Annotated in this window: 50 protein-coding genes, 1 tRNA gene and 1 other RNA gene (2 of these 52 cut by a window edge); 25 read left to right on the top strand and 27 right to left on the bottom strand. The window is 37.0% G+C overall.

The features are described from left to right. Both ACTJKN_RS00480 and ACTJKN_RS00475 read left to right on the top strand, forming a co-directional pair. Positions 1-366, top strand: the 3' portion of a protein-coding gene (locus ACTJKN_RS00480; protein WP_440821708.1) for a KpsF/GutQ family sugar-phosphate isomerase. It extends 603 nt beyond the left edge of the window; 366 of the gene's 969 nt are visible here — the last part of the coding sequence; its start codon lies beyond the left edge, outside the window; the stop codon is at positions 364-366. A gap of 15 nt (positions 367-381) precedes the next feature. Further along, positions 382-1,473: a mannose-1-phosphate guanylyltransferase gene (locus tag ACTJKN_RS00475; RefSeq protein ID WP_276900372.1), complete on the top strand. Its 1,092-nt coding sequence runs from the start codon at positions 382-384 to the stop codon at positions 1,471-1,473. A gap of 157 nt (positions 1,474-1,630) precedes the next feature. Here the strand turns inward: ACTJKN_RS00475 and rlmB are convergent, their stop codons facing one another. Next, on the bottom strand, positions 1,631-2,398 hold the full coding sequence (gene rlmB / locus ACTJKN_RS00470; RefSeq protein WP_440821706.1) for a 23S rRNA (guanosine(2251)-2'-O)-methyltransferase RlmB: 768 nt from the start codon (positions 2,396-2,398) through the stop codon (positions 1,631-1,633). Positions 2,399-2,598: 200 nt separating this feature from the next. Here rlmB and dnaB point away from each other — a divergent pair, with 200 nt between their 5' ends. Beyond that, positions 2,599-4,161 carry a replicative DNA helicase gene (gene dnaB, locus ACTJKN_RS00465; protein WP_108198750.1) on the top strand — a complete coding sequence of 521 codons (1,563 nt, stop codon included), beginning with the start codon at positions 2,599-2,601 and terminating at the stop codon, positions 4,159-4,161. Positions 4,162-4,633: 472 nt separating this feature from the next. Here the strand turns inward: dnaB and chrA are convergent, their stop codons facing one another. Then, positions 4,634-5,851 (bottom strand): chromate efflux transporter, encoded by a 1,218-nt coding sequence (chrA, locus tag ACTJKN_RS00460; RefSeq protein WP_230141342.1) that lies wholly within the window; start codon positions 5,849-5,851, stop codon positions 4,634-4,636. Positions 5,852-5,887: 36 nt separating this feature from the next. Next, positions 5,888-6,223: a tetratricopeptide repeat protein gene (locus tag ACTJKN_RS00455; RefSeq protein ID WP_057934368.1), complete on the bottom strand. Its 336-nt coding sequence runs from the start codon at positions 6,221-6,223 to the stop codon at positions 5,888-5,890. A gap of 128 nt (positions 6,224-6,351) precedes the next feature. Between ACTJKN_RS00455 and ACTJKN_RS00450 the strand changes: the two genes are divergently transcribed. The 5 genes from ACTJKN_RS00450 (at position 6,352) to ACTJKN_RS00430 (ending at position 11,552) form a co-directional block, all read left to right on the top strand. Further along, complete coding sequence (locus ACTJKN_RS00450) at positions 6,352-7,089, top strand: electron transfer flavoprotein subunit beta/FixA family protein (protein WP_230141344.1); 738 nt, start codon at positions 6,352-6,354, stop codon at positions 7,087-7,089. Positions 7,090-7,163: 74 nt separating this feature from the next. Next, positions 7,164-8,132, top strand: coding sequence for an electron transfer flavoprotein subunit alpha/FixB family protein (locus tag ACTJKN_RS00445; RefSeq protein WP_440821702.1), 969 nt, complete (start codon positions 7,164-7,166; stop codon positions 8,130-8,132). A 104-nt stretch (positions 8,133-8,236) separates the two neighbouring features. Next, positions 8,237-8,851 carry a bifunctional nuclease family protein gene (locus ACTJKN_RS00440; protein ID WP_029275168.1) on the top strand — a complete coding sequence of 205 codons (615 nt, stop codon included), beginning with the start codon at positions 8,237-8,239 and terminating at the stop codon, positions 8,849-8,851. A gap of 188 nt (positions 8,852-9,039) precedes the next feature. Continuing rightward, on the top strand, positions 9,040-10,419 hold the full coding sequence (locus ACTJKN_RS00435; RefSeq protein WP_440821700.1) for a nucleoside permease: 1,380 nt from the start codon (positions 9,040-9,042) through the stop codon (positions 10,417-10,419). A gap of 14 nt (positions 10,420-10,433) precedes the next feature. Next, positions 10,434-11,552: a DUF3667 domain-containing protein gene (locus tag ACTJKN_RS00430; protein WP_440821698.1), complete on the top strand. Its 1,119-nt coding sequence runs from the start codon at positions 10,434-10,436 to the stop codon at positions 11,550-11,552. Between the two features lie 197 nt (positions 11,553-11,749). Here ACTJKN_RS00430 and ACTJKN_RS00425 read toward each other — a convergent pair whose 3' ends face one another. The 8 genes from ACTJKN_RS00425 to ACTJKN_RS00390 form a co-directional block, all read right to left on the bottom strand. Continuing rightward, on the bottom strand, positions 11,750-13,039 hold the full coding sequence (locus tag ACTJKN_RS00425; protein WP_057934373.1) for a citrate synthase: 1,290 nt from the start codon (positions 13,037-13,039) through the stop codon (positions 11,750-11,752). Positions 13,040-13,172: 133 nt separating this feature from the next. After that, positions 13,173-13,703: a DUF3347 domain-containing protein gene (locus tag ACTJKN_RS00420; protein WP_440821696.1), complete on the bottom strand. Its 531-nt coding sequence runs from the start codon at positions 13,701-13,703 to the stop codon at positions 13,173-13,175. A gap of 95 nt (positions 13,704-13,798) precedes the next feature. Next, positions 13,799-14,350 (bottom strand): hypothetical protein, encoded by a 552-nt coding sequence (locus tag ACTJKN_RS00415; RefSeq protein WP_440821694.1) that lies wholly within the window; start codon positions 14,348-14,350, stop codon positions 13,799-13,801. A gap of 143 nt (positions 14,351-14,493) precedes the next feature. Further along, the gene (locus ACTJKN_RS00410) at positions 14,494-15,012 is read right to left on the bottom strand and encodes a hypothetical protein (protein ID WP_440821692.1); all 519 of its coding nucleotides are present in this window, start codon (positions 15,010-15,012) and stop codon (positions 14,494-14,496) included. Positions 15,013-15,129: 117 nt separating this feature from the next. After that, positions 15,130-16,059: a tRNA (adenosine(37)-N6)-dimethylallyltransferase MiaA gene (miaA, locus tag ACTJKN_RS00405; RefSeq protein ID WP_440821690.1), complete on the bottom strand. Its 930-nt coding sequence runs from the start codon at positions 16,057-16,059 to the stop codon at positions 15,130-15,132. After that, positions 16,059-16,841 carry a hypothetical protein gene (locus tag ACTJKN_RS00400; RefSeq protein ID WP_440821688.1) on the bottom strand — a complete coding sequence of 261 codons (783 nt, stop codon included), beginning with the start codon at positions 16,839-16,841 and terminating at the stop codon, positions 16,059-16,061. The genes miaA and ACTJKN_RS00400 overlap by 1 nt, the downstream gene beginning before the upstream one ends. Positions 16,842-16,894: 53 nt before the next feature. Then, positions 16,895-17,257: a hypothetical protein gene (locus tag ACTJKN_RS00395; RefSeq protein WP_440821686.1), complete on the bottom strand. Its 363-nt coding sequence runs from the start codon at positions 17,255-17,257 to the stop codon at positions 16,895-16,897. Between the two features lie 52 nt (positions 17,258-17,309). Continuing rightward, the gene (locus ACTJKN_RS00390) at positions 17,310-18,404 is read right to left on the bottom strand and encodes an MBL fold metallo-hydrolase (RefSeq protein ID WP_440821684.1); all 1,095 of its coding nucleotides are present in this window, start codon (positions 18,402-18,404) and stop codon (positions 17,310-17,312) included. Between the two features lie 560 nt (positions 18,405-18,964). On the opposite strand from ACTJKN_RS00390, the gene ACTJKN_RS00385 reads away from it, so the two are divergent. After that, on the top strand, positions 18,965-19,981 hold the full coding sequence (locus tag ACTJKN_RS00385; protein ID WP_440821682.1) for a LacI family DNA-binding transcriptional regulator: 1,017 nt from the start codon (positions 18,965-18,967) through the stop codon (positions 19,979-19,981). Between the two features lie 21 nt (positions 19,982-20,002). Here ACTJKN_RS00385 and ACTJKN_RS00380 read toward each other — a convergent pair whose 3' ends face one another. Next, the gene (locus ACTJKN_RS00380) at positions 20,003-20,938 is read right to left on the bottom strand and encodes a helix-turn-helix transcriptional regulator (protein ID WP_440821680.1); all 936 of its coding nucleotides are present in this window, start codon (positions 20,936-20,938) and stop codon (positions 20,003-20,005) included. Between the two features lie 292 nt (positions 20,939-21,230). On the opposite strand from ACTJKN_RS00380, the gene ACTJKN_RS00375 reads away from it, so the two are divergent. From ACTJKN_RS00375 to ACTJKN_RS00360, 4 genes are read left to right on the top strand one after another with little or no spacing between them, the layout of a single operon-like run. Continuing rightward, on the top strand, positions 21,231-23,294 hold the full coding sequence (locus tag ACTJKN_RS00375) for a TonB-dependent receptor plug domain-containing protein (protein WP_440821678.1): 2,064 nt from the start codon (positions 21,231-21,233) through the stop codon (positions 23,292-23,294). A gap of 25 nt (positions 23,295-23,319) precedes the next feature. Continuing rightward, positions 23,320-24,360 (top strand): HmuY family protein, encoded by a 1,041-nt coding sequence (locus ACTJKN_RS00370; protein ID WP_440821676.1) that lies wholly within the window; start codon positions 23,320-23,322, stop codon positions 24,358-24,360. Positions 24,361-24,399: 39 nt separating this feature from the next. Next, the gene (locus tag ACTJKN_RS00365) at positions 24,400-24,711 is read left to right on the top strand and encodes a hypothetical protein (RefSeq protein WP_440821674.1); all 312 of its coding nucleotides are present in this window, start codon (positions 24,400-24,402) and stop codon (positions 24,709-24,711) included. Position 24,712: 1 nt separating this feature from the next. Further along, complete coding sequence (locus ACTJKN_RS00360; protein WP_440821673.1) at positions 24,713-25,792, top strand: hypothetical protein; 1,080 nt, start codon at positions 24,713-24,715, stop codon at positions 25,790-25,792. Between the two features lie 328 nt (positions 25,793-26,120). Here ACTJKN_RS00360 and ACTJKN_RS00355 read toward each other — a convergent pair whose 3' ends face one another. The 4 genes from ACTJKN_RS00355 to ACTJKN_RS00340 form a co-directional block, all read right to left on the bottom strand. After that, positions 26,121-26,300: a hypothetical protein gene (locus tag ACTJKN_RS00355; RefSeq protein ID WP_010602585.1), complete on the bottom strand. Its 180-nt coding sequence runs from the start codon at positions 26,298-26,300 to the stop codon at positions 26,121-26,123. A 182-nt stretch (positions 26,301-26,482) separates the two neighbouring features. Further along, positions 26,483-27,067: a biliverdin-producing heme oxygenase gene (locus ACTJKN_RS00350; protein ID WP_440821670.1), complete on the bottom strand. Its 585-nt coding sequence runs from the start codon at positions 27,065-27,067 to the stop codon at positions 26,483-26,485. 73 nt (positions 27,068-27,140) lie between these two features. Further along, positions 27,141-27,560, bottom strand: a complete 420-nt coding sequence (locus ACTJKN_RS00345) for a response regulator (protein WP_440821668.1) — start codon at positions 27,558-27,560, stop codon at positions 27,141-27,143. A gap of 1 nt (position 27,561) precedes the next feature. Further along, positions 27,562-29,775, bottom strand: coding sequence for an ATP-binding protein (locus ACTJKN_RS00340; protein WP_440821666.1), 2,214 nt, complete (start codon positions 29,773-29,775; stop codon positions 27,562-27,564). Positions 29,776-29,923: 148 nt separating this feature from the next. On the opposite strand from ACTJKN_RS00340, the gene ACTJKN_RS00335 reads away from it, so the two are divergent. Continuing rightward, positions 29,924-30,292, top strand: coding sequence for a response regulator transcription factor (locus tag ACTJKN_RS00335; protein WP_440821664.1), 369 nt, complete (start codon positions 29,924-29,926; stop codon positions 30,290-30,292). Positions 30,293-30,296: 4 nt separating this feature from the next. On the opposite strand, the gene ACTJKN_RS00330 is transcribed toward ACTJKN_RS00335, so the two are convergent. From ACTJKN_RS00330 to ACTJKN_RS00320, 3 genes are read right to left on the bottom strand one after another with little or no spacing between them, the layout of a single operon-like run. Continuing rightward, positions 30,297-31,103, bottom strand: a complete 807-nt coding sequence (locus tag ACTJKN_RS00330) for a mechanosensitive ion channel family protein (RefSeq protein WP_440821663.1) — start codon at positions 31,101-31,103, stop codon at positions 30,297-30,299. 24 nt (positions 31,104-31,127) lie between these two features. After that, positions 31,128-31,280 carry a hypothetical protein gene (locus ACTJKN_RS00325; RefSeq protein ID WP_165456547.1) on the bottom strand — a complete coding sequence of 51 codons (153 nt, stop codon included), beginning with the start codon at positions 31,278-31,280 and terminating at the stop codon, positions 31,128-31,130. A 12-nt stretch (positions 31,281-31,292) separates the two neighbouring features. Next, the gene (locus ACTJKN_RS00320; RefSeq protein ID WP_057934396.1) at positions 31,293-31,661 is read right to left on the bottom strand and encodes an STAS/SEC14 domain-containing protein; all 369 of its coding nucleotides are present in this window, start codon (positions 31,659-31,661) and stop codon (positions 31,293-31,295) included. A gap of 140 nt (positions 31,662-31,801) precedes the next feature. Between ACTJKN_RS00320 and ACTJKN_RS00315 the strand changes: the two genes are divergently transcribed. Further along, the gene (locus ACTJKN_RS00315) at positions 31,802-32,920 is read left to right on the top strand and encodes an alpha/beta hydrolase (protein WP_440821660.1); all 1,119 of its coding nucleotides are present in this window, start codon (positions 31,802-31,804) and stop codon (positions 32,918-32,920) included. A 233-nt stretch (positions 32,921-33,153) separates the two neighbouring features. On the opposite strand, the gene ku is transcribed toward ACTJKN_RS00315, so the two are convergent. Next, on the bottom strand, positions 33,154-33,924 hold the full coding sequence (gene ku, locus ACTJKN_RS00310) for a non-homologous end joining protein Ku (RefSeq protein ID WP_440821658.1): 771 nt from the start codon (positions 33,922-33,924) through the stop codon (positions 33,154-33,156). Between the two features lie 129 nt (positions 33,925-34,053). On the opposite strand from ku, the gene ACTJKN_RS00305 reads away from it, so the two are divergent. Further along, positions 34,054-36,324, top strand: a complete 2,271-nt coding sequence (locus tag ACTJKN_RS00305) for a glycosyltransferase (protein ID WP_440821657.1) — start codon at positions 34,054-34,056, stop codon at positions 36,322-36,324. Positions 36,325-36,663: 339 nt separating this feature from the next. Here the strand turns inward: ACTJKN_RS00305 and ACTJKN_RS00300 are convergent, their stop codons facing one another. Then, positions 36,664-38,130, bottom strand: coding sequence for a glycoside hydrolase family 130 protein (locus ACTJKN_RS00300; RefSeq protein WP_440821655.1), 1,467 nt, complete (start codon positions 38,128-38,130; stop codon positions 36,664-36,666). A gap of 178 nt (positions 38,131-38,308) precedes the next feature. On the opposite strand from ACTJKN_RS00300, the gene ACTJKN_RS00295 reads away from it, so the two are divergent. After that, positions 38,309-39,376, top strand: coding sequence for a sensor histidine kinase (locus ACTJKN_RS00295; RefSeq protein ID WP_440821653.1), 1,068 nt, complete (start codon positions 38,309-38,311; stop codon positions 39,374-39,376). Here the strand turns inward: ACTJKN_RS00295 and ACTJKN_RS00290 are convergent. Then, positions 39,362-40,420 carry a metallophosphoesterase gene (locus tag ACTJKN_RS00290; RefSeq protein WP_440821651.1) on the bottom strand — a complete coding sequence of 353 codons (1,059 nt, stop codon included), beginning with the start codon at positions 40,418-40,420 and terminating at the stop codon, positions 39,362-39,364. The two genes, ACTJKN_RS00295 and ACTJKN_RS00290, sit on opposite strands and share 15 nt — an antisense overlap. Positions 40,421-40,726: 306 nt before the next feature. On the opposite strand from ACTJKN_RS00290, the gene ACTJKN_RS00285 reads away from it, so the two are divergent. Further along, positions 40,727-41,929 (top strand): DUF763 domain-containing protein, encoded by a 1,203-nt coding sequence (locus ACTJKN_RS00285; protein ID WP_440821649.1) that lies wholly within the window; start codon positions 40,727-40,729, stop codon positions 41,927-41,929. A gap of 520 nt (positions 41,930-42,449) precedes the next feature. Here ACTJKN_RS00285 and ACTJKN_RS00280 read toward each other — a convergent pair. After that, a complete protein-coding gene (locus ACTJKN_RS00280; protein ID WP_230141104.1) occupies positions 42,450-43,916 on the bottom strand; it encodes a glutamate synthase subunit beta in 1,467 nt (488 codons plus the stop codon). A gap of 3 nt (positions 43,917-43,919) precedes the next feature. Continuing rightward, positions 43,920-48,419, bottom strand: coding sequence for a glutamate synthase large subunit (gltB, locus tag ACTJKN_RS00275; protein WP_440821646.1), 4,500 nt, complete (start codon positions 48,417-48,419; stop codon positions 43,920-43,922). Between the two features lie 423 nt (positions 48,420-48,842). Here gltB and ffs point away from each other — a divergent pair. Together ffs and fsa are read left to right on the top strand one after the other, a co-directional pair. Then, an RNA gene (gene ffs, locus ACTJKN_RS00270) (signal recognition particle sRNA small type) lies at positions 48,843-48,942 on the top strand. An 88-nt stretch (positions 48,943-49,030) separates the two neighbouring features. Further along, entirely contained in the window at positions 49,031-49,690 is a 660-nt protein-coding gene (gene fsa, locus ACTJKN_RS00265) for a fructose-6-phosphate aldolase (protein WP_131032427.1), read from the top strand. Between the two features lie 828 nt (positions 49,691-50,518). Here the strand turns inward: fsa and ACTJKN_RS00260 are convergent. The 3 genes from ACTJKN_RS00260 to ACTJKN_RS00250 form a co-directional block, all read right to left on the bottom strand. Continuing rightward, the gene (locus ACTJKN_RS00260; protein ID WP_440821644.1) at positions 50,519-51,025 is read right to left on the bottom strand and encodes a D-glycero-alpha-D-manno-heptose-1,7-bisphosphate 7-phosphatase; all 507 of its coding nucleotides are present in this window, start codon (positions 51,023-51,025) and stop codon (positions 50,519-50,521) included. 135 nt (positions 51,026-51,160) lie between these two features. After that, positions 51,161-52,447: a sugar MFS transporter gene (locus tag ACTJKN_RS00255; RefSeq protein ID WP_440821642.1), complete on the bottom strand. Its 1,287-nt coding sequence runs from the start codon at positions 52,445-52,447 to the stop codon at positions 51,161-51,163. A 116-nt stretch (positions 52,448-52,563) separates the two neighbouring features. Beyond that, positions 52,564-53,685: a formylglycine-generating enzyme family protein gene (locus ACTJKN_RS00250; RefSeq protein ID WP_440821640.1), complete on the bottom strand. Its 1,122-nt coding sequence runs from the start codon at positions 53,683-53,685 to the stop codon at positions 52,564-52,566. Positions 53,686-53,866: 181 nt separating this feature from the next. On the opposite strand from ACTJKN_RS00250, the gene ACTJKN_RS00245 reads away from it, so the two are divergent. The 5 genes from ACTJKN_RS00245 to ACTJKN_RS00225 form a co-directional block, all read left to right on the top strand. Beyond that, positions 53,867-53,939: transfer RNA gene (locus ACTJKN_RS00245), tRNA-Lys, on the top strand. Positions 53,940-54,312: 373 nt separating this feature from the next. Further along, the gene (locus tag ACTJKN_RS00240; protein ID WP_440821637.1) at positions 54,313-54,933 is read left to right on the top strand and encodes a Crp/Fnr family transcriptional regulator; all 621 of its coding nucleotides are present in this window, start codon (positions 54,313-54,315) and stop codon (positions 54,931-54,933) included. 60 nt (positions 54,934-54,993) lie between these two features. Further along, positions 54,994-55,791 carry a sulfite exporter TauE/SafE family protein gene (locus ACTJKN_RS00235; RefSeq protein ID WP_440821635.1) on the top strand — a complete coding sequence of 266 codons (798 nt, stop codon included), beginning with the start codon at positions 54,994-54,996 and terminating at the stop codon, positions 55,789-55,791. A 90-nt stretch (positions 55,792-55,881) separates the two neighbouring features. Further along, a complete protein-coding gene (locus ACTJKN_RS00230) occupies positions 55,882-57,264 on the top strand; it encodes an MBL fold metallo-hydrolase (RefSeq protein ID WP_440821633.1) in 1,383 nt (460 codons plus the stop codon). A gap of 14 nt (positions 57,265-57,278) precedes the next feature. Further along, positions 57,279-57,671 carry the 5' portion of a YeeE/YedE family protein gene (locus tag ACTJKN_RS00225; protein WP_440821631.1) on the top strand. 171 nt of this gene lie beyond the right edge of the window, so only the first 393 of its 564 coding nucleotides appear in the window; the start codon lies at positions 57,279-57,281; the stop codon falls past the right edge of the window.

The following is a 57,671-nucleotide window of genomic DNA, read 5'->3' as shown; positions in this document are numbered from 1 at the left end:
CGGGATCTGGCTTTGTCTAATGAGAAACCTTCCATACATCCATCCGCATCGGTTAAAGATGTGTTAATAGAAATTAGTAAAAACCGTTTGGGTGCAGTTGTTGTTGTTGATAGCGATGATAAAGTACTAGGCATTATTACTGATGGTGATATAAGGCGGATGTTAGAAAATAACAATTCTATTGCAAACTTAAAAGCTGAAGATATAATGGGCAGAACGCCAAAGAGCATACAATTTGATGCTTTAGCCGTTGATGCTTTAGATATTATTAAGCAAAATAACATTACACAGTTGTTAGTTCTAGAACAAAATACTTACTTTGGCATTATCCATTTACACGACCTCCTTAACGAAGGCATAGTGTAATTTTTAAAATAAAAAATGAATAAAGATTATTATGCATTAATTATGGCCGGTGGCGTCGGAAGTCGCTTTTGGCCAGTAAGCAGAACGGAATATCCAAAACAGTTTATCGATTTTTTCGGCGTTGGAAAAACCCTGATTCAAAGTACTTACGAAAGATTTCTAAACATCTGTCCTCCTGAAAATATATTTATCGTTACCAACGAAATTTATTCAGATTTAATTAAAGAGCAATTACCGCAATTAACAGATAACCAGATTTTGGCGGAGCCTTTAATGAGAAATACCGCCCCTTGTGTTGCTTATGGAAGTTTAAAAATAGCCGAGTTAAACCCTAATGCAACGATTGTTGTTGCCCCTTCGGATCATACCATCGCTAATATTGACGGCTTTATAGCGTCTATTGAGCAATCTTTAGAGGCTGCATCGAAAAATGATTGTTTAATCACGTTGGGGATTAAACCAAACCGTCCGGATACAGGTTACGGTTATATTCAGCATACAGATTACGTGCTCAATACCGATACTGATCTTCATAAAGTTAAAACCTTTACCGAAAAGCCAAATTTAGAACTGGCAAAATCATTTTTACAGAGTGGCGATTTCTTGTGGAACGCAGGGATCTTTATCTGGTCGGCTAAGGCGATACTGAATGCTTTCGAGAAACACCTTCCAGATATGTACGAGATATTTAATATCGGTAGATCTGAGTTGAATAAAGCTGGCGAAAAAGAATTTATCAATAATGCTTATTTTCAATGTACCAATATTTCAATAGATTTTGGGATTATGGAAAAAGCAGAAAATGTTTATGTGCTTCCATCTGATTTCGGCTGGTCTGATTTAGGAACCTGGGCCTCTATTTATGAGATGGCAGAGAAAGATTATGTTGGTAATGCTGTTATCCCTTCAGAGCAGGTGCTGATGTTCGATTCATCGAACTGTATGGTAAATGTTCCTAAAGATAAATTGGTGATCCTGCAGGGCCTTCACGATTACATCGTTGTAGAAAACAATAATATGCTGATGATCTGTCCAAGAAATGAAGAGCAAAAAGTTAAAGAATTTGTTGCGGAAGTTAAATCGCGTTTTGGCAATAAATTCATCTAAATAAATGTAAGATGGATGATGTAGCATAGTTTTCATCATCCATTTTATATTCCTATCTTATTTTATTGTGAAAGACCCTGCAACAAATCCGATAGTTATCGGATCAGGAAGACGATCTCAATGGGTATTTAATAATACCTATCAACAACCCGTTTACCTAAACCGTTCTTTGTCTAACCGCTTCGTATAAAATTACTCCAGCAGCAACAGAAACATTTAACGATTCGATTTTTCCTGCCATTGGTATTTTAGCCAGGTGATCGGCTACCCTTAAAAGATCGTTAGAAATTCCTTCATCTTCCGATCCCATTACAATCGCAGTAGGCATAGTATAATCTGGTGCATAAATAAAATCACTGGTTTTTTCGGTACAGGCTACGATCTGCAAGCCACTTTCTTGTAAAAATAAACAGGTTTTGTGCAGGTTAGCATGGCGACAGATTGGGATGCTGAATAATGCACCTGCGGATGTTTTAATGGCATCAGCATTGATCTGTGCTGCATTTTTTAACGGAACAACAATAGCATGTACCCCTACACATGCGGCTGTACGGGCAATGGCACCCATATTACGGACGTCAGTTACGCTATCTAATACCAAAATTAATGGCACCTCACCCTTTTCGAAAATGGTTGGAATAATATCTTCAATATTCTGATAGGTAATCGGCGAAATAACCGCAATTACACCTTGATGGTTTTTCTGCGACATGCGATTCAGCTTCTCGATCGGAACCGAGTTTAAAGGAATCAAAGTATCTTTTAAAAGGGCTTTTAATTCTAAAAAAAGTTCACCGCCCAGACCGCGTTGCTGGTAAATGGTTTCAATGTCTCTTCCTGCTTTAACGGCTTCTATTACGGCCCTGATGCCGAATACAAACTCATTATTCTCTTTTGCGCGTTGCGGTCTTCTAAAATTATCCATGTTTTGAAATTGTTAGGCAAAAGTATTCAAATAAAATGTTTTAGCCCTAAACAATGTGCTCCTTATTAACATTTAATTGTTTAAAAATTTATATGGAATCATAAATCCAATAAAATTTAATCTGATTATGCTTCAATTTGTTAACAAACAGCTAGTAACTAATTCGAACAACCGCATCAAAATTTGATTACTTTTGTGGAATGAGTATCGATAATGAACAAGGCGGAAAGAACAGTATGACTGCTAGAAAAAGCAGGTTAAGTAATACTATAAGTTCACAGGGGAAAATTCCCCCTCAGGCATTAGATCTTGAGGAAGCAGTTCTTGGAGCGTTAATGCTCGAAAAAGATGCGCTTTCTGCTGTAATTGATGTTTTGAAACCAGAGGTGTTTTATAACATTGCCCACCAGAAAATTTTTGAAGCGATTCATATTCTATTTCAAAAATCGCGACCCGTTGATATTTTAACAGTTACGGCAGAACTGCGAACATTAGGCTCTTTAGAAATGGTTGGTGGCGCCTACTACATTACCAACTTAACCAATAGAGTTGCATCAGCAGCAAATATTGAGTTTCACGCACGTATTATTTCTCAGAAATATATTCAGCGTGAACTGATCAGGATCTCAACCGAAATTATTACAAATGCCTACGAAGATACGACTGATATTTTCGATCTCTTAGATCAGGCAGAAAAAGGACTTTTCGAAATTGCCCAGAATAACCTGCGTAGAGATACACAGAAAATGGACGATATCATTAAGCAATCGCTAGCTACACTTGAAGAGCTTCGTACTAAAACCGACGGTTTAACTGGCGTGCCTACTGGTTTTACAGGACTAGATAGAATAACCGGTGGTTGGCAAAAGCAGGATTTAGTAATTATTGCTGCACGTCCGGCGATGGGAAAAACGGCTTTCGTACTGACCTGTGCAAGAAACGCTACCGTCGATTTTGCAAAACCAACGGTAGTATTCTCACTGGAGATGTCGTCAGTTCAGTTGGTTAACCGTCTGATTTCTGGAGAAGCAGAAATTGAGCAGGAAAAAATCAGGAAAGGAAATTTACAGGAATGGGAATGGCAGCAGTTACATAGTAAAATTGGCCGTTTAACTGAAGCTCCCCTATTAATTGATGATACGCCTGCACTAAATATTTTTGAGTTCAGGGCAAAATGCAGAAGATTAAAATCACAATACGATATTCAATTGGTAATTGTCGATTACTTGCAGTTAATGCATGGTAAAGGCGAAGGAAAAGGCGGTGGTAACCGTGAGCAGGAAATTGGTAGTATTTCGAGAGCGCTAAAATCGGTTGCAAAAGAACTTGATGTTCCGGTGCTCGCACTATCGCAGTTAAGTCGTGCGGTAGAGAGTAGACCAGGTTTACAAGGAAAACGGCCAATGTTATCCGATTTACGTGAGTCGGGTTCAATTGAGCAGGATGCGGATATGGTATTATTCTTATACCGCCCTGAATACTATGGTATTACCGAGGATGAACAAGGAAGATCGCAAGCGGGTATTGGTGAGGTTATCATTGCAAAACACCGTAACGGTGAAACCGGAATTGTACCACTTAAATTCGTAGGTAAATTTGTGAAGTTTACGGATTTGGAAGAAGACTTTAATGCGCCGCCAAGTTCATTTGCGGCTGATCCTTCAGCTGGTATGTATCCATCACAGGATTTTGAAAAACAAAGCAACGTGATTATCCGTCCTTCAAAAATGGACGACTATAATGATGATGATCCACCGTTTTAGGAAATCCCACACGAACTAAAATGCTCCAAAATTTTCATGTGATACATATGATTTTTGTGAGATAATTATTCCTCTTGAGGCGGCAGACTTCAATAGAATGATTGTCATTCCCGCGCAGGCGGGAATCTTAAAGCTCTCGCTAGTAGCGATCGTTGTAAGATTGCTTCGTCGGCTGAAAAAGCCTTCTCGCAATGACGATAATCTGAGAAGATTTAATCTTTTAAACTCACCTGTCATTAATACAAGGAGAGTCTCTGCTTCATTTGGAACTGAAAATTATACACTTTATACACTCGCACGGAAAACTGACCTAGTAGCAGGGAACCAACCAATCTAAACCCGATAGAACGAATGCTCCCGATTCTTCATCGGAGCAGCAGTGATAGCGGGGCTACATTAGCCCAAAGTTTACTGCCTTTGCTTTCCAAATTTTAGAAATTTTTCTATAAATCCGATGTTGATATTTATCTTACTAAAATAAATATCCAATTAATATACCTGCCAATACAATAACAGGTGGACTAACTTTAGTAAAATTTAACAACAAAAATGTAGCGACCATAATCCCTAAAAATATCCAGTTAAAGCCCATTGGTATTAACAGCAGCACAAAAGCAGCAATAATAAATCCAACGCTAACCGCATTGATTCCTGAAAGACTATGACGGATCCGAGAGATCTTTTTCAGATCGTCCCAAAATGGTACAATAAATAAAACGAGGATTAGTCCGGGTAAGTTGATACCGATCACCCCGATCAATCCTCCTAAAATTTGGCCCCATAATCCATAACCAAAATTCTTCATGCTTAATGCGCCTAAGTAGCTCGTAAAAGAAAATGTTGGACCAGGTAAGGCCTGCTGTAATGCAAAACCTGATAAAAATCCAGATGAAGGCAAATAATGTTTCATCTCTACGAACTCGGTAAACATCAAAGGAACAAGCACTTGTCCGCCCCCAAAAACCAGTATCCCGTTACGGTAAAAGTTTTCGAGCAAACGAATCGGCAAACTAAAGGGCGATGTTCTGTTTATAATTGCACCTACCAGGGCAAATAAAAGCAAAGCACCTAGAAAGTAGACCAGTTTTTTAGGATTGATATTTGAAAAAAGTTTAACCCTTAACTCTGCTTCCTCTTTTGGTGTTTCGATGGCCGAAGAGATCATTCCGCCAATCAATATCGACAATGGAAACACATAAGCATTTCTTAAAACTAATGTGGCAATAACCGAAGCAATGGCCAGGAATATAGAAACCTGAGAGGATAAAACCTTTTTACCTAGCTTCCATGCACCATAAGCTACAATACCCAGTGCAATTGGCTGGATATATTCTAAAATATCGTTAAATTTTTGTTTTTGATCTAGTAAAGCATAACTTATTGCAGCAAAGGTCATTATGGTTGCTGTGGGTAAAATCCAGATCAGGAAAGTAATAATGGCCAGTTTAAGTTTTCCAACTTTCCAGGCTATACCAACCAGGGTTTGCGTGGATGCTGGCCCGGGGAGTACCTGTGCCAGTGCATTTAACTCTAAAAGTTCTTCCTCGGAGATAAATTTAGTGCTCTGAACAAAGTATTTAAGCAACAAAGCCAGGTGTGCTTGTGCGCCTCCAAAAGAAGTAAATGTAAAAAAGATTACGTTTCTAATAAATAACCACTGTTTTTTTGCAGCTATAGGGTTTGTTTGCATTAGCTCAAAACTAAAAGCCCCTTTAGGGGTTTGGGGTTAATCATCTTCATAATCTAATCCGGCAGCTGTATTGTATGCGCCTTGTAATTCAGAAAAAGCGTGCATGTCTCTTTTGTTGCGTGCTACTTCCATACCCTTCTGATAAATGGCTATAGCTTTCTCTTTTTGATCATCTTTTTCGAGCAATTTACCTAAATGGTAATAAGTGCCAACATAATCGGGGTGTTTATCCGTTAACTGAAGGTAAAAAGAATAAGCCTTTTCCTTATCATTTTGTGCGTTATACTCTGTGGCTAAGGCATATAGTATAAAAGGATCGTTAGGATCGCTTTCTAAAAATTCCAATAACTTACTTAAACGGGTTGATGACATTTTATTTCCTTGCTTTTTTAATTAAATTTGCAGAAAGACCTTATATAATAAACATATAACATATGAATTATCATGAGCTAAAAATTTCGGCTTGATAATATCATAGCACTAAAAACCACTATTAACATATGAAAATATTAGTTTGTATCAGTAATGTGCCAGACACAACGACAAAAATAACTTTTACTAATGATAATACCGAATTCAATACGTCAGGAGTGCAATATATTGTTAATCCATACGATGAAATCGCCTTATCAAGGGCAATTGAGCTAACCGAAGGCGGTAAAGGAACGGTAACAGTTATTAATGTAGGTGAAGCGGGCAACGATCCAACCATTAGAAAAGCGCTTGCAATTGGTGCAGACGATGCAGTTAGGGTTAATGCGGCACCGAGAGATGCCTATTTCGTGGCAAAACAGATTGCGGAATATGCAAAAGATAAAGATTTCAATATTATTCTAACCGGGCGCGAGTCTATCGATTACAATGGTAATCAGGTTGCTGCTATGGTTGGCGAATTTTTAGACATTCCATCGGTATCGATTATCAAAAAATTAGATGTTGATGGTGATACAGCAACGATTGAAAGAGAAATTGAGGGTGGTAAAGAAGTGCTAACCGTTTCAGGTAAGTTTATTGCAAGTTGTGCTGAAGGTGTAGCAGAGCCAAAAATTCCGAACATGCGTGGTATCATGAGTGCAAGGACAAAACCATTGGCTGTAGTGGATGCAGTTGCTATCGAAGAGGTAACCAAGGTTACAAAATATGAAACCCCTGCGCCTCGTGGAACGGTTAAGTTAATTCCTGCCGATCAAACAGAATCGTTAATTGGCCTACTTCATAGTGAAGCTAAAGTAATATAACACCTAAATCCCCTAAAGGGGACTTTAAATAATAAAAATAAATTTTACTAAAATCCTTTTAAGGAATAAATTATATGTCAGTATTAGTATATGTAGAACAAGCTGAGGGCAAATTTAAGAAATCTGTATTTGAAGCCGTATCTTATGCCAAAGCCATTGCCGATCAGCAATCAACTAATTTAACCGCAATTTCTATTGGCGATGTAGCCGAGAGCGAATTAAAGGAATTGGGTAAATACGGTGCATCAAAAGTACTAAACGTAAGTGCCGATCAATTAAAAACCTTTGTAAATCAAGCCTATGCAAGTGTTATCGCTGCAGCAGCGGAAAAAGAAGGTGCCGATATTGTAGTTTTATCTAACTCTTTCTCTGGTAAAGGTTTAGCGCCGCGTATTGCAGTAAAACTTAAAGCAGGTTTAGCTGATGGTGCAGTAGAATTACCGAGTACTGATGGTAAATTTTCGGTTAAGAAAACAGCCTTCTCAGGTAAAGCATTCGCAATTACCGAATTAACATCGGCCAATAAAGTAATTGCTTTAAATCCAAATGCTTTTGGTGTTAAAGAAAATGCTACAGATGCGGCAATAGAGACCTTTACTGCTGATGTTAAACAATCAGACTTAGGAACTGTTATTAAAGAGATTGTTAGGGCAACTGACAAAGTTTCATTACCTGATGCAGAATTAGTGGTTTCGGCTGGCAGAGGTTTAAAAGGACCAGAAAATTGGGGTATGATCGAAGAATTGGCCGGTTTGTTGGGTGCTGCTACTGCATGTTCTAAACCGGTATCTGATGCAGACTGGAGACCACATTCAGAACACGTTGGTCAAACCGGTATTGCCATTAGCCCTAACCTTTATATTGCTATAGGTATTTCTGGCGCTATCCAGCATTTGGCTGGTGTTAGCTCATCAAAAGTGATTGTAGTAATCAACAAAGATCCGGAAGCGCCTTTCTTCAAAGTGGCCGATTATGGTATTGTTGGCGATGCTTTTGAGGTTGTACCAAAGTTAATTGAAGCATTAAAAGCACATAAAGCATAAAAATAAACCTTTAAACCCCGCAGGTTTTAAATGGCGATAGCCTTCAATGAGACCGAAAAAAAACTTATCACCCGAATTAAACCTGCGGGGTTTGGAAAACAAATATGAAAAAAGTTAAATTAGATATTGTAGGTTTATCTTACAGCCAGACTCAATCTGGTGCTTATGCCCTTGTTTTAGGAGAAGTAAATGGACGCCGTCGCTTACCGATTATTATTGGTGCATTTGAAGCACAGGCCATTGCTATAGAAATTGAGAAAATGACTCCTAGTAGGCCATTAACACATGATTTGTTCAAATCAATGGCTGATACTTTTCATATCAATATCCAGGAAATTATCATCTACAACCTGGTTGATGGTGTTTTTTACGCAAAGTTGATCTGCAGTGATGGTAAAAACACACATGAAGTTGATGCCAGAACATCTGATGCCATTGCTTTGGCCGTTCGTTTTAACGCCATGATTTATACCTACGAATTTATTTTGGCTTCTGCCGGAATCGTAATAGAAGGGAATGATTTTCTTTTTCTCGAAAATATGGATTCTATTGCAAAAGAGCCTGAAGCGGATAGCTTGCCTACCTCAACCCAACAACAAGGTTTCGGTGATTTAACATTAGAAGAACTTCAACAAAAATTACAGGAAGCTATTGCCGAAGAAGCCTATGAAAAGGCTGCGAGGTTAAGAGATGAATTGAATAAACGTGGAACATCATAGCGTTGATGCACGTAAAAATGTTTATCTAATCGAAATTTGTCTAGATTTTTTCTCAAATCCTTTCTATAAAAAGCTAAATTCTAAAATGAGCCAGATTGTTTAAAATAATTTAGGTTCATTTTGGATTATCATTCAAAATAGTTCTATATTCAGCTTTTACTTTCAATAATTCAAACTAAACTATTATTATGAACGTTAAGTTTCGCTTAACTATAATGAGTTTCATGCAATTCTTTGTATGGGCTGCATGGTTAATTACGATTGCAAATTATTGGTTCGGAACCAAACAATGGGACGGTGCAGATTTTGGGATAATTTTTTCTACCATGGGCATTGCTTCGCTATTTATGCCAACCATAACCGGTATTCTTGCTGATAAATGGATCAATGCAGAAAAGTTATATGCGATTTTACATATCCTTTACGCAGCCACCATGTTCTATCTGCCTCAGGTAGAAGATCCGCATACTTTCTTTTGGGTAATATTGGTGTCTATGTGTTTTTATATGCCAACCATTGCATTAAGTAACTCAATTAGCTATACAACGTTAAAAAACGGCAACTTCGATGTGGTAAAAAACTTTCCTCCCATCCGTGTTTGGGGAACAGTTGGTTTTATTGCCGCCATGTGGCTTACCAATTTAACCGGAAATAAAGCAAGTGCAAATCAATTTTATATTGCTGGTATAAGTGCTTTATTTTTAGGTATATACTCTTTCACTTTACCTCCATGTAAGCCTTTAAATTTAATTAGTGAGAAAAAAACATTCGTACAGAAACTGGGCCTAGAATCATTCAAGCTGTTTGCTGATTATAAAATGGCCTTGTTTTTCATCTTTTCTATGTTTTTAGGAGCTGCATTGCAATTAACCAACGCTTATGGTGATGTTTTTTTAGATGAATTTAAATTATTTCCGGTTTTTGCCGAATCTTTTGTAATCAGATACTCTACGATCATTTTATCCATCTCTCAAATATCAGAAACACTGTTTATTCTTGCTATTCCATTCTTTTTGAAAAGATTTGGGATTAAATGGGTAATTGCAATTGCCATGTTTGCCTGGGTATTACGTTTCGGGTTATTTGCCTTTGGAGATCCTTCTACCAATTTATGGATGATCATCACTTCTTGTATTGTATATGGTATGGCATTTGATTTCTTTAATATTTCGGGATCACTGTTCGTAGAAACTTCAACCACACCAAAAACACGTTCGTCTGCCCAAGGCTTATTTATGATGATGACTAACGGTTTCGGAGCTGTGTTTGGGAGTTTAGTGTCAGGTTGGATGATCAATAAATATTTTACTACCTATTATAGCAGTATCGATTCATTATCTAAATATGTAAAGAGCGAAGCAGACAATAAACATCTCCTTCAATTTTTGAAAAACAAAGGAATCAGTGTGCTAGAAAATGGAAATTTAAGCAGGGCATTAGATGTGAAAGACTGGCACAACATCTGGTTATCTTTTACCATTTATGTGCTGGTTATTGCGATAGTTTTTGTGGTCATATTTAAGCATAAACATACCCGAGCAGAAGTAGAAGCCATTAACCATTTATAATTTCGATTTGTCCCATGTCAGCTGGTAAGTATAGAAAAGAACACAATTGCTTAAACTGCGGTGCTCATGTTGAGAAACATTATTGTAGCGATTGCGGTCAACCAAATTTAGAGTTAAAAGAAAGTTTCTGGGCTTTTATTAGTCATAGCATAGCCCATTATTTTCACTTCGACAATAAATTCTTCCAAACCCTCTCTCCTCTTTTAACAAAGCCCGGTCAGGTTACACTCGATTATTTAGCTGGCAAAAGAGCAAGGTATATTAATCCGGTGAGTATGTATATCTTCGTATCCATCGTATATTTTTTGGTGGTGTATTCACCAAAACATGTTGAAAAAGATACTCATGAGTCAACTAAGACCGAAAAACGAAAAAATGAGAGTATTACCGACAGTGTAAATAAGGCACTGAATCTTCCGGGAGTACCTAAAGCTATTGCGAATAGAACTGCAAAATCGCTTAATAAAGTAATAAAAACAAAGGACTTTGAGAGACTTGGTTTTGCAGATCAGGAAAAGGAATTAAATAGACTTAAAGCTGAAAACAACAAGCTAAAATCTGATTCCATTGCCGATATGATCGAAGATTTTAGTGATATCCATATCGAAAGAAACGATAGCACTTATGCTGCCTATTTAGGAAGGCAAAAGAAATTGACACTTACCGAGCAAGACAATTGGTATGAACGGATGATCAAAAAAAGAGCGATCAATATTGGTGAAAAATCTGAAGTAATTCAGGAAACACTAGAGCATAACCGACCAAAACAATACTTTTTGTTAATGCCTTTATTGGCACTTTTTATTATGTGGAATTTCAGGAAAAATCATATTTATTATTTAAATCACCTGATTTTTGCCATCCATGGAATGACAGCCTATTTTATTGTGCAAATTTTTACAAATCCTTTAATTAAACATGTTTTTGGTGAGGGGACTATTGTTACCAATATCATTCAACTTGGTGTTATAGTTTGGATTTGCTGGTATATGTACAATGCTTTGAAAGTATTTTATCAGCGGAAACGTTGGAGCATTATTTTTAAAATGTTTTGGATTATTGTAATGTATTGGATAGCCTTTAATGTATCTGAAGTGATAATGGTAAATCTGATCTATTACGTGGCTACTTAAATTATGTCATAATTTCGACCGCGCATCGTTAAAAAAGTGCCGTCATCTCGACTGGAACGCAGTGGAATGGAGAGATCTATCTCTGCAGATCTCTCGACTAGGCTACACTTCGCTCGAGATGACGGTTAGTGGATAAAAGCAACGTCCATAAAAAAACCACCCGATATTGTCGAGTGGTTTTTTTATGTGGAATGAAATTATTTTCTGTCTTTAAGCTCAACAAATTCTCTATCTGTTTCACCTACATAAATCTGGCGTGGGCGACCTATCGGCTCTTTATTTTCGTGCATTTCTTTCCATTGTGCAATCCATCCTGGTAAACGGCCTAAAGCAAATAGAACTGTAAACATTTCAGATGGGAAGCCTAATGCGCGGTAAATAATACCTGAATAGAAATCTACATTTGGATATAACTTACGGTCTATGAAATATTGATCAGTTAAAGCCGCTTCTTCTAATTTCTTAGCAATTTCTAAAATCGGATCATCAATACCTAGATTTTCCAGAATATCATCACAAGCTTTTTTAATAATTTTAGCTCTTGGATCGAAGTTTTTGTAAACCCTGTGCCCAAAGCCCATCATACGGAATGGATCGTTTTTGTCTTTCGCTTTGGCAATCCACTTTTCTGTATCACCACCATCAGCTTTAATCAACTCAAGCATATCGATCACAGCTTGGTTAGCACCACCATGTAGTGGGCCCCAAAGTGCAGCAATACCAGCAGCAATTGAAGCATATAAATTACAATCAGATGAACCTACAATACGAACGGTAGATGCTGAACAGTTTTGCTCGTGATCTGCATGCAGAATAAGCAATTTGTTCATCGCATTAACCACAATCGGATTTACATCGTAATCTTCAGTACGTTGTCCAAATGTCATCCAAAGGAAATTGGTTACATAATCATATTTATTTTTAGGATAAATAAGCGGATGACCTAATGATTTTTTATAAACGAAAGAAACAATGGTTGGGAATTTAGCCAAAAGTTTGATAATGGTTAAATCTTGTTCTTCTGCAGTTTGATTTGGTTTTAAGCACTCAGGATAGAATGTAGACAATGAGAAGATCAGGGAACCTAATTGACCCATTGGATGAGATCTTGATGGATACCCATCAAAAAATTTCTTCATGTCCTCATGGATCAAAGTATGCTTGCTTATGTCAGCCTGTAGATCTTCAAGTTGTTTTTGCGTTGGCAGATCTCCATAAATGATCAGATAAATGACCTCTAAAAAACTTGATTTTGCGGCAAGCTCTTCGATTGAATAACCTCTATATTTTAAAATGCCTTTTTCACCATCTAAAAAAGTGATTTTACTCTTGGTAGAACCAGTATTTTTAAAACCAGTATCTAAAGTAACAAAACCTGTTAGATCTCTTAATTTTGAAATATCAATGGCCTTTTCATCTTCTGTTCCTGTAATTACTGGCAATTCTACTGTCTTACCATCAACTTTGATCTCTGCAATATCTGACATATTATTGTATTGTGTTTATAGCTTTCTAAATTATATAAAATTAATATACATGCATAACAAATCTGTTAAATTAATATGAATAATTAGTCAAAATGACGTAACAATCGTGCTTAATTAGACAGGATCTGAAATCTTATTTTGCTTTGATTTCTTCGGCAACTCTCCCACACTCCAACATTTCTTTGCCGTAATAAGGATTTTTAATTTCCTTTTCGGTTGATAACCAGTCACCTCCATCTCCTTTATTCGCCATAGGGCAATGCTGAACATAAATTGTGCCTTTTTCTATTTCCGCATTTTTTAATAACGCAATTATATCTGCGCTTAAAACCGTGAAATCTTTTCTTTGCGAAACAAGATTATTGCTTGCCGCGATTTTGCCTGCAACAGCAGCAGTTGGCTCACAACCTTTATAAGCAGCTAAACTACTTTGTAACTGTGCTGCAGATTTTTGTGCATTAGCTGAATCTGATTTTACCAGTGAATTTTTTAAATCTACATATTGGTTAAAGATTTCAGATTTCTGCTTATCTTTTATAGAAACCTCATTTCTAACCGATGCTGAATCTGTTTTTGTTGAATCTTTAGGTTCTGTAGATTTTTTTTCTGCCTGGTTACAGGCCATTAAAGCGGTAAGTATTACTAATCCGAATATTCTTTTCATTGTATTTGGTTTTCGGCTCAAAATAGCAATTAAAATGGTAAATAAATAAAAAAGTCCCGATTTTCATCGGGACTTTAAATTAAATGATGTTCTAATTATAATTTGAAATTATATCCTAATCTCAGGTTAAATTGACCGGTTTTCATGAAATAGAGATCAGAAGCGCTATTGTTTACATAACCTTCGTATTTTATGCCCAGATCTAAACCATTTTTCCATTCGTAGCCTAAACCACCTGTATAAATAAAGTTCATGTTAGCACCATCTTTTATGGCCAAACCTGAACCTAATTCAGTACTTAAATACATTCTCTCGATCGGAAACACTTTAACGCCACCTAATAAAGGGATAAATTCGAACTTAAGCGGACTTCCTTTCCATTTTAATCTGGTATAACCACCCGAAGCAGTAAGGGCCACATAGGGGCTTAAATCATATTGAAGTCTTACATCTGCACCATAACCATAATCCATTTCAGACTTGTCTGGAAATAATCCACCGTTTACGCCTACGCCGATTTTAAAAGCCATACCGCTTCCTGATGTCATTGGTTCAGTTGAACCCATGGTTTGTGCCTTTAGATTGGAAGTGGTTAAGATTGCAAGGGCCGTTAATGTCGTTGCAAAAAGTTTAGTAACTGTTTTCATTTTAGATATTTTAAGTTATTAATTAAGGGTTTAGTTTATATACGTTAAAATATCTATTGTGGATTTTCATTTTTTTCAAAATGTTATGAAACAAGAAAGCCCCGACTTTAGTCGGGGCTTTCGCTATTATTTATGATTTAAGCTTACAAGTTAAATCCGTAAGCTAAACGTAGGCCAACATAACCAGTACTGTTACCATCTTTAGCTAAGCCTTCGTATTTTACGCCTAAATCTAAACCGTTACTCCATGCATAACCCAGAGCTGGCGAATACACAAATGATGTTCCGCTACCTTCGTTTGTACCGAAACCAGCACCAAGCTCTGCTAAACCATAAATACCAGAACCTGATTCATTAAAGAAATATTTAACACCAGCTTTTACAGGAATGTATCCAAAATCAGGAACATCTACGCCAGTATTGCCAATTTCTTTACCTAAGAAACGGGTATAACCAGCAGTAACAGGAATCGATAATTGTTTATCGATATCAAACTGATAACGTAAATCTGCGCCAAGCGCCACGCTATATGCATCGCTTGTTGGTATACCACCAAAAATACCGATTCCTAATTTTTGAGAAGATTGCGCATTAGCATTTGTAGTAAAGAATAAAGCCACGACAGCTGCTGAAGTAGCAATGATTTTAGTAATTGTTTTCATTTTAAGATATTGTTTTTGAGTTAAACTAATATGCAGCAACGAATACAAAGGTTGTGCCAGAATGCCTTTTTTAGTACTATTTAGGCCATAAACCAACATTAAGATGACCAATAAAAGTTAATTTTCGCTAAGTGAAACTTTTTCAACTACCAACTGTTGTAACAGGTTTGTTGGTGCTGATGCATCGAGCCAAACAACCTCAACATTGTCCTTTTCCATTTTCCTGAAAAAGGTATTTTGCCGTTTAGCATATTGGCAAATGGCAATACCCAATTTTAGTTTCAGTTCATCAAGCGTGAATAAGCCATCCAGGTAATTAACAATGAATTTATATTCCAACCCATAGAAAACCAATATCTCTTTACTAATGCCTTCATTAAGCAATTGTACTACTTCCTCAATTAAGCCTGCTTTAAATCTTTGATCCAGCCTTGTCAGGATTTTGGCACGTGTTATTTCGACTTCATTCTTTAAACCGAAAATAATGGGTTTAATTTCGGGCCGCTTTACAGCTTCCAGCTTGTTATGTTTCAAATATTGTGCTATTTCTAATGCCCTGATCAACCTCTTTTTTGAGGATAAATCAACATGATCAATATTCTCGCTATTATCATTCTGCAATTCTGAAATTAACGCTTCTTTCGATAATAAATTTAATTGATCTCTTAATAGTTGATTTACGGGAATGGCTGTAAAAGTTTGATTTTGCAAAAGGCTATGGATGTACATTCCTGTTCCGCCACAGAGAATGGGAATTTTGTTTTTTTCTGTTATGGATTCAAAGGCCTTGTAGAAATCGTTTTTAAAGGCATCTACATGATAACGTTCACCAGGTTCTAAAATATTGATTAAATGATGGGGAATCGTTTTGCCGTTAATATGATATTCTGGCAAATCTTTACCAGTACCAATATCCATCCGTTTAAATATCTGACGGCTATCGGCACTAATAATTTCGCCATTTAACGCATCAGCAACGCTTACAGCAAGTTTCGTTTTGCCCGATGCCGTTGCACCCAAAATGATGATGAGATTATGCTGGTCCATTAAAATTTGAGAATAAATTTTAAACTTCCTGTATTAAACACTTCCGTTGCCGAAACCTGATGAATCTTATTTAGCTGACGATTTAGATTTTTATCCAGAACATAAGTCTGCGGCTCCAAAATCGCCGTTTGCTTAAAACCCAATTTAATATAGGCTTCTCCTGCCGACCAATCACGATCTGCATAAGTCATCAGATCATTAGGTTTATACGTTTCAGCGAAAAAAGCAATCAACTTGCTAAGTCCTCCAGTAATAGAATAGCCAGCTTTAACGGCAAACCTGATCAATTCTGCTGATTTATAATTTTCGGTATGGTTCATTTTACGTAGCGCCGAAAAAGTAGCAACCGCTACAAGCGCCTCTTTTTCGAATAACCCAATTTTATAACGGCTACTTACTGAGCCCTGCAAGTGATTTTCAATTAAAAAAGAATCAGCCACGGGTTTAGTAATTTTGAATACTTTGGTTTTTCTACCGTGAATACGGATATTTTTTCCAAGCAAGGATTTAATTCTAGCTAAAACCTGATCCGGTTTTGATTGCCACAGATCTTCCCAAAGATGAATGAGTTTAATGCCTTCCTGATGATATTCTTCCTGTAACCCAATGAGGTGTTGTGGCATAAATTTATGGTTTAAATTTACCAGATGAATAATCAATTGAGGATCAATCCGTAATAATTGAAAGTCATGATCTATAAGAAAAAGACACTCAATTTTGTTATTAGCAAGTGCTAAGCTTAATTGATGATGCCAGTTAGCGTCAGAAGTTAAATTATTCAATCAGTAGAAGGTTTTTAGAAAAATTATCTACTGCAAATTTAACCATCAGATTGTTAAATCCATTCTTTTTCTTTAAAGTTAGTATGGATAATTTCTACCAGGGTTTTTACTTCTTTTAATTTGGAATCATCAAGTGCTGAAATTTTCAAACCTGCTTTGTTTTTGCCAAAATCGCTTAAATTATGATTTGTTGTAGAAAATTCATCTGTATTGATTTTAACTTCTACAGCATCACCATTAATATAAACGCCAGTAAAAAAGCGCTCGGTCACTTTTTCACCGTTTAATTCAATGTTTTTTTCACTATAAAGATCATACCCGTTTTCCGAATTTTCGTGTACCGTATATCCGCGGGTGGCATAGGGCTGTATTCCGGCTCTAATGGTCTGGAAAATTTCAACAAGATCAGTTTTCATAATTGTATTTGATTTTAGAATTAAACACCTTAGTACAATTATTGTTTAGTTTTTATTCTTCAAGCCACCAGTTTTCTGTCGGTAAATATTCATTTAGAATTATTGTTTCACCCAATTTTGGGGTAACCAAAGGAAGCTGTTTTGCTGCTGCAGCTAAAACCACTCTTTTAATGGGCTCGTTCCAGGGGTGCATGGCTAAGCTAAATTTGCCCCAATGCACCGGCATTAAAACTTTAGCTTTTAAATCGATAGCGGCCTGCACTGTTTCTTCGGGAAACATATGGATGTACGGCCAATAGGCATTGTACTGTCCACATTCGAGCAAAGCTAAATCGAAAGGACCAAACTCCTCACCTATTTTGGCAAAGTGTGTATCATAACCAGAATCGCCGCCCAAAAATAGTTGGTAGTTTTCAGTTCTCAATACAAAGGCCGACCAAAGGGTTTGATTTCTTTTAAATTTTCTTCCGGTAAAATGTCTTGCCGGAACCGCTGTTAGCTTCAGACTATTAAATAATGTTAACGATTCGTTCCAGCACAATTCATTTATTTTATCAGCTTTAACTCCCCATTTTTCTAAGTGTTCTCCTACTCCCAACGAAGTAACTATGGTTTTAACTTGTGGTGCAATTTTTAAAATACTGTTATAATCCAGGTGATCGTAATGATCGTGTGTGATGAGCAGGATATCGATATTTTTAAATTCTTCTGCTTTTACAACGTCTGTACCTAAAAAAGCCTTACTCCCAATAAATGAAAATGGAGATGGGGTTTTGCTAAAAACTGGATCAACCAGGATTCTTAAGCCCTCTACTTTAATGAGGTAAGATGAGTGCCCAAACCATGTAATCTCAGGAGCTCCGCTTTTAGGGCTTCCGTTTAGGTTAGGTTTAATAAAATGAAGTGCTTTATCTGGAGTTTTATTTAGATGTTTTTCGAAAAGAAATGCCTTTAATACCTTAAAAAAGCTAACACCTTCGGGTTGCATTAATGTTATCGACTGATTTTGCAATGCACCATCACGATAGTTAGCCTGGTGCTGGATTTTTTCCAATCGTAATCCCTTGGGTAAACGGCCAAAAACCGGAAGGTTCGTTATAATGAAGAACGCGATTAAGATAAAAAGTAAAATGTATATAGCTATCATTTATAAAATTAATAATAACCAAAGTAGGGATATGATTTTAAAAAAGAAGGCTGAGTGAAATATATGACGAATGGATTACTTCTTAAGGATTTAAGTAGCAATGCCAGAACTGACTGCGCTATTAAAAACTTTAAAATAATTAGAATAAGGCACTACCTTATTTATAACATGCTTAAATTTTATACCTTTGAATAAGGGTTAAACATATAGCTTAGATAACTTTTGTGCCTGCTTGCAGGAAAATAACCCAATTTGGCGGGAAGTGGTACGAACACTTCTCGTCTTTTTTGTTTAAATACCCCTCCAAATTGAGGGGTACTATTGTTAATCATTGGGATATAATTTAAACTGTATATCAATTTTGTTTTTTAAAGGACTAAAATTGCTTTCTATTTATAATTTTTCTATTATTATTTTAAGAGCGTATGGCCTTTAGCTTTTCCGAAAGTATTGATATTTATATAGCAGAGGAAAGAAATGAGAAAAAAAAACAGCGCAAACGTTTGATTAATTTTGTATTATTACATATTGAAGAAATTTAATGTAGTTTAGCACTCAGAATGCAGTCGAAACCAACAACCATCAAAGAAATAGCCAGAATTTTAAACATTTCTCCATCTAGTGTTTCCAGAGGATTGCACGATCATCCGAGCATTGGAGCGGTAACCAGGGAGAAAATTAAGCAGTTGGCGAAGTCTCTAAACTATGAGCCTAATAATGCAGCAATTCTTTTTCAAAAAGGGAAAACATATACTATTGGCGTAATTTTACCTGAACTATCAGAACACTTTTTTTCTATTGCTATTTCTGCAATTGAAGATGAAGCCATTAAGAAAAACTATACGGTTATTTTTGCACAGTCGCACGATAATTATGAGCAGGAAGTAAAGCTCGTTGAAAAAATGAAAAATCAGCGGGTAGATGGTTTATTGGTATCCATCAGTAAAGACACTTCAAAGTTTGATCATTTCGAGAAACTCAATTCATTCAATATACCTGTCGTATTTTTTGATCGGATACCTCCTTTTAAAAACGTGCATTATGTAGCGTGTAGCTTAGAAAGTGCAACAATTAAAGCGGTGAATTATCTTTTGAAAAAAGGACATAGAAGTATTGGAATGATTAATGGGCCAAATACCTTGTACGCAAGTGAGGAACGTAAAGATGGCTATATGCAGGCGATTACTTTTAACCGCTTAAAATTTGATCCGTCTTTGGTGGTAAACTGTGATTTAACTGAAGAAGGTACCATCGATGCTGCCAATCAATTTTTGAATCATAAGCGTAAACCTACAGCAATTGTAGCCTTTAACGATTATGTAGCACTCTTCCTGATTAAATATTTCAAAAAGCTGAATGTAATTAATGATTTTGATATCGTGAGTTATGCAAATCTGCCTATTATCAGCTACCTGGATAATTCGCCGGTAGCTTCAGTTGAACAATACCCCTATTTACAAGGACAAAAAGCGGCTAATATTCTGTTAGATCTTATTCATAGCCCCAATTCTGAGAACCAGGCTTACTACAACACTATTGTAGAGTCTGATTTGATTGTAAACGAGGTAAAAGAATAAACAAACGTTTGCGCTAAATTTCTAGCTTTTGTTTAAACTTCCCGGTAAAATGCTGTACTGTTTTTTAAAAGCAGTGATAAAATGTTGTGCATTTTTATAACCTACAAGGAAGGCAACTTCATTAACCATCTTCTTTTCCTTGGACAGAAAATAATACGCCTTTTCCATCCTGATTTTATATAAATAGCCAAACACTGTATAACCGGTTAGTTCTTTAAATCCTCTTTTAAGTTTATAGTCATTAATCCCGGCCTTACGCGAAAGTTCCATTAATGAATTAGGCCTTTGCAAATCATGCTCTACCAATTGTTTGGCCAATAGAATCTTTTTTAAATCCTCCTTTTTTAAAACGCGTGTTTGTTTCTCTTGTTTTTGATTAAAATAAGCAATAATCAACTCAAATATCCTGGCTTCAAGGAATAGACGTTTTACCCTACCCTCGTGTTTAGGAGAAACGATCTGCTGCAGTATCAAGCCGATTTCCGGGCTGATCGACTTTTGGATTCCGGTTTTAAGATCGTTACCAAGTTCTCCTCCTGTTACCTGCTTAAAGTAATCTTCTGTGAGCTGTATATAAAGGCATCTGGTTTTCTCTGTGATATTAAATTTGATCGAATTAACGCCACCTGCATTAAAATCCTGCTCGTTTTTAGCCAATGATAATAAATTATCGTGTTTATGGTTATAATAACAGTTAATCGCACCGCTCAGACAAAATAAAAAGCCGATATGTTGCTGAGAAGATTCAAAGCAAAAATTCTCTTCCTGATTCGGATGGATCTCAATAATGCCAATGTGGATTCCCTTAAACCACATTTCTTTTATTTGGTACTTTACATCGTTCTCATCTAATGTTACAACAGCCTCATCTATGTCGTTTATGCTTTCAAAGTTATCAGGATAAGTATTGTTATAAATGATATTTCCTTCAGGATAGCTTGAGAGTTTAATTGTCATCTGTATAAATTATTAATTTATTGCTCATCGTTTTCAATGGCATTTTTCACTTGCATTTATTTTCTCAATGGTGTTCAAGAGAACGCTTCGCTTAGTTAATGAGCTCACAAAAGCTCTTTTTTTTAAAGGTGTTAAGTGCTCATGATTTTTTCATCACATTGTGTGATGAAAAAATCATTGATGGTTCCATATTTATTTAATCCGTTTAGCGGTATTAATTATCCGTTTAGCGTTATCTGTTTTTTCTGATTATCTACAAATTTGCACAATTATTTATAATTAGTCTAAATAAATGAAGATATATTTATCAATTGCCTTATCGCTTTGTGGATTTGTTACTGTGGCTCAAGAAATTAAAGTTGATACTACAAAGGCAAATGATTTAAAAGATGTGGTTGTTACAGGGCAATATGGACCGCAAACTTTAAGAAATTCGGTATACAATGTCAGGACAATCACTGCCGAGCGGATAAAACTTAGAGCTGCCACCAATGTGCAACAGATTTTAAATACAGAGTTGGGTTTCCGTTTTAGCAATGATTTAACTTTAGGCACAACCGATGTTTCTTTAATGGGAATGACAGGACGGAATATTAAAATTTTATTGGATGGTGTACCGATGGTAGACCGGTCTGATGCCCGCGAAAGTTTAAACCAAATCGACATTAACACCATCGAAAGGATAGAAATTGTAGAAGGTCCGATGTCTGTTGTGTATGGCACTGATGCGCTGGCTGGTGTAATTAATATCATAACTAAAACCGCCGGGAAATCACTTTTGAATTTATCGGCAAGGGTACAGGAAGAAACGGCGGGCAATGAATATGAATTTTTATCAGAAAAGGGAAACCATATCCAAAATATCAGTGCCAACTGGAAGAATAAGGGCTGGAGTGTGCTTGCAGGTTTTACCCATAATGATTTTGGAGGATGGAACTTAGCCAGTAAAACAGCCACTATAGCTGAAGTTAATACTGTACCTAACCGTTGGAAACCTAAAGAACAGTTTTTGGGTAACGCAAAAATGGGCTATCGCAATAATAATTTTAGTATCTGGTACCGTTTTGATGGATTAAAGGAAGATATTTTTGTACGCAACGGATTAAATCCAAACAATTATAAGGGAATATTACAAACTTATACAACACACAGGTATACCCAACAGCTTCAATCGGAGTATAAATTTAGCAGTAAATTACAACTATCTGCTATCGCAGGTTTTACAAAACTTGATCGGGCCACGAGGACGGTTATTCATGATTTTAGCAATAATACTGAAGAACTTTCACCAGGTTTAGGTGAGCAGGATGTGGCTAAATTTAATTCTACCATATTCAGAGCTACAGCAATTTACACCTTAAACAAATCTGTTTCTTTCCAACCGGGTGTTGAGTATAATAGAGACGCAGCAAGTGGGCAAAGAATTAGCGGATCGCCTGTAATAAACGATTATGCCGCCTTTATTTCTGCTGAAATTAGATTTGCAGAGGGCATAAACATTAGACCGGGATTAAGATTCATCAAAAATTCGGTTTATGATGCCCCCCCTGTTATCCCTTCTTTAAATACTAAATTTGCTTTGGCTAAAAATTTGGATCTTCGTTTGGCTTACGCCAGAGGTTTCCGCTCTCCGGCGCTTAGAGAATTGTATTATGATTTTGTAGATGCCAGTCACACCATATTAGGTAATCCCAATTTAAAGGCAGAACAATCGAACAGTTTTAATGGTTCCTTTGCTTGGGCGGGCTTGCAAGAAAGGGATTTTCAATTTCGCTCTACCCTATCAGGTTTTTACAATTTGTTTAAAAATCGTATCGAATTTGGTTTTTCTCCTACAAACACATCGATCACTACACCAATCAATGTATCAAAATACAAAACAACTGGTGGAACTCTAGAAAACACGTTGATCTTTAAAAATCTTCAGGCTACGCTTGGGCTATCGTATATCGGACGATATAACGATCTGCCGGAAGACAATGATATAGAGGCTCCGGAATTTGCCTGGGCCACAGAGGTAAACTCGAACATTACCTATACTTTTCCGAAGATAAACGGGGGCATTAGCCTGTTTTATAAATACACAGGCAGTTTACCTAGTTATCAGCTTGCCACAAACAATACTGCAACATTGGTAAAGATTGGCGATTTCCATACGGCTGATTTAATGCTGAACAAAAATCTATTTAAATCTTTAACCATTAATATAGGCATTAAAAACCTATTTAATGTTACGCAGCTCGCCAATAGTTCAGCTAATAGCGGTGGCGCGCATAGCACAGGTGGAGCTGCAGTGCCGTATAGTTATGGTCGCTCTTATGTATTAGGACTAAGTTATAACTGGTATAAACTTTAATAAAAAACAATATAATCACAATAATATGAATAAATTTAACTCAATAGTCGCTGTCGCTTTTTTGGCAGTAACATTTACAGCCTGTAAAAAAGATACAGATGAACCTATTGTTGTAGTTCCACCATCTGATGGAAGTACTTTAACATTAAGCGGCAAGACTGCTGAATCAAATTATACTAATATCGTTTACGTAGACTTTAGCGCTGATAAACAAACTTTTGTAGATAGAAAAAGTTTCAATATCGGATTAACCTCTGACGGCAAATTTAGAGTAGTTCTTAATCCTTCATATCAAACTACAGCAACAGCAACATCCAAAACTGACATCACGGCGGTTACACTAGCAGATCCGGGCACAGCAGTTAATTTGAATCATGATATTTTGGATCCGCTTACGGTATCATTAGCCGATTCATGGGATGGAAATATTACTAAAACGGTATTTGCTGAAGTAAGTGCGACGGAAGCCGAAAACAAAGTTTATTTATTAAGCTACGAAGGAAATAAAGATAAAGATAAATGGTTTAAATTGAAGGTTACACGTAACGGTTCAGGTTACAAAATTCAATATGCCAGACTTAATGAAACGGTTATAAAGACTTTGGATGTACCTAAAAGTACCGATTATAACCTAGTCTTTGTTTCGTTGGAAAACAACAAAATTGTTCAGGCAGAACCAGTAAAAACGGCTTGGGACATTTCTTGGAGTTATAGTACATCTAATTCTGGCTTAGGCTCGCCTTATTGGGTTCAGGATTTTGTTTCAATCAATAACTTAGGCGGTGTAAGTGCGGCAATGGTATCTAAAAAAGATGCTTACGCAACATTTACAGAAGCAGATTTAGCCGCTCTTACTTTTCTACCGGCAAAAGATCTAATTGGGACAACCTGGAGAACTTCTCCTAGCCAAGCTGGTACGGGCGGTGCAGTTAAAAGTGATCTTTGCTATATTATTAAAGATGCCGCTGGCAATTATTATAAACTGAAATTCAACAGTTACATTTCTGGTGACGGTGGTGAACGCGGTAAACCAGTAATCGAATATAAATTGGTAAAAAAGGGATAAAAATGAAAATAAGTTAAATAATAAATTAATAATCTATCTATGAAATCTAAATTAAAATTACCCATGTTCAAAATTGGGACTGTTGTTTTATTAATCAGCATGGCTTTTGCAGGATGCAAAAAGGATGAAACCAAAATTGAACCCGTTTCTCAGACAACAAAAATATCTGAAGCCGAATTCACAAAACTTCTAAAGTACGTTTCTATAACTACAGGCGCACCAAATGATCAAATTGTCTTTGACGAAAAGAAACAAGAATTTGTTGTATACGGATGGTTTCATAAAAGTTTAGCCGATGCACTGCTGGAACATGACAGGTCAAATGAATATATAGCTACTTATGAAAACTAATATGAAGAAACAGCTCTTTATTTTTCTAGCCCTCATAGTGTTGGCTTTAACATCAAATGCACAGGTTACTTTACAAACGTTTCAAATTGGACAGAACTACTTGCAAAACAGTACAACGCTTAAAGTACCAAACACCTCAGTTGCTACTACTTTTAAATTCATAATTATTACTACCAGGGGCGTATCTTCTTCTGGCGGGTATGTTTCGGGTAATTGTAAGGTTTCTTTATATTATACTGAGAACCAAAGTGCAGATTCTAACATTCCAGATGATCCTTCTTCGGTATTACTGAAGACAGTGAATGTCACATCTTCAAATTACAGCCAAAATCAGGCTATTTTAGAAGATATTGATGCATCACTACCATCTAATAAGCAAAATGGCAAACTGGTTGTTAAATTTGAATTTTTGGACAATCAAAATATAAATCGCGTAAGTTACTCTACAACTCGATATGGTATATATGTTGTGCCCCCCCCGGTTGTTGTAACGATTACGAATAATATACTCAGCCTTTATGACAATGGAGGAAATCATTTAGGTGTGGTAGGAACAAAGGCTATTGTTAGTTCGGGAGAAATATATACTACAACATATGAAAAGAAAAATGCCAATGGAGTTTTCCAAGGTGTGACATTAAATGGTTACATTATTTCAGGCAATGAAGTTAATGGTGGATTAATATCTGGCCTAATGACAGATGGCGGAACCTACAGGCGAGTTTTAGCAGTCGCTTCCGGTGCTTTAAGCTATAGTAATGAAATAGTTGTTCCTCCGACAATTGCAACTTCAGCAAATACATATACTGTAACCAAAACAGAAGTATTTGATAACAACGGACTATTGATAGGAAATAATATAAAAATAATTCTTGACCATCCAGATTCAAATATTAGATTTTCAGCAATGCTTTTTGGTCCTGATGATCCATATAACTTACCTATCAACAAAGATTACGAATTTTTCTTTCCAATGTATTATGGGAACGATCGAGCAACCTATTATCCTGAAACAAACAGCGCAGTAAGCTTAACTTCTAACGGAGGCAACAGCATCACGGTAATACCATCATGGAGATAATTAATTTTTTATATTAATAAATACAAATAAAAAAATATGTTTTGTTAGTTGGATATAGGCTCTCCGCGATGGGGAGCTTTATCTTTTTATAGGGCTTATTAGTTTACAGGCGTCATGCCGAACTTGCTTTACAAGCAGAAATGGTATTTTCAATTGTTTGTAGCTACTCCGTGGTCAGCATCTATCATACTACAAGAAGCCCCTGAAAAGTTCAGGGTGACGATGCGCGGACTAGCGTTATGCCGTTAGAAATTGTAATAAGAAACATTATAAATGCAAAAAGGGCCCTGGCATACCAGAACCCTTTTTGTTTCTTACTCGCGAAATATTATTTTCCAGAGTTTTTCTTGTCAGTTACTTCTGCACGGATTTCTTGTGCTAAAACTTTAAGATCTTGCATTGCTTTACGCACACGAGTACCAGCAGCTGCATTGCCAGCATTATAAAATTTTTCTACATCTGCTTCAATAGCAGCAACAGCAGCTTTAACTTTTGAGAATTTTTCCATCGCTAATTGATGTTTTTAAGGTTTAAAAAATTTATTTTTTCAATAATACATATTTACCTTGAATTAACAACAGAAAGCAAATATTTATTTGAAAGAAGTTTTGCACATTTACACAATCAAAAAAATGCCCTGGCACTATTATAGAGGTATTTTTTTGGATTTTGAGATCAAAATCTGACAACTTAATTCAGTTGTTTCGATAAGTTGATCAGGTTGTTGAAGGTTAAATTGGCGCTATTTATACAGCGTTTATAATCTGCCTCAGTAACCGTCTGGTTTATGACAGAGACAAATATTTTCCATTTCGTACTCAGCTCATCGCCGTAAACGCCATAATAATTTAGGCCTCCATCCTTATCTTTAAAATTTGGATTGGCTAAAATATGCCTTTTAATTACGTTTCCGCCCAATGTAGCCCCTTCTAACACATACAGCGCACCCAAAACTTCGGCTGTATTTTTTTCTGGAACAAACAATTCAAAATCTAAACCTGGCAATGTTAAGCTATCTATATTCCAATATTTTAAGTCTTCTTCTAAAGCAGTGAGTTTCAATCTGCTTTTCATTTCTAATTGCTCGGCAATAGCTGCATCCAACATATTTGCGAGCGCATTCTCTAATTTCTGGTGAATAATATAATTAATGGTTAACAGCTTTTTATACTGATCAATGCTTAAAGAATTGTTCATAATCTCATTCACAAACATTAAGGATTCTAATGTTTTATGGTTTTCTGCTGTTTCAGTTCTCAATAAATTGGCAATCATATTTGGGAATTTAATTATTAAAAAGAAAAGATCCGGATTTGATGTCCGAATCTCTCCATATGGTTTATAAATTTTAATTTAACCTCAAATGTTGGTTAAACCAAAAATCGTGTACAGAATGTACACATTTAAGCAAGCTCTCGTAACCATCAGGTTTGGTAAGATAGGCATTGGCACCAAACTCTATTGACGCTTTTACATCATCAGGATTATCAGACGTAGAGAACAAAATTACAGGTATCGTTTTGAGATAAGGAATATCCCGTATAAATTTTAACAGATCTAATCCCGATAGTCCGGGCAGATTCAAGTCAAGCAAAATTAATTTAGGTTTGATTTTACTTTCAGCAAAATGCTGAAGTTTTTGTAATGCTTCTGCCCCATCCTCAATTATAGTTAAAATAAGGGTATCCTTAACCTCTTGTACAGCACTTTGCATAAAAAATGCATAGTCTATATCATCCTCAACATAAAATATATCTGGTGTTTTCATTTTATCTGTTTTTAAAAGCAACAAAAAATGTAGATCCTACGTTTAACTTACTCTCAAACCAAACCCTGCCGTTGTGTTTTTCTACAACCCTTTTTACAATTGCTAGTCCCACTCCTGTTCCTTCTATTTCCTTAACATTATCCATGCGCTTAAAAAGCTCAAAAACCCGGTCGTAATAACGGTTGTCGATTCCTATTCCATTATCTTTAACAGCATAGATAGTCTCCCCTCCATCTATATACGCAGAAACCTCTACTTTAGGTTTGTCAACCATGGCAGAGTATTTTACTGCGTTACCAATCAAGTTTGTAAAAACCTGCGCTATCATGGTTTTGTCTCCTTTTATATTTGCAAGTTCCCCCACAACTAATTCGGTACGGTCTGCTTTAAAGGCCGACCAAACTTCGCTTTTTATTTCTTTTAACAGCGATGTTATATCAACTGTTTCAAAATTTATTTCAGAACGGCCAACTCTTGCTAGATTTAGGATCTCTTTAATTAAGAAATTCATTTTATCTGCTCCTATTAAAATCCTACCCAACATTTTTTGGCCATTTTCATCAATGCTCTTATTTTTAAGCATAAGCTCAGCATAAGTTTTTATCGAGGTTAATGGTGTTCTTAAATCGTGCGAAACCGTATAGCTAAAAGTATCTAATTCTTCGTAAGCAGCCTGTAGCTTTTCATTGAGCAGCCTAATTTCGTTGGCCTTTTTATTGATGTCGGTAATAATAATTTCGCGTATCCTTAAAACCGAGGCAATTTCTTCAGCCATCCATTTTTCAGATGTATTATTAACAACCTGCGACCAGGTTTCGAACGATTTACGGGGAGATAGGCTTAACAAGCCATTTTCTGAAGGAACCACAGGTTTTTCGGGATTTCCAGCCCAATTCACTGTGGTAATGATTTCGGGCTTAAACCAGATAATCATTTCACCCATTTCTTTATTTAGCATGCAAGAAAGAAGTCCAGAGGCTATTGACTTGTATTTTTTAGCTGGAGAATGGATTTCAGACAATCGATGGGTATAATATATCGATTCATCATTGGTCGTTTTTAACCATTCAACGAGTTCTCTTATTTCTTCTTCTGATGGTACATTTCCAATAGTTTTAAGCTCATTTTCGAAAATAATGGCCACCCCTGAAGCTTTGGTTGCATCTAAAATGGTTCTTTTATGGGTAGTTACGGCCTCAATTAAATATTTATCACGGTTTAAATGTTCTAAAAGAACATTGGCAGTACTTTTAAATTGCTCAATAACGGTTGCATCTTCTTCTTCCTGGCGGTATTCTAACGCTGAAGAAAGGATCTGCCCGATTAACTTAGCACCTTCTCTGGCTTTATAGTCAATAAACTTAGGACTATAGTTATGGCAGGCAATTAATCCCCATAATTCGCCATGAGCGATTAAGGATATGCTAAAACTCGAATGAACACCCATATTCTTCAGATATTGAATATGTATGGGCGATACGGCGCGTAAACTACCATTGGTTAGATCGAGTGCTTCGTTTTCTTTAAAAGTTAGAATTGGCGAATCAGTTATATTTACATCTGCAATTAACCTGGTCAGATTGAGTTTATAAAGCGCTCGAGCCTGTTTAGGAATATCAGATGCAGGGTAATGCAATCCAAAAAATGGTTCTAAATCTGCTTCTTTTTCTTCTGCTACAACTTCGCCATGACCATCTTCTAAAAATTTATAGATCATAATCCGATCGTAATTGATCAGTTTTTTTACCTCCTGAGCAGCACCTTTTAACAGCGCTGAAATACTTTTCCCCTGAAGCATAGATGAAGCAGAGCGACCTATAGAACGCTGAATATCGAATTGTAAGGTTACTGGCTCAAATTCTAAAAGCCAATCACTTTCTGAAGAAGAAATAATCAGATAAAAAGAAAGGCCATTGATTTCAACCGGATGTGGACTAATTGCATCAAAGCTTTTACGGATAATGCCCAGCTTAAGTAATTCTTCGATATTAAACGCTGGATCTTGTTGTTTAATAAACTGGTTTAAGACCGAAAGTTGTTTGTTTAATAGACTTTTAGCTTCTTCCGCTAAAAAGACTGCTACGTTTTCACTAATGTAGGTAATCGATAGGTTGTTCTTATCAACTGCTACTAAAAAGCCATGTGATTGAATTTTACCCGGAATATGGATGGGTTCTTTATCGCAGTTGTTTAGGTCAACAGAAAATTTAGTCATATGTATTTTGATATTGCAGCGTATTTATTTAATTGCACGAATTAACAAATATTAATCCTTTTTTTAGAATGTCTCTATTTTGGAAAATTCGGTTTTGAGATTTATTTTTTATTATATATTTGTTTGAAATTTAAAAATCATCTCAACCTTGGCAAAGAAGAATATTTTGGTTATCGAAGATAATCATGCAATCCTTGATGTTATAACCCTTATTTTAGAAAGCGAAGCTTTTAACGTTGATGGACTAAACAAAGGTGCTGATTTTATTAACCATGTTCAGAAATTTAATCCGGATGTAATAATTATGGATATTATGCTGCCCGATGCTGATGGAAGGGTACTTTTAAAAGAACTCAAAGATACCGTAGCTACACAGCATATCCCCGTTTTAATGATTTCTGCCCGTTATAATGCCAACAATTATACTTTAAATGGTATGGAAGCTGATGATTTTATGGCTAAGCCTTTTAACATAGATGAATTGATGGATAAGATTTACGCATTATTGAGAAAGTAAGTATTTATTCGGCCATACCCGGTAATTTTATTCCTCCCAGTTTTAAGTTTTTCATCAGCACTTCCAGAAAAGAAAGTTTAGTATCTGTAAAACCGTGTGCTTTAACCCAAACATTTAAATTTACTTTAAATCCACTATCTTCTAAAGCAGACACACCGATTCTTCTTTCTGGTGTTTTGAGACAATCTTTAAATTCATCAACGGTTTTATTAAAAATAGTCACGATCTGTTCATAATCGATACCATAGCTAAACTTCATTTCAATATCCAACCTCCTGCTACCCTCTCTGCTGATATTGATAATCACTTCGTTTGATAATTTACCATTTGGAATAACTACAGTTCTGTTATCAAATGTTTTAACAATGGTATAAAATATCTGGATCGATGTTACCGTCCCTTCCTGACTTTGTGCAATGATATTATCACCTACAACGAAAGGTTTCAACAGTAAAATCAATACTCCACTGGCAAAATTTTGCAGTGTACCCGATAAAGCCAAGCCTGCCGCAACCCCAATACCACCAATAAGTACCGTTAAAAAAGTAAGCTGAATGCCAATAATCTGCATTACTGTAAGCACCAGTAAAACCCTTAGGGTAATGAGTAATAAACTGGTTAAAAATGGCCGCAGTGATGGATTTATATCTTTGCGGTGCATACCACCCTGCATCCATTTTCCCAGCAGCTTAATTAGCCATAAGCCTAAAATAAGCAATACTATACCTAAAATTACAGATGGTCCTTTTTCAATTATCCAATCGTAGGCTTTATCATAAAAATGCTCGATATTACTGGCATCAGTCTTCATAAACTAGGAATTTGCTTCTATCTATTAAGGTTTTTTATGTTTAACGGGAGCATCTTTAGTTACATTTACTTTCTTGGCATCTTTGGCTGATGTTACTTTATCATCAGCACCTTTAGCTTTTGCATTTTTCGGTGCAGTAGCCTTGCTACTTTCTGCCGATGTTTTAGAATTTTTCATCTTTTTTAATCTTTAATCTTCAGCATTCAGCCAGGCTTTCGCTTCTTCTATTTCTTCTGGTTTAAAGCCTTTAGATTTACCTGGCGTAGCCACTGTGAAAATATCAGTAAACCACTCAACTCCTTTTTCGGCGCTTACTACGGCTATTTTTTTCCATTTGGTGAAATTTTCTAAACCCGCTTTAACATCCTGTACCCAGGCACCTGCTGTAAAATTTTTCACATCAGTTTCTAAAACCAATAGATATCTGATTTCTTTAAATCGTTCAGCGGTTCTTTTCAAACCTGTTAATAAAACGCTCTTTACATCATCGCTTGTTACCTCTCCGGTAGCTCTTACGCCAAAAATATGATCTGGTAGCCCTGTTATTTCTGTTAGCATAATTATTTCATTTATTTAAGAACACACTAATTCATCAAGATGTTTGCCATTTAAATAAATTCTGAAAAGTTGAGTGGTAACAAAAACACTATCTTACTGATACTGTTATACAAACGACATTTATAAAATAAAACAATCCTATGAAAACTAACTGGTTAAAACCTGCTTCATTTATTTGTGCTGTGGCTGTTTGTATTGCTGCTTGTACAGGCGGAACAAAAACGACTGCGATTACAGATTCGACCATAAGCGACTCTTCAGTAACTGCAGCATTAAAACCTGCCGGCCCTGCTCCTGAATGGGGAAAAACAATAAAGCCAGAAATGCAGGCTGTAATAGAAAAATTAAATAGCTATGGAGATAAACCTTTAGAAACTTTAAGTGCTGCCGATGCACGCAAAAATCATACACCAACCGATGCCGTAATGGATTTGGCAAAACAAAACAATATAACCATACCAGCCGCTAAGGTAGATACCATGGGGAAAGATATTGATGTTAGCGGAGGCAAAATCCATTTGCGCATTTACACGCCAAAAGCCGGCAGCGGGCCTTATCCATTAATTGTTTATTACCATGGCGGTGGTTTCGTTATTGCCAATTTAGATGTTTATAATGCATCTGCACAGGCTTTGGCAGAGCAGGTTGGTGCAATTGTGGTTTCTGTAGCTTACCGTTTGGCACCCGAAAACAAGTTCCCTACGGCGCATAACGATGCTTTTACAGCTTACGAATGGGCAGTTAAAAATGCGGTAGATTTAAAAGCCGATCCAGCTAAGATTGCAGTTGTTGGTGAAAGTGCAGGTGGAAATTTAGCAGCAAATGTATCTATTATGGCCAGAGACAAACACATTATGCTTCCCGTATACCAGGTTTTGATCTATCCCATTGCTCAAGCAGATATGAACACTGAATCGTATAAAATGTATGAAAAAGCCAAACCGCTGAACAAAGCAATGATGGGCTGGTTTACCGAGAAATATCTAAATACAATGATTGAAGCGCAAGACCCTAAAATATCATTGGTTAATGCCAATTTAAAAGGGCTTCCATCAACTACTATTATTACAGCCGAAATAGATCCTTTACACGATGATGGTGTAATACTTGCTGATAAATTGAAAGCGGCCGGGGTAAAAGTGAGCAGTAAAAATTATGAAGGCGTAACACATGAGTTTTTTGGTATGGCCTTGCTTGTACCAGAAGCAAAAGCTGCTCAGACCTATGCCGCGGATCAACTGAAGGCTGCTTTTAAATAAAAAACACCCTGGAGTGGTGTTTACTCCAGGGTTGTTCTTGCATGGCGTTTTGCGCTGAGCGTTTTAACCGCAGATGGACACAGGTAAAAACGGATTTCCGTATCTGTGTCCATCCTTAATAGCTGTGGTTAAATTATTTATCGGATTTGTCTAACTACTCCATTGCCTCAAGCCCCAATGTATTTTTGTTTGTAGTACAATTCTAAACCCTTTACGCTAACCGCTAAACCTAATTAAGCGCCTTTCTTCGAGCCCAAACTCTGCATCAATTGATCATACAGATCATCACTTGTGGCTTTTTGTGGTTTCATCTTTTTAACAGTCGCACGTTTGCCTTTAGACTTTGCTTTGATAATTTTCAATAGTTCGCTACTGTAATCATCTTTAAAGGCGCTCAAGTCGAATTTGGAGCTGTATTGTTTAATCAAGGCCAAGCCCACATCCATCTCTTTTTTAGTGATGGTAATATCATCAACCTTGTTAATTTCTGATAAACTTCTTATTTCCTGCTCAAACCTGATTTTAGTAATCACAATTACATGTTCCATGGGATGGATAACACAAAGATTTTCTGTATTCCGCAGTACAAATCTGGCCACTCCGGCCTTACCCGATTTCTCTAGGGCCTTTAGCAATAATCCATAAGCTTTTTTGCCCTGCTTTTCTGGCTCGGTGTAATAAGAAGTTTCATAATAAACAGGATTAATGTCTTTTATATCCACAAAGTTCTCCAATTCGATGATTTTAGTTTTTTCAGGTGCAGCCTCTTCAAAATCGTGCTTATCTAAAATAATGTATCTGTCTTTTAAAAAATAACCTCTAACGATCTTCTCATAAGGCACTTCTTTATGGGTATTTTCATTCACCCTTAAAAATTTAATCTTTGCGTGATCACGCTCATCGAGCATATCTAAATCGAGATTACTATTCTGGACAGCAGAAAACAACTTAATTGGAATGTTTACCAAACCAAATCCAATAGAACCTTTCCATATTGATCTCATAGTTAAATATTTACTTACTAACAAGTGTCCAAATCAGATTGTTTTGGCTTTATTAAGCGTAAATTGAGGAAATCACAAACTATTTAGATAATACAATGTTATTTAAGTATCAACCCTATTTGAATATATATGAAAATCGCCTACATTTCAACCTATCCTCCTCGTGAATGCGGTTTAGCTACATTTAATCAAAATTTGGTTAATGCCTTAAGTTTAAATCCTGCTTATAATTCACAGAAAAGTTTTGTTGTTGCATTAAATGAATCGGATGATGTTAATGAACACGATTACCCAAACGAAGTGAAATTCGTTATCCGTCAGCAAAACCAAAAAGATTATATTGAAGCTGCAGATTTTATCAATAACAGTGATGTAGATAGTTGTATTATTGAACATGAATTCGGTATATATGGCGGCAATAGCGGCGTATTCTTATTGTCCTTAATCAATAGATTAAAAAAGCCATTCATTACCATTTTGCATACGGTTTTAAAAGAACCGAATTTTATGCAACAGACCATTATTAAAGAGATTGCTGTTAAATCATCTAAAATAGTGGTGATGAGCAAAAAAGCAGTCATGTTTTTAACCAGTATTTATCAGATCCCTAAGGCTTCAATCAAATTAATTGAACATGGCGTTCCAGATCTGGAACCTATACCCAATAATGAAATTGCGCAAAGTGCGCTTTTTACCAATCGAAAAGTGCTTTTTACATTTGGCTTAATTAGCAGAAATAAAGGCCTAGAAACCGTAATTAAAGCTTTGCCAGAAATTGTCGCTCAACATCCAGATGTTTTATATGTGATTCTGGGCAATACTCATCCAGGCGTTGTCAAACATAATGGCGAAGAATATCGCGATAGTTTGAAAACATTGGCGAAAGATTTAGGTGTAGAAAACAATATTGCTTTCGTTAATAAATTTGTATCTGAAAAAGAATTGCATCAGTATTTAACAGCCTGTTATTTATACATCACGCCTTATTTAAATGAAGCTCAGATTACCAGCGGTACTTTATCATATGCCATTGGTGCAGGTGCAGCAGTAGTTTCTACCCCATATTGGCATGCACAAGAGCTTTTAGCCGATAATAGAGGCAAATTATTTGATTTTAAAAATGATGCACAACTGGCAACCATTGTAAACGAACTTTTAAGCGATAAAGACAAATACCAGAAACTGAAGCAAAATGCCTACGAATATGGATTGAATCTTCGCTGGCCTGCCATTGGAGGCGTTTATCTTAACGTTTTAAATGAAGCTGTGGCAGTAGGGAAAAAGCCAGAAAGAGTTACTCCTCCTATTATTGATGTAGAAGGTATGCCAGCGCTTAACTTAGATCATATTTCGTTACTAACAGATGATACCGGAATTATTCAGCATGCCCGTTTTGGTATTCCAAATTTGAAAGAAGGTTATTGTATTGATGATAATGCCAGAGCGCTGATTATGGCATTAATGGCTGTCGAGCGCGATAAAAACCCAAAAGCTTTAAAATTCATGCCTGTTTATCTCAGCTTTATTCAATATATGCAAACGGATGACGGGAATTTTAGGAATTTCTTAAGCTTTAACCGTAATTATTTAGATGAAATAGGTTCAGAAGATTCATTTGGCCGTACCATCTGGTCATTGGGCTATTTAGTTTGCAGTGCACCCAACAATTCTTACCGTGAATTTGGTAGGGAGTTATTGTTTCATGCTATTCCACATTTTAAAGGATTAAAATATCTCCGTGGAAAAGCCAATACCATCATTGGTCTATCGTATTATCTATGTGCCCATCCGGGTGACGAGTTAATCACAAAAGAAATCAATATGCTGGCCAATTCTTTAACGGCGTCTTATCAAGACAATAAAGATGGCGATTGGCATTGGTTTGAAGATATTCTTACCTATGATAATGCAATCCTTCCTTTGGCTTTGCTTCATCATTACGAAGTTACGGGGAATACAACATCCTATAAAATTGCGATGGAGAGTATTGAGTTTTTAAATAGTTTTTCTTTCGAAAATGGATATCTAAATCCGGTGGGAAATGCAGGATGGATGAAAAAACATGGTAAAAACCCTATCTACGACCAACAGGCTATAGAAACGATGGCAATGGTTTTACTCTATGCTAAAACATTCGAGGTAACAAAAGATGATAAATATTTAAATTTAATGCACATCAGTTATCAGTGGTTTTTAGGAAAAAACAGCCTGCATATTCCTTTATACGATTTTGAAACACATGGATGTGCAGATGGACTACAGTTTAACAGTGTGAACAGGAATCAGGGCGCGGAGAGTACATTGGCCTATTTCATCTCACATTTGGCCATATTAAAAGCCGCAGAAGCAGAATATGAAACGCTGTCGTCTCCATTGGTGGAGGCCGATAAATGTAGTTAGAAATTAATTTGTCTGGGAAATATTAAAGGCCGATTTAGAAATGAATCGGCCTTTATTATTATTATTATCCGTCATTGCGAGAAGGAACGACGAAGCAATCTTATTTTAAGAGAATAATATCGTCATTAGACTAAAGCTTACCGATTTAAGTATTGTTTTTATTTACTAATGGTATGCTTGCTTATTTTACAGGTTTCATCGGTAGCGTATGGAGAATTCGAAGGCGCTGCGAAGCAAAATCTTTAAACTTTTCGGTAGCCTAGTCCAAAGATTTCTCCACTCCGCCTTGCTTCGGTCGAGATGACGATTTTTCTACTGGGGTCTGTTGAAGAATCTATTTTAGTTATTCTCCAGTAGTTTAGCCAGCAACAATTCCAGATTTACGGTTGCAAACGAAGAACTATAATCAGATAAACCATAAGGAATAATTAATTCGCCATTACTGATAATCGATCCACAGGAATATACCACGTTGGGCACATAACCTTCACGTTCATCATTATTCGGAATAATCAACGGCTCTTTTAAATGGCCTATTTCTATACTTGGGTTTTCAAGATCCAATAAACTTACGCCAATACAATACCTCCGCATTGGCCCCACCCCATGTGTAATTACAATCCATCCTTTTTCTGTTTCTATCGGAGAACCGCAATTGCCAATCTGTACCAACTCCCAATCATACCGAGGTTGTTTTAAGAGAACCGGGTTTTCCCACACATTAACCTTATCAGAAAACATCAGGTAATTATTCCAGCCATCTATCCGACTCATCATCACGTATTTCCCTTTGATTTTTCTTGGAAATAAAGCCAGATTCTTATTTTGTGCACCATCGCCATAAAGTGGAATCACCTTGAACTCGTAAAAATCTTCAGTTTGTACTAACTTGGGAATAATTAAAGAACCGTCGAAGGCGGTATATGTAGCGTAGTATAGTACTTTGCCATCATCTTTAATAAATTTAACAAAACGAGCATCTTCAATCCCTTTACGTTCAAATTCTGAAATAGGAAAAATTACACGGTCAGAAATATCTGTATCCTTCGAAAAAGTTATGGTGTGGTAAGTGTCTGATAGCCAAAGTATTTTATCGTACTCGATTAAACGTGATGGATTTTCTTTATGTAAACTTTTAGAATCTTTAATGATATTGCTCAAACTGGTATATTCAAATTTATCATCCAGTTTTGATTCAATTTCTTCTAATACGGAAGGATCAATCTGCGCGTAGGCTGCTTTTTTTAAGAATAGTTTTTTTACGTAAATGGCATTCTTCACCACCTCAGCCTCATCAACATAATTGCCAACAGGTAAAACCTGAATATTATTGTTTTTATCAATTAAAGCACGCCTGAAAACAATTGAAGAAATATGTCCCTCACCTACAGCCCTAAAACTGATGATTACCCGTTTTTCGCCCTCTACTAAATCGGTTTGATCGGGATCGTCTACAATGCTTGGATTAAAAAAAGCTGCCGATTCTATTGAATATTCATGTGTAAAGTAAGCACCGATCAGCAATCTGGTGTATTCATCAATATCTTCGAATTCGGTACCTAAGACCGCAAACTGTTTTTTTAATTTTTTACAGTGCCGGGTCAGGATTTTGGTAATATTCCGGTGTCTTTTAGAATATTCCTGTAAGATAGGCGATATCAGCGAAAAAACTTTTTCATCTGAAAACTCTAAAACCTTCCTGATTACTTCTAATGCTCTCTCCTCTCCGTTAAAAAAAAAACGGGCAATAACTCTTTTAGTATCCGGGTTAACCTTAACAGGTTTACGTTCTATGTATAATCTCATTATTATGCTGTTTTGTAGTAATTTAAAGCCTTCGTCACTATTTCTTCCAACTTTATATTAACGAAATTTACGACTTAATTGTTTATATTATCTACAGTATTTGCACATAATTTTTACCTTTAGTTATTCACCCTTATATATTAATTAACCTTAAACGCATTACTAAAAAGCAGATAACATGATTCCATCAGATGAAACCTTGCGTTTAGGAAAATTAAGATACTACGAGATTTTAAGTACACCTGCAGAAAGTGCTTTTAATCAGATTGCACAATTGGCTGCTGAAATATTTGATGTTCCGAATGCAGGTATCGGTTTTCAGACGGATGGCGACATTTTTATGAAAGCTCAAGTGGGATCATCAATCGGCTTACCTCTAAAAAATGATGCATTTACTTTTTTTGCCTCTTCTCCGATAAGCTCGCCTGAGGGTTATCCCATTGGTCTGATTTACGTTGCCGATACTAAATTTAAAACAGCCGAAGAGCAGCAGCTAAAAATGCTGAGGCATTTAGCGGGTATGGTAACGGAAAAACTGGAATCTAGAATTGCAACCAGAAGGGCTTTAAGGGCCTACGATGATCGTTTACATGTACTTGTTCATGATCTTAAAAACCCGATGACAACCATTTCACTTCAATCTGAATTGCTGGGACGCATTCCAGGTATTAATGACAAAGCCTCATTAATTGCCGGTAAGATTAATGCACAATCGAAAAGAATGATTGATAATCTGAACGACATTTTAAGCGTTGCCCGAAAAGATGCGCACTCGTTTAAGCCCAAAAAAGCAAAAGTTGACCTTAAAGAAGTGCTCGACGAAGTAAAGTTTAATTTGGATTTAGCACTTAAACAGAAAAAACAAACCGTTTTGATCGATATTGAAACTCCGGTAGAAATCTTTGGTGATGCGGATAAACTTAAGGTTGTTTTTAGTCAATTACTGAACAATGCCATTAAGTTTTCTCCAAAAGGAAAGGAAATTAAAATATCACATCAAACTGCAGAAAATGAAGTAACCATTGCAATAAAAGATTACGGTGTGGGTTTAACAGAAGAAGATCTTGATAAAATTTTCTTAAAATTCGCAACATTAACGGCTGTGGCAACAGATCATGAAAACACCTATGGTTTGGGGCTAATTACTGCAAATGCCTTAGTAGATATACATAAGGGAAAGTTGTGGGTAGAGAGCGGAGGAAAAGATTTGGGTACAACTTTCTACGTAACGCTACCCATTAAATAAGTTTAAATCTAATAATTCGCTGAGTTTCATTTCTTCGAGCAAAATTCTTTCAGGAATAGCATTTCTGTGGTACGACCATTTTATTAACCTTATAAAGCCATTCTCGATTTCGATACCAGTCATATCGCCATCACTAAAACAACAACATCCGCTATTAAAGTAACTTGGTTTGTATTTGCCAAAACGTGGCCTTTTATCGCCTTCTTTTATCAGTTTACGAAGCGCTGCATTTAAAACAGCAAGATCATCAGCATTCTTTTCTTTTTTTGCTTTTTTAAGTTTTATATAAATCCGTTCCAGGTGTGTTAATGATGCGAAAACCGGCTGATGCGTATGTCCGGTAATTAAAGCCAGGTTCTTTTTTGTAGCAACCCAGCTGTACATGAGTGCGTTATGCGCTGTTTTAAGCTGGTTGCTGTATGCTGGTGTATTTGGATTAATCTGAAGGTACGATTGCAGTGGTGCCCAAACTGTACTCACAAACCATTTGCTAAACCAGTTTCCATCGCTCTGTAAATCGCCCTGATGGCCGTGGGTCAAGAAAATATCAAATTTACTTTCGCCTACTGGCATTCTTAAGATGGCCCCTTCATAAATGTGGATTTTGGTTCCATAAATTCTATTAAGGTTAAATCCTGCTAAAGGATCATTATCCCAATATAAATCGTGGTTACCAAATATTTTAGTGAAATGGTTTTTTGAAATAAAAGCTTTTTCTGCCTCGAAAGTATCCTTATTATGTTTAATTACAGATTCCAGTAAATTCTCCCAAAGTTCTTCGCTATCGCCCAAATTTATGTAATGGAAATCTTGCTGGTTGTAATATTCGAGTGCCTTTAAATAATTCTTTTCAGCTAAAGTAAAATCATCGGCATAATCGCGAGCCCCCTTATGTTGATCAGATAAAATGATAAATTTATCAGTTTCTGTAACTTCAAAAATAGGTCCCCGTGTACCAGGTGTTGTATTGATGTTTTTGTATAGTTTATTTAAAGCCGTGTGGATACGTTTACGGTTTGGCCTTGAACCAAATTTATTCGACATGCGTATAATCCAGGCACTGAGTAAACGTTGTAAGAATTTTCGCATTTATGAATCAGTCTTCGCTGTTGAATAGTTTCTCAAAATAACAAAAAATATCACCAATCGTTTTTTCTGAAAAGCAATAGTTGTAATTCTTAGGTTAGGTTCGGCCTTGCTTTCCGTTTTATGCCGATGAAAAATCGACATGCTCACTCCAATCAAGTTTAGTTAACACCGGTTAATCGCATTTATTAAAGTCAGGTCCTTTCTATCGCCAATAAAATAATACCTTTATTATTAAATAATATTTTACTAAATTTGTTAGTATTGAAAAGATCAGGAAGCGCAGATTTACCCCTACATTATGGCCATGTACCACCATGGCTGGCCCAGCGTATGGCAACACTTGGCTTGGCTATAACGGAAGCGATACTATTAGAATATGGTAAGGCAGAAGTAATACGCCGTTTAAGCAGTCCTTTTTGGTTTCAGAGTTTAGGCGCTGTTATGGGGATGGACTGGCATTCGTCTGGCATTACGACATCGGTAATGGGTGCCTTAAAGAAATCGATTAATCCCTTATCGAAAGAATTGGGCATTTACATTTGCGGAGGCAAAGGAAAACACAGCAGAGAAACGCCAAATGAACTTTTAAAAATTGCCGATAAAACGGGTTTAAATGGAACAGCATTGGTTCGGGCCAGTAAACTCAGTGCAAAAGTAGACAACACGGCCATTCAGGATGGTTTTCAATTGTATCTTCATAGTTTTATTTTAAGTAGCGAAGGCGACTGGGCAGTAGTGCAACAAGGCATGAGCGATAGTAGCTCGACAGCAAGAAGATACCACTGGCATTCTGAGAACCTAAAATCTTTTGTCGAAGAACCGCACACCGGTATCTGTGGTATTAATCAAGGTAAGATTCTGAACCTAACAGCTAATGATGCTGATAAAACAAGGCAGAGCATGATGAGTATTACAGCTGAATCGCCGGTAAGGATGCTTAATGAAATACAAAAACTGGTATTGCCTGATCATCATGAGGTAAAATCAAAAGATGTAGATTTAAAACGTTTGGGGAGTATTTTATGGCTGGCACAGGAAAAGCAACCGAGCGATTTTGAAGAATTATTATTACTCGAAGGCATGGGGCCAAGAACCTTACAATCGATGGCTTTAGTAAGTGAGGTGATTTATGGCACACCTTCCCGATTTAGCGACCCTGCCCGTTATTCTTTTGCACATGGCGGTAAAGATGGGCATCCCTTCCCTGTTCCGGTAAATGTATATGATGAGACCATAAGTGTTTTGCAGAAAGCAATTGAAAAAGCGAAGATTGGAAATACAGATAAACAACAAGCCATCAAATCACTACATCAAATCGCACGAAATGCGGAAAAAGATTTTATTCCGAATATGGATTTTGAAAAGGTAATTCAAAAAGAACGTGCTGAAAGCTGGAAATATGGCGGCAGAACAGTTTTTGGGAAAGAAAAGCCACCAAAGGATGAGCAGTTGAAGTTGTTTTAAGTACTATAAGTAATCCTCATCTCTAAATGAGGGCTATATTATCCCTTAAAGAATCGTCATCCTGATTTTATTTCAGGATCTATCCAGTAATCATATCTTATAAGTATTCATTCCGTGATTTCAGTGCTTCCGTGGCAGAAAATTAATCAGCGATTACACAGCATGATAGATACTGAAACAAGTTCAGCATGATGACCGACTTATTTCTCGAACCATCGTCATTTCGACCGTAGTGGAGAAATCTTTCTCATAACTTGGTTCAAAGATCTCTCCACTACGCGTTGCTTCGGTCGAGATGATGACCTATTTATTAGATCTGTCAATAGTAGCGAATCGAAGAATCTTTCCAAGAACATTTTTTCCTACGACACTAATAAATCTGTGTTCATCCTATTTTATCTGTGGTTAATTAATTCCGTGGAAGAGAATTAATTAACGATTACACAGCATGACGAGAAGGACTAAACAAAAAAGGTCGTGGTTTGCACCACGACCCTAAAAATATAGAATTTAAAACCTACTAAGCGTATGCAACTGCATCTTTCGATGCCAGTTTAGTTGTCCCCATCAAGTATTCGTCTACCTTACGGGCAGCCTCTCTACCTTCTGAAATGGCCCAAACTACTAACGATTGTCCACGGCGAACATCACCTGCGGCAAAAATCTTAGCAATATTGGTTTGGTAAGTGTGTTCAGATGCTTTTACGTTTCCGCGGTTATCCAATTCCACACCTAACTTCTCAATTAAACCTTCTTTTTGAGGATGTAAGAAACCCATTGCTAAAAGTACCAGTTCGCATGGAAGATCTCTTTCGGTACCAGCCACTTCTTTAAAAGTAACCGGACGTCCGTTTGCATCAATTTCCCATTCTACATCAACTACTTTTAATGCTTTAAGGTTTCCTTTTTCGTCAGCAATAAAGTTTTTAGTATTTACCGACCAAGCCCTTTGTGCACCTTCTTCATGAGAAGAAGTATTTTTTAGCAACATCGGGTAATTTGGCCAAGGCATATGCTCGTTACGTGCCTGTGGTGGCATCGGCATAATCTCGAATTGTGTAACCGATTTCGCCCCATGACGGTTTGAAGTACCAATACAGTCAGATCCGGTATCGCCACCACCAATTACAATTACATTTTTGCCTGTAGCCATAATATCTTCCGCTTCAACGGCTCTGCTCGCTACACGTTTATTTTGTTGTTTCAAGAAATCCATTGCAAAGTGGACCCCTTTAGCAGAACGGCCGTCAATTGGCAAATCGCGTGGAATAGTTGAGCCACCAGCCAATACAATCGCGCTGAAATCGCGTAACAAAGTACCTATCTCAACATTCTCGCCAACATTGGCATTACATTTAAAAATGATGCCTTCTTCTTTCATTAAATCGATACGGCGATCTACTACATTTTTCTGTAGTTTAAAATCAGGAATACCGTACCTCAATAAACCACCTGGAGCATCATCACGTTCGAAAACGGTAACTTCATGTCCAACTTTATTTAACTGAGCAGCAGCAGCTAAGCCTGCAGGACCTGAACCAATTACAGCAACTTTTTTACCGGTTCTGATTAATGGTGCTTTTGCTTTGATAAATCCTTTTTCGAAAGCAATTTCGATGATGTGTTTTTCAATTTCCTCGATAGAAACTGGCGGGCGGTTAATGCCTAAAACACATGCTGATTCGCATGGTGCAGGACAAATTCTACCTGTAAATTCAGGGAAATTATTGGTGCTTAATAAAATATTTGCAGCTAATTCCCATTTACCCTGATAAACAGCGTCGTTAAATTCTGGTATCACGTTACCCAATGGGCAGCCTGATTGGCAGAAAGGTACGCCGCAATCCATACAACGGGCAGCTTGATTGTTTAATTCTTTTGAGGGTAATTCATTTAAAAATTCCCCATAGTGTTTTACACGTGTTGCAGCCTCTTCTCTGGTGGGCGCAACTCTATCGTATTCTTGAAATCCTGTTACTTTTCCCATGGCCTAGTGTGTTTTTACTTGTTGATTACGTTTGCTTAAAACTGCTTTGTATTCTTTAGGGAATACTTTTACAAAATGAGCAGATTGAGTTTTCCAGTCGCTTAAGATAAACTCAGCTACTCTACTATCCGTTAAGCGGATATGCGTTTTAAGTAAGGCCAAAATACGCTCCTCATCCTCAGCTTGTAATGGATCAAGATCAACCATTTCTTTATTGCATTTGCGTGCAAAGGTTCCGTTGGCATCATAAATCCAGGCCACACCGCCACTCATACCAGCAGCGAAATTGCTTCCGGTATCACCAAGAATCAGCACTTCACCCCCTGTCATGTATTCGCAACCGTGATCGCCCACTCCTTCAACAACAGCTGTTGCACCAGAGTTACGTACGGCGAAACGCTCGCCTGCTTTACCACGGGCAAATAACTCACCAGAAGTTGCACCATAAAGGGCTACGTTACCGATAATGATATTTTGCTCAGGGATAAAAGTTGAGTTTGAGAAAGGATAAATGGCCAACCTTGCGCCCGATAATCCTTTACCCACATAATCGTTCGCCTCACCTTCTAATGATAACGTTACCCCACGGGTATTGAAAGCACCAAAACTCTGTCCGGCCGAACCAACGAATTTAAAGTTGATCGTATCCGGAGGTAAACCAGCACCTAAATGAACTTTCGAAATTTCATTTGATAACATGGTACCCAGCGCACGGTCGGTATTTTTTACATCAAAACTGGCAAAAACCGGTTCGTTATGGTCAATAGCAGGTTGTGCAGCAGCAATTAATTTATGATCTAAAACATGATCCAAACCATGATCCTGGCCTTCGGTATTAAATAAAGGCAAACCATTTTCTTCAGCTTTATATAATATAGCTGATAAATCAAGGTGTTTCAGTTTCCAGTCTTCAGCAGGCAATTCGCGTACTTTTAAAATATCAGCCTGACCGATCATTTCGTGGATGGTTCTGAAACCTAATTCAGCCATAATCTCACGCAACTCTTCCGCAAGGAAATAAAATAAGTTCACTACATGATCAGCATCACCCGTAAATAATTTTCTTAATTCCGGATCTTGTGTTGCTACGCCAACCGGACAAGTATTTAAATGGCATTTACGCATCATAATACATCCCGAAGTTACCAAGGCTGCTGTTGCAACACCCCATTCTTCAGCACCTAATAATGCAGCGATGGCGATATCCCTACCCGTTTTAAGCTGACCATCTGTTTGTAACACGATACGGTTACGCAATTTGTTTTTTACCAAAGTTTGGTGTGCTTCTGCTAATCCTAACTCCCATGGTAAACCAGCATGTTGGATGGAGGTTAAAGGAGATGCTCCCGTTCCACCATCAAAACCAGATACCAGAATCACATCGGCATGTGCTTTAGCAACACCAGCGGCAATAGTACCTACGCCAGCTTTCGAAACCAATTTCACATTGATCCTTGCTGCACGGTTAGCATTTTTCAGATCAAAAATTAACTGTGCTAAATCTTCGATCGAATAAATATCGTGGTGAGGCGGAGGAGAAATTAAACCAACACCCGGTGTAGAGTGACGAACTTTTGCAATCCAGTCATCTACTTTGTGTCCTGGTAATTGACCACCTTCTCCTGGTTTAGCACCCTGAGCCATTTTAATCTGTAACTCATCAGCATTGGTTAAGTAGTAACTGGTTACACCAAAACGTGCAGAAGCAACTTGTTTAATTGCCGAACGCATGCTATCGCCATTTGGCAATTTAGTATAACGCATTTCATCTTCACCACCCTCTCCGGTATTGCTCTTTCCACCGATACGGTTCATGGCAATGGCTAAAGTAGAGTGTGCCTCATGGGAAATTGAACCGAAAGACATCGCTCCCGTTGCAAATCTTTTTAAAATTGCCTCGGTAGATTCTACTTCACTTAAAGGTACCGATGGACGGCTATAGTTAAATTCGAACAATCCACGGATGGTATAAGCTTGTTGTGTTTGCTCATTCACCAGTTTAGAGTACTGTTTGAAAATATTATAATCGTTTTTACGTGTTGCGTTTTGCAACAGGTGAATGGTTTGCGGGTTAAACAAATGCGCTTCACCTTTACGACGGAATTTATAAGTTCCACCTGCTGGCAACAGGTTTTCGGTTTCTGTTAACGGACCAAAACTACGGTGATGTTTAATTAACGTTTCTTTTGCAATTTCATCCAGTCCCAGACCACCAATACGTGAAACTGCACCAGTGAAATAAGTATTCACTACCTGTTTATTTAAACCTAAAATCTCGAAAATCTGCGCACCCTGGTATGATTGCAGGGTTGAGATTCCCATTTTAGAGAAGATTTTAAGTAAACCGCTATTTACCGCGTAGATATAGTTTTTAGTAAGCTGCTCTGTTGATAAGCCCGATTCTTCTTTAAACTCGTTAATGGTTTCCAAAGCCAGGTAAGGGTTAATTGCCGTAACACCAAAGCCCAGTAATGTGGCAAAATGATGTACTTCCCAAATATCGCCGGCCTCTATTACAATACCTACAGCACCGCGGTATCCTTTGCGGATTAAGTGATGGTGTACAGCAGAAACTGCCAATAAAGAAGGCATTGCAGCATGCTCAGAGTCAATAGCCCTATCGGTTAATACAATTACTTGGAAACCATCTTCAACCGCATCAACCGCATAACGGCATAAACGGTCTAAGGCTTTTGCCATAGCGCCCGGCTTGCCATCAGCCCTGAAATAAGTCTGTAAAGTTTTCGCCTGGAAAACACCGGTATCAATACTTCTTAACTTCTCTAATTCCTGGTTGGTTAATATTGGGTGTTTAATGGCTACACAGTGTGCTTGTTTTGGAGTTTCTTCCAGCAAGTTACCCATGCTGCCCATAAAACTGGCCAAACTCATGACCACTTTCTCCCTGATCGGATCAATTGGCGGATTGGTTACCTGTGCAAATAACTGCTTAAAATAAGAAGATAAATGCTGAGGACGTTTTGATAAAATAGCCAATGGTGTATCGGTACCCATCGAACCAATTGGTTCTTTACCTTCAATGGCCATAGGTTTAAGCAAAAGATCTACATCTTCTCTACTGTAACCAAAAACCTGTTGATATTTAAAAATAGACTCTGTAGATAAGCCGGTAAACATTACACGCGGCTCAGGTAATTCCTCTAAACGGATCTGGTATTGATTAATCCAATCGGCATAAGGGCTTTTGCCACAAACTTCTTCTTTAATTTCGTTATCGCTGATAATTCTGCCCTGCTCCATATCCACCACGAACATTTTACCAGGTGTTAAACGACCTTTTTCGATTACAGTACTTTGGTCGATGGCTAATGCACCAGCCTCGGAGCCCATAATTACGCGGTCATCAGAAGTAATGGCATAACGGGATGGGCGAAGACCATTACGGTCTAAAGTAGCACCTATTAATTTACCGTCGGTAAAAGCAATGGCTGCAGGTCCATCCCATGGCTCCATCAAAGTAGCATGGAATTCGTAGAATGCCCTTTTAACGGGATCCATATCTTCGTTACCATCCCAGGCTTCAGGCACCAACATCATTAATACATGAGGCAGGGTTCTTCCTGAATGCAGTAGCAGTTCAATAACATTATCTAAACAGCCTGAATCTGAATTGGTTTCGTCAATTACAGGCAATAACATATCTAATTCTTCCGGTGTAAAGTAAGCCGAAGCAAAAGACTTAACGCCTGCTCTAAACCAGTTTAAATTTCCTTGTAAAGTGTTGATCTCACCATTATGTGCAATAAAGCGGAATGGCTGCGCCAACCTCCAGGAAGGGAAAGTATTGGTTGCAAAACGTGAGTGAACTAAACCTAAAGCAGAAACCATGCGCTTATCGGTTAGATCGGTAAAATATGTACGTACCTGTAAAGAAGTAAGCTGACCTTTATATATAATGGTTTGCGCAGAAAGCGAAACAATATAAAAATCTTTACCACCATGAACGGTGTTTACGATCAGTTTAATCAGGTAATTTTTAAAAATATAAAGTTTACGTTCGAAATCTGCCCCTGGTGCAACTGCATAAGGACGGGCAATAAATACCTGCTCAATTTCTGGTTCAACAGAAAGGGCCATATTGCCAATATCTGTGGTGTCAACATCAACTTTTCTAAAGCCTAAAATTTCCAGGCCTAATTTTTCGGCGGCACGGTAAATCAATTCTCTGCACTCTTCTCTCGATCTGATATCTTTTGGCATAAATAACATACCTACACCATAATTATTGGTTTCTGGTAGGCTAAAGCCAGCTTTTAAACATTCGTCGTAAAAAAATTCGTGAGGAATCTGAATCATAATACCTGCACCATCGCCTGTATTTGGTTCTGCTCCACATGCCCCTCTATGATCTAGATTCTCTAAAATAGTAAGTGCATCAGAGATGATTTGATGCGATTTTCGCCCTTTCACATGTGCAACGAACCCAATACCGCAGGCATCGTGTTCAAATTGCGCATCGTACAATCCACTGTTTGGTTCCATTCTTTGCTCGTTAGTTGTTAGTGTATAGGAAACACTAAGATACGAAAAACAAATCTTAAATTACAGAGTTGACATGATTTTTAGAAAAATTTTAGTCCTTAAGTAATTTAAAGCTTTTAGATTAAAAAAATGATAATGATATTAGTAAATATTTATCAAATTTATAATGATAATATTATACAATAAATGCACTTTTTCTGTTAAATTCTATCATAAATCGTTTTAATTATATAATTTATTTGTGAATATTTAATTCATATACAAATAGTATGCTTAAAATATTGTTTATCTTGTATTTCCTTCTATAATCTAAAAATACACATTTTGATTTTATTAATTTACTAATCAGCTACATAGCCTAAAAGAGAAAAAAAATACAAAAATGCGTTTTGCAAAACAACTTCTTTTTCTACCTTTGTGGCCGGGCAAGTCTTTTACGACCAGCTCCCTTTGAACTCCCCCAGGGTGGGAACACAGCAAGGGTAGAAGGTTGTAGCGGTGCGATAGAAGGTGCTTGCCCTTTTTTTTTCTTTTCCCTTAATCCCCTGAAGGGGGAACTAAATTCTTCAGGGTTCAATCATAGAAACTCAAATATTTAAGAATTTATAAACATGAAATTTTTTATTGACACAGCAAATCTTGATCAAATCAAAGAAGCGCAAGATCTTGGCATTTTAGATGGCGTAACCACCAACCCTAGCTTAATGGCGAAAGAAGGTATTACTGGCGAACAAAATGTAATTAACCACTACAAAGCTATCTGCGATATTGTTGATGATAACGTAAGTGCAGAAGTTATTGCTACTACCTTCGATGAGATTGTTAAAGAAGGTGAAGCTTTAGCCGCTTTAAACCCGAAAATTGTAGTAAAAGTACCAATGATTAAAGATGGTGTTAAAGCCATTAAATATTTCTCATCAAAAGGAATTAAAACCAACTGTACTTTAATTTTTTCTGCCGGACAGGCGTTATTAGCTGCTAAAGCTGGAGCTACTTATGTTTCTCCGTTTTTAGGCCGTTTAGATGATATTTCTAGCGATGGTTTGGTTTTAATCGAAGATATCAGAACTATTTTTGATAACTACGGTTACGAAACCCAGATTTTAGCTGCATCAATCCGCGGACCATTACACATTGTAAATTGTGCTAAATTAGGTGCTGATGTAATTACTGCACCATTGGCTGCCATTGCAGGTTTATTAAAACACCCACTAACAGATAGCGGTTTAGCTACATTTTTAGCTGACCACGCTAAAGCTGCTGGGAAATAAGAATTATAAAGTCGAAAGTCTTTTAGTCCTAAGTCTTGAGTCGGATTTCCGGTTTAAGACTTAGGATTTTTGTTTTATGGCATCTTACGAAATCTCAATGGGTAAGTGCGTGGAAGGATTTCGTAAGTATTAAGGTAGGGACAAGCATATAGAATTTCAGAAGCTTCTGACTGACGAAGTTATCATCCGCTCTTCGTAAGTTATTGCGATTTTCTTTTTTGGAGCGCAGAAACAGTGCTGGTCGGTTTCTGCAGTCCTGCTTTCCATTATATTCCGGTAATTTTTCAATAATGATAAATTAATCGAATACCGGAATGCCATTTCAATCAGGGCTAGGTGGCCAGGGAACTTGCGAAATCTCAATGGGCAAGTGCATGGAAGGATTTCGCAAGTATGAGGTGGGGAAAGCGTAATAGCATTTCAGGAGCTTCTGACTGACGAAGTTATTTATCCGCTCCTTCCCTTTCTAAACTTCGTAAGTCATTGCGTTATGCTGCGTTAACGATGGAAACGGCATCCTTTTTGGCTGTATCCTGAGGGATAATGTTATTAAGTTAAGGATAAATCATAAAAAGATGTCACCCTGAGCGTAGTCGAAGGGCATTTATTTGCGTTTTATCTATCTCAAGAAGTCTTCGACTACGCTCAGACTGACAACCGCGTTGCTTAACTTAATGACATTGCCTCTGGCGCAGTCAAAGGACAGCCAAAAAGATATAGTGTACAGCGTGTTAAAACGCCCAAATGATCAAGCTTTAATCAATGGTCTAAACCTTAAATCAATATAAATCTGGATTTAGCGTTTTTTATGCACTTTGAAAAGAGCCTTTAAACTAAAGACTCACGTCTAAGGACTTCTTTAATCTTCTCATAACTAATTTGCTCATCAGGTTCGATTAGAATGCCCTTTACGCCTGCCCCATTTGCAGCTTCAACATCTCTTGGCTTATCGCCGATCATAATAGATTGTGCCGGGTCGATGTCGTACATATCAATTGCATCTAAAATCATTCCCGAGGCAGGTTTTCTGCACTTGCATTCGCCACCAACTGTGGGGTGATGCGGACAATAATAAAAACCAGCAATATCGGCGCCTTTAGCCACAAAAGCGTTGCGGAGCATTTGGTGCATAATGGCCAGCTCTTGCTTGGTATAACGGTTTAAGGCAATACCGCCCTGGTTGGTAATTACGATTAAAAGATAACCTTCATCGAATAGTTTTTTTAATACTGGAATCTGGTAATCGAGGATTTTAAAATCTTCAACACGGCAGATGTAATCATATATTTCGTGATTAAGTACACCATCACGGTCTAGAAAAATAGCTTTATTCATTATTGAGATATGAGTATTGAGATATGAGATTCAGACCTCGTTTATAATTTCGCCAAAATAACTGAAAATTAAGGACAAAAGAAAGCCCAATCTAATTAAAGACCGAGCTTAATCATAAAATTTATTTGGCTTTGGTTATTTTAAATTTAATCCTACTTTATGGCCTTTTATAGCAAAATATAAAAGGTAAAAATATGCGGGAAGCATGGCATACAAAAATGCATGCTGGAAATCAATTCCCAACGAATCCTTTAAATAGCCATAAATTAAAGGCCAAATAGCACCGCCTGCAATGCCCATTATCATTATGCCTGAGCCTGTTTTCGTAAATCTACCTAATCCATTTATACCCAATGGAAATATTGCAGGCCATAATAATGCATTAGCGATGCCTAAGAGTGCTACAAAAATATATGAGGTAAATCCTGATGTAAAAACAGAGATAACTGTAAATGTAATGCCTACAACTGTACAAATTCTTAGCGCAAACTGTTGAGATATGAATCTAGGAATAGTCGCAATTCCAATAAAATAGCCTATGAGCATACAACCTAATGTAAAAGCAGTCCCATATTTTATAAAAAATGGAGGAAGTGATAATAATCTTCCATAGGTACCAATAATATCTCCAGCCATTACTTCCACAGCAACACAAAAGAATATAGCTAGCGCTCCTAAAAATAAATGCGGGAAATCAAAAATGCTATTTTTCTTTTTTGCAGTTTCATCAATATTAATTTCTTCTTTATTAACATCTACCTCTGGCATTTTTACGAAAAATACAATTAATGCCAGAATTGCGACACCTACACCAACGCCAATGTAAGGGCCATGCAAACGATTTGATAACTCTTCAAGTAGTGCATCGTGTTCTGCTCCAATTTTCAATTCTTTTACCTTTGCTGATATTGAATCATAATCTTTTAAAAGAATACTGCCCAATACAAAAGGAACTATAATTCCGGCAGTTTTATTAAAAATGCCTACAATAGATATTCTTCGTGCTGCGCTATCTATTGGACCAATAATACTTAAATAAGGATTAACAGCCGTTTGAAGCAGCGCCATTCCGGAGGCCTGTACGAATATAGCGAGTAAAAAAAGAATGTAATTTAATTGTGTAGCTGCTGGCAAGATGATTAGGGCACCCGCTACAATCAAAAATAAGCTCAGAACAATACCGTTTTTGAATCCAATTTTATCAAGTATCCAGGAACTAGGTAAGGCTAAAAAGAAATAAGCAATATATGATGCTGAAAGGACAAAAAATGCTTGTAAATCTGTTTGTAAATTAAATGCCAATCTTACAAACGGGATTAAAGCTCCATTAGCCCATGTTATGTAGCCTAAAATAAAAAATAGAGCACAACATATAATCATTGGCAGTAATGCAGTTCTCTTTTGTGTTTCAGTTTGATTCATCTTTCTTGATAAAGTTATTTGGTTCGGTTTAATTTGTTCGGACCAAACTAAACAATAATATTAAATAAAATAAGGATCAAACGTTTGCGTGATTTTAACTTTAACAGAAAAGGGCTTTAGTCAGTGCTCACGCACCTAAAACCGGTATGCTCCAAGCCTGTATCAACAGAAGTTTTCATCCTCGAAGTCACCCGGTAACCTTTACAATAAGAGGCATTACACATAAAAGAACCACCCCTTACCACTCTTTTAGGTATAGTCGGCTCCATCGGGTCATAGCTGTCTGAAGGACCTTTAGGATTGGTGCTCAACCCTGAAAGCTTGCTATAATAATCAGGCCGGTACCAATCGCTGCACCACTCCCATACGTTGCCCGCCATATCATAAAGTCCATAACCGTTCGGCTTAAATTTTTTTACGGCAGCTAAACCATTAAAGCCATCCCAATTCGTGTTTTTAACCGGGAAGCTCCCCTGCCAGGTATTGGCTTTTACTTTACCTTTTTCTATATCTTCATTCCCCCATGGATATTTTTCATTTTTCAAAGCACCTCTTGCGGCATACTCCCACTCTGCTTCTGTTGGTAAACGTTTACCCGACCATTTACAATAGGCCATGGCATCATCCCAGGATACATGTACCACCGGAAAGTTTTCTTTTCCTTTAATATCACTGTTAGGGCCATGAGGATGTTTCCAATTGGCGCCTTTAACCCAACGCCACCATTGCGAGGCATCATTTAAAGAGGTAACACTTTTAGGCTGATAGAAGACCAAAGATGCTGCAACAAAAACACTGTCGGGCGGTTTTGGCGTACCTGCCGGAAGCTGTTTCTTCATTTCTTCCCAATCAGGCTTACGCTCGGCCGTAGTAAGATACCCCGTAGCATCTACAAACTTTTTAAAACTGGCATTGGTTACTTCGGTAACATCAATCCAGAAAGAAGAGACTTTAACCTGATGTTGCGGGTATTCATCATCCCTTCCCTCTTTATCAGAAGCACCCATGGCAAACTCGCCTGCCGGAATTAAAACCATGCCTTCATGACTTGCTTTATTATTGGAAGCGAAACTTGAAGCATCTTTTACGGCACCAAAACGGCTTGGCATATTTTTTTCGCATGAGGCCAAAGAATCTTGCTTATGTTTAGCCTGTTCTTCTTCCTTAGCGTGTTTAGATTGACAAGAAAGTATAAAGAGCAGCGGCAAAAAAAACAAAGCAGAAAGAAATCTATGCATGATTGATATTAAATTAGGAGCAATAAAAATATCAATTAAGTTTAAAAAAGAGAAGCTAAATAATTAATTCGCCTATAAATCAATACACTAACGCATTTGGCGATTTTTTATTTGCAGGAAATGCTTCATAACCCTATATTTGCACCACTTTAAAGGAAACGGATAACGTTTTAGTAAAGTAGATTCCGTAGCTCAGCTGGTAGAGCATTACACTTTTAATGTAGTGGTCCTGGGTTCGAATCCCAGCGGGATCACAGAAGATAGTAAAAACTATGTAAAAGCTTGCAAATCAAATGATTGCAAGCTTTTTTGTTTTACCGGAAAATCTAAAATATGCAATAAATCGCATAAAAAAGTGAGTAATTCGGAGAGTAGTTTTACAGAGTGGCATGCTCACTAAAAATGATGTAAGTTTCTGACTTACAGGAAATTTAAGATCAAAATATTGGTGGTTATTACCAATGGATTTGAGTGGTTCTTCTTTAAAACGCAAGATTTTTACGAGTTGTATATAACAATAAAAAGCTACTAAAAGAATACGAACAGCATTAGGGGAAATTTGGACAATAATGAGTAATCTTATTTATTCACAATATTACACGGAGGCGACCAACCAAAACCGTAGTTTTGAAAAATGGATGGTCTACAAAATTTAAGTCTTCGCCCGAATTGGTTGAAAAACTATATAAATATAGCATACTAAAAACCTACCAAGCAGGAAACATTATTTTAAATGAAAATGCTCATATCCGTTCCATTCCGATTGTTACCAAAGGAACCATGAAAGTAATGCGGACAGAAGAAGATGGCAGGGAAATTTTATTGTATTACATTAAAGCCGGCGAAAGCTGCATCATGTCGTTTTTGGGTGGACTACACAACGAAACAAGTAAAGTAAAGGCGGAAGTGGAAGAAGACGCCGAAATTCTTTTTTTGCCCATTGACAAAGTTTCACTGTTCATCAAAGAATACCCACAGTGGCTCGACTATATTTTTCGTTTGTATCACAAACGTTTTGAAGAACTGTTGGAAATTGTCAATGCCATTTCCTTTAAAAAAGTAGATGAACGTTTATTAAATTTGCTCAAAAAGAAATCTGAGTTGACACTATCAAAAACCATTCATATAACCCACGAACAATTAGCTAATGAACTTGGAACGGCTCGTGTAGTCGTTTCCAGATTATTGAAACAATTGGAAGAAAACGGAGCTGTTCAGCTCGGCAGGAATAAAATATTCCTTATGTAACTAAAGTAGCTGTAAATGTTTTTGAGTTGGCGCACCTTTGCTGCATCAATCTTAAAAACAATGGACATAGCAGGTTATTTAGCTTCAATTTTTATCGGTATCTCATTAGGACTAATCGGTGGTGGCGGCAGTATTCTTACCGTTCCTGTTTTAGTTTATTTGTTTAGCACTGATGCCGTTTTAGCAACCACTTATTCCCTTTTTATTGTTGGTACAACAAGCATCGCCGGCTCCCTTTCCTATTTCAAAAAGGGATTGGTCAACATCAAAATGGCGGTCGTTTTTGGTATTCCGTCAATCATTTCTGTTTTTCTCACAAGAGCCTATATAATGCCTTCCATTCCCATGGAAATTTTTAGAGCCGGAAATTTTATCCTTACCAAAAGTATTTTTTTGATGTTGATTTTTGCCATATTGATGGTTTTTGCTTCATACAGCATGATTAAAAAAGATGAACATGCAAGTGATGGTACACCACAGAAACAGACATTCAATTATCCTTTGGTTTTTGCAATAGGGATTTTTATAGGTACAATTACAGGCTTTATTGGTGCAGGTGGTGGCTTTTTGATCATTCCTGTATTGGCTAATTTGCTGAAGCTTCCTATGAAAATAGCTGTTGGAACTTCACTACTGATCATTTCGGCAAATTCTCTAATAGGTTTTCTATTTTCACTTTCTCATACTTCTGTTCATTGGCATTTCTTGTTAACCATAACTTTTATTGCCGTTGTAGGTATTCTGATAGGCAGTTTTTTATCTACAAAAATTGATGGTAAAAAACTCAAACCCGCTTTCGGTTGGTTTGTACTGGTAATGGGGATTTACATTATTATCAAGGAAACATTATTAAAATAAAATAATTTGAAGTGTCAAGGTAAATTGATATTTATCTAAAAATCAATTAAATAATTCATTAAAAAATAATTAATCATTAAAATAAGTACTATGTTTTTTCAACACGTATATGATAAAAGTTTAGCACATGGCAGTTATGTAATAGGTTGTCAGGCTACGGGCGAAGCCATCGTAATAGATGCTAAAAGAGATATTGATGTGTACATGGAAATTGCAAAGCAAAATAATCTCCGTATTACACACATTGCCGAAACCCACATACACGCAGACTTTCTTTGCGGCTCAAGAGAACTGAGTGCCGTTACGGGAGCAACAATCTATCTTTCGGATGAGGGCGGCGAAGACTGGCAATATCAGTTTCCACATAATGGACTGAGAGATGGCAATTTTATCAGGGTAGGGAATCTGACTTTAGAGATAATGCACACGCCTGGCCATACACCGGAAAGCATTAGTTTCTTACTAACTGACCATCCAGCGACGGAAAAACCTGTGATGATACTGACTGGTGATTTTGTATTTGTAGGCGATATAGGTCGTCCTGATTTGCTAGAAAAAGCCGCAGGGCTTATCGGTACAAAAGAAGTAGGTGCTCAACAAATGTTCCAGTCGTTGAAAAAGTTTGCCGCATTGCCCGAATACCTTCAGGTATGGTCGGCACATGGAGCGGGTTCAGCTTGTGGAAAGGCTTTGGGAGCAGTGCATAGTTCAACCGTGGGTTATGAAAAAATCCGCAACTGGGCTTTTCAACATGATGATGATGAAAAAGAATTTACCAACTACCTTTTAGCAGACCAGCCGGAACCGCCTAAATATTTTTCGATGATGAAACATTTGAATAAGGTCAACCGTCCCCTATTGATAGAAGTACCCAAACATCAAAAATTATCGGGAGGACAGTTTTTAAATGCTTATGCCAATGGCTTGAAAGTCATAGATGCAAGAGATAAGGTAGATTTTGCCAAGGGGTTTATTCCCGGTAGTCTGAACATTCAAGGGAATAATTCTTTTTCAACGTGGGCGGGTTGGCTACTCAATTATCAGGAACAGTTTATACTAGTTTGTGATGATAACAAAATAGATGACCTGACCCGAAAATTAATGCGTATCGGTCTGGACAATATTTATGGTTACATTTCAGACCTGAACGATTTGGGTGTTGAGCTGCAAACGGCCGATGTTATTTCAGTTAACGAGTTTAAAACATACATCAATAATGAAGATATTCAGATTATAGATGTACGTGGAGCAGCCGAATATGAGGCAGGACACATAGAGGGTGCAGATAATATTTTTGTGGGAACCATTCCTGATAATCTGGATAAAATCAGTAAAGACAAACAGGTAATCATTCACTGCCAGGCAGGCGACCGTTCGGCAATAGCTTATTCTCTACTCGCAAAAAATGGTTTCAAGAACGTGAGGAATTTTTCGGGTGGTATGAAAGAATGGTTGACTTCCAAGAATAATTAATAAAAATTATAAAAATGATAGAGTTTATAAAACAGCCCTGGGCGTGGTATGTAGCGGGACCGTTAATCGGTTTAACTGTTCCTGCATTACTAATTATTGGCAATAAATCATTTGGCATCAGTTCATCGCTGCGACACGTTTGTGCTATGTGTATACCTGCCAATATTCCGTTTTTCAAATACGATTGGAAAAAAGAACTGTGGAATTTATTTTTTGTATTCGGTATTTTCCTGGGAGGTGCAATAGCTGTTAACCTTTTGGGCAATCCTAATCCTGTTGAAGTTAATCCAAAATTAGCTACAGAACTTGCAGGTTACGGCATTACGCACTACAATAATCTGGTACCGGAAGACATTCTGAATTGGCAATCGCTGTTTACGCTGAGAGGATTTATATTAATGATAATT

This window comes from Pedobacter sp. 22163 (genome assembly GCF_052045595.1).
Lineage (GTDB): Bacteria > Bacteroidota > Bacteroidia > Sphingobacteriales > Sphingobacteriaceae > Pedobacter.
The sequence above is the reverse complement of the archived record's forward strand: the minus strand, read 5'-3'. Positions and strand labels throughout refer to the sequence as shown.

Bases quoted from the DNA above. Each gene is read 5' to 3' on its own strand.
- ACTJKN_RS00410 (WP_440821692.1), bottom strand. From the start codon at position 15,012: ATGAAAACAATTACTAAAATCATTGCTACTTCAGCAGCTGTCGTGGCT.
- fsa (WP_131032427.1), top strand. From the start codon at position 49,031: ATGAAATTTTTTATTGACACAGCAAATCTTGATCAAATCAAAGAAGCG.
- ACTJKN_RS00415 (WP_440821694.1), bottom strand. From the start codon at position 14,350: ATGAAAACAGTTACTAAACTTTTTGCAACGACATTAACGGCCCTTGCA.
- ACTJKN_RS00440 (WP_029275168.1), top strand. From the start codon at position 8,237: ATGAAAAAAGTTAAATTAGATATTGTAGGTTTATCTTACAGCCAGACT.
- ACTJKN_RS00325 (WP_165456547.1), bottom strand. From the start codon at position 31,280: ATGAAAAATTCTAAAACATCGGCAGAAAGTAGCAAGGCTACTGCACCG.
- ACTJKN_RS00315 (WP_440821660.1), top strand. From the start codon at position 31,802: ATGAAAACTAACTGGTTAAAACCTGCTTCATTTATTTGTGCTGTGGCT.
- ACTJKN_RS00330 (WP_440821663.1), bottom strand. From the start codon at position 31,103: ATGAAGACTGATGCCAGTAATATCGAGCATTTTTATGATAAAGCCTAC.
- ACTJKN_RS00430 (WP_440821698.1), top strand. From the start codon at position 10,434: ATGTCAGCTGGTAAGTATAGAAAAGAACACAATTGCTTAAACTGCGGT.
- ACTJKN_RS00385 (WP_440821682.1), top strand. From the start codon at position 18,965: ATGCAGTCGAAACCAACAACCATCAAAGAAATAGCCAGAATTTTAAAC.
- ACTJKN_RS00425 (WP_057934373.1), bottom strand. From the start codon at position 13,039: ATGTCAGATATTGCAGAGATCAAAGTTGATGGTAAGACAGTAGAATTG.
- chrA (WP_230141342.1), bottom strand. From the start codon at position 5,851: ATGCAAACAAACCCTATAGCTGCAAAAAAACAGTGGTTATTTATTAGA.
- ACTJKN_RS00445 (WP_440821702.1), top strand. From the start codon at position 7,164: ATGTCAGTATTAGTATATGTAGAACAAGCTGAGGGCAAATTTAAGAAA.
- gltB (WP_440821646.1), bottom strand. From the start codon at position 48,419: ATGGAACCAAACAGTGGATTGTACGATGCGCAATTTGAACACGATGCC.
- ACTJKN_RS00455 (WP_057934368.1), bottom strand. From the start codon at position 6,223: ATGTCATCAACCCGTTTAAGTAAGTTATTGGAATTTTTAGAAAGCGAT.
- ACTJKN_RS00295 (WP_440821653.1), top strand. From the start codon at position 38,309: ATGATTCCATCAGATGAAACCTTGCGTTTAGGAAAATTAAGATACTAC.
- ACTJKN_RS00420 (WP_440821696.1), bottom strand. From the start codon at position 13,703: ATGAAAAGAATATTCGGATTAGTAATACTTACCGCTTTAATGGCCTGT.
- ACTJKN_RS00380 (WP_440821680.1), bottom strand. From the start codon at position 20,938: ATGACAATTAAACTCTCAAGCTATCCTGAAGGAAATATCATTTATAAC.
- ACTJKN_RS00345 (WP_440821668.1), bottom strand. From the start codon at position 27,560: ATGAAAACACCAGATATATTTTATGTTGAGGATGATATAGACTATGCA.
- ACTJKN_RS00355 (WP_010602585.1), bottom strand. From the start codon at position 26,300: ATGGAAAAATTCTCAAAAGTTAAAGCTGCTGTTGCTGCTATTGAAGCA.
- dnaB (WP_108198750.1), top strand. From the start codon at position 2,599: ATGAGTATCGATAATGAACAAGGCGGAAAGAACAGTATGACTGCTAGA.
- ACTJKN_RS00260 (WP_440821644.1), bottom strand. From the start codon at position 51,025: ATGAATAAAGCTATTTTTCTAGACCGTGATGGTGTACTTAATCACGAA.
- ACTJKN_RS00365 (WP_440821674.1), top strand. From the start codon at position 24,400: ATGAAATCTAAATTAAAATTACCCATGTTCAAAATTGGGACTGTTGTT.
- ACTJKN_RS00370 (WP_440821676.1), top strand. From the start codon at position 23,320: ATGAATAAATTTAACTCAATAGTCGCTGTCGCTTTTTTGGCAGTAACA.
- ACTJKN_RS00475 (WP_276900372.1), top strand. From the start codon at position 382: ATGAATAAAGATTATTATGCATTAATTATGGCCGGTGGCGTCGGAAGT.
- ACTJKN_RS00300 (WP_440821655.1), bottom strand. From the start codon at position 38,130: ATGAGATTATACATAGAACGTAAACCTGTTAAGGTTAACCCGGATACT.
- ACTJKN_RS00235 (WP_440821635.1), top strand. From the start codon at position 54,994: ATGGACATAGCAGGTTATTTAGCTTCAATTTTTATCGGTATCTCATTA.
- ACTJKN_RS00255 (WP_440821642.1), bottom strand. From the start codon at position 52,447: ATGAATCAAACTGAAACACAAAAGAGAACTGCATTACTGCCAATGATT.
- ACTJKN_RS00340 (WP_440821666.1), bottom strand. From the start codon at position 29,775: ATGACTAAATTTTCTGTTGACCTAAACAACTGCGATAAAGAACCCATC.
- ACTJKN_RS00375 (WP_440821678.1), top strand. From the start codon at position 21,231: ATGAAGATATATTTATCAATTGCCTTATCGCTTTGTGGATTTGTTACT.
- ACTJKN_RS00395 (WP_440821686.1), bottom strand. From the start codon at position 17,257: ATGAAAACTGATCTTGTTGAAATTTTCCAGACCATTAGAGCCGGAATA.
- ku (WP_440821658.1), bottom strand. From the start codon at position 33,924: ATGAGATCAATATGGAAAGGTTCTATTGGATTTGGTTTGGTAAACATT.
- rlmB (WP_440821706.1), bottom strand. From the start codon at position 2,398: ATGGATAATTTTAGAAGACCGCAACGCGCAAAAGAGAATAATGAGTTT.
- ACTJKN_RS00290 (WP_440821651.1), bottom strand. From the start codon at position 40,420: ATGTCGAATAAATTTGGTTCAAGGCCAAACCGTAAACGTATCCACACG.
- ACTJKN_RS00360 (WP_440821673.1), top strand. From the start codon at position 24,713: ATGAAGAAACAGCTCTTTATTTTTCTAGCCCTCATAGTGTTGGCTTTA.
- ACTJKN_RS00450 (WP_230141344.1), top strand. From the start codon at position 6,352: ATGAAAATATTAGTTTGTATCAGTAATGTGCCAGACACAACGACAAAA.
- miaA (WP_440821690.1), bottom strand. From the start codon at position 16,059: ATGGACCAGCATAATCTCATCATCATTTTGGGTGCAACGGCATCGGGC.
- ACTJKN_RS00320 (WP_057934396.1), bottom strand. From the start codon at position 31,661: ATGCTAACAGAAATAACAGGGCTACCAGATCATATTTTTGGCGTAAGA.
- ACTJKN_RS00230 (WP_440821633.1), top strand. From the start codon at position 55,882: ATGTTTTTTCAACACGTATATGATAAAAGTTTAGCACATGGCAGTTAT.
- ACTJKN_RS00350 (WP_440821670.1), bottom strand. From the start codon at position 27,067: ATGATTGCCAATTTATTGAGAACTGAAACAGCAGAAAACCATAAAACA.
- ACTJKN_RS00250 (WP_440821640.1), bottom strand. From the start codon at position 53,685: ATGCATAGATTTCTTTCTGCTTTGTTTTTTTTGCCGCTGCTCTTTATA.
- ACTJKN_RS00280 (WP_230141104.1), bottom strand. From the start codon at position 43,916: ATGGGAAAAGTAACAGGATTTCAAGAATACGATAGAGTTGCGCCCACC.
- ACTJKN_RS00390 (WP_440821684.1), bottom strand. From the start codon at position 18,404: ATGATAGCTATATACATTTTACTTTTTATCTTAATCGCGTTCTTCATT.
- ACTJKN_RS00435 (WP_440821700.1), top strand. From the start codon at position 9,040: ATGAACGTTAAGTTTCGCTTAACTATAATGAGTTTCATGCAATTCTTT.
- ACTJKN_RS00305 (WP_440821657.1), top strand. From the start codon at position 34,054: ATGAAAATCGCCTACATTTCAACCTATCCTCCTCGTGAATGCGGTTTA.